Genomic DNA, 57,671 nt, shown 5'->3' on the forward strand with positions numbered 1-57,671 from the left:
TAGGCTGGGTCGCGTCGCGCGCAGCGGCTCGACAGGACCAGGATGGAAGCATGCCGAGAGAGACTCCGCCCACCGGGAAGCGCCCGACGCCCGAGCTGCGAGCCTCTCATGCCGACCGGGACCGCGTGGTGGACGTGCTCCGCATCGCGGCGGGGGAAGGGCTGCTGAGCGCGGACGAGCTGGACGAGCGCCTGGAGGCCGCCCTGTCCGCGCGGACCCTGAGCGAACTGACCCCGCTCACCGCCGACCTGCCGCCCGTGTCGGCCACGGCCGGTGCGGCCGTCGCGGAGGTCAAGGACCTGGTCCGGATCGAACAGGTCCACAGCGGGGCGATCGAGCGCACGGGACGCTGGGTGGTGCCGCGCAGGCTGGAGCTCGCCGTCACCTATTGCGCCGTCACGCTCGACTTCACCGACGCGGTGATCACGCACGACACCCTGCGGATCGACGTGAGCATGACGGGCAAGACCCTGACGCTGGTCACGCGGCCGGGCATCGTAGTCGACACCGACGGTCTGCACCTGGTGCACAGCAAGGTCAGGCACCAGCGGAATCCCGAGGCGCCGGTCACCCTGCGGGTGGAGCTGGCCGGTCAGAAGGTTCACGGCCGCGTGGTGGTGCGGCCCCCGCGCCGGACGTTCGGGCAGTGGCTGCAGCGCGGGCCCGCGTCAGGCGATTGAACCTCACGGCTTGACCTTGCCCCAGGGGCAAGCTTCGAGGATGCTCTGCATGGACACCAACACGCCGCACACCATCGAAGCCCAGATCCGCGACCAGGTCGCCGCCTCCTGCGAGTCCGCCGGCATCCCCGGGTTCGTCGCCGGCGTCTACCAGGCCGGCGAGCAGGTCATCGTCTCCCACGGCACCGCCAACGTCGCCACCGGCGCGCCCATGCTGCCCGAGACCGGATTCCTGTTCGGCTCCGTCACCAAGGTCCTGACCACCACCCTGGTCCTCCAGCAGGTCGACCGCGGGCTGCTCGACCTCGACGCGCCGGTGACGAGGTACCTGCCCGGCTTCGCGCTGGCCGTACCGGGGGCCGCGGACAAGATCCTGGTCCGGCACCTGATCGGGCACACCAACGGCATCGACGCCGACCTGTACTTCCCCGGCGACAAGGGCCGCGACGCCCTGGACGCCTACGTCAAGGGCCTGGCCGGCGGCTGCGGCACGCTGTTCGAGCCCGGCGAGCAGCTCAGCTACTCCAACGGCGGCATGATCGTCGCGGGCCGCCTGCTGGAGGTGGTGACCGGCCTGTCCTTCCCCGACCTGCTCGAACGCGACGTCTACACCCCCGTCGGCATGAAGGACTCCAGCACCTCGGCCGAACAGGCCATCCTGCGCAGCACGGCCGTCGGCCACTTTCCCGACCCGGAGACCATGGAGCCCAGGCCCACGAACATGTTCACGCTGCCCGACACCTGGGGCCCGGCCGGCGGCACCCCGATCGGCACCGTCGCCGACCTGCTCGCCTTCGGACGCACCCACCTGGCGGGAGGCCTGTCGCCTTCCGGTACGCGTGTCCTGTCGGCCGGGTCGACCGCGCTGATGCAGCGGATCTCCCACGACATGGGCAGCCCCAACACCCCGCCGATCGGCCTGGGCTGGGTGCTGTACCCGTTCGGCGACACGACCGTCCTGGCCATGTCGGGCGCCTCGCCCGGCGGCGTCTCCATCCTGTGCGTGATCCCCGAGCACGACCTGGTCTTCGCCGCCTACGGCAACAACCCGGCGGCGATCATGCTGCAGGACCAGCTCCTGGGGTGGCTCCTGAGCGAGCACCTGGGCGTCCGGATCCCCCAGCTGATCACCGAGCCGCGGCAGGACGTCGACCTCACCCCCTACGTGGGCACCTACCGCTCCAATCAGCTCCGCGTCGACGTCACCGTCGTCGACGGCCAGCTCGAGGAGCGGACGACCTACGAGCCGGCGGACGCCTCGCAGGAGCGTATCTTCACCGAGTTCGCCGGGGGCACGACCTCCGCCCCGCCGCAGCGCTTCGTGCCGATCCGGCCGGGCCTCTTCGCGCCCGCCGGCTACCCGCCGGAGACGTTCGACGGGTACCTGCGGCTGCTGCTCGTCTCCTTTCACGACGTCCGGGACGGGCGGGCGCGCTTCCGGAACGGCGGCGGCCGCCTGACCCGCCGGGTCTGACCCGTCCATGCCGAGGTGGAAGGATGTCCGGCATGCTCACGATCGGCCAACTCGCGGACTACGCCGGAGTGACCACCAAGGCCATCCGCCACTATCACGAGCGCGGCCTGCTCGCCGAGCCGGGCCGCGACTCCTCGGGCTACCGGCGCTACTCCGCCGCGCACGCCATCACCCTCGTCAAGATCAGGACTCTGGCCCACGCGGGGGTGCCGCTGGCCCGTGTCAGGGGCCTTCTCGACGCGGGACCGGAGGCGCTCGCGGCGGCCATCGCCGAGATCGACCACGACCTCGAGGACCGCATCACGCAGCTGACCCGGTCGCGCGAGCAACTCGCCCAGCTGCACGGCGGTGACCGGCTCTTCGTCTCCCCGCAGGTCGCCGACTACCTCGACGACCTGCGCGAGCTCGGCGTCAGCGAGCGCGCCGTCGAGGTGGAACGCGACGGCTGGATCCTCATGCAGACGGCCTCGCCCGAGGACGCCCTGGTCTGGATCACCGAGAAGCGCGAGCTCATGAGCCATCCCGAGTTCCGCGCCCTGTACCTCGACCATGACGCCGCCTACGACTGGTCGCCCGACGACCCCCGCCTGCCCGGCCTCGCGGACCGTACCCGCGAGTGGTTCGCCCGTCACCCCAGCCGCGCCGAGACCCGCCCGGTCCACAACCCGGAGATCGCCCGGCTGGCCGCGCAGTCCCAGCCCGGGGCCTCATCCCCGGCCTACGACCGGCTGGCCCGGCTCATGGCCCGTTAGCCACGGACGGCCCGCTACGGCTCCGACACCGACGGTGGCCACTAGGCTGGCCGCGGCTTCTGGTCACGTTCGGCGGTGTGACGGGCCGGCAGTGAGGCCGGGCGTGGGGGCCGAGGCGTTGAACGACGGCGGCACGGTCTGGATGGAGGCCCCAATGGCAGGTGGCGAGTTGATCACCGCGGTGATCGTCGATGATCACGCGGCCATCAGCGCGGGCGTCCACTCCTGGTGCTCACGGGCCGACCCGAAGATCGCTCTGATCGACGCCGGGGACCGGCTCGCCGAGGTCTGGACCGGACCCGGCGCCGACGCCGACGTCGTGATCTTCGACCTGGAGCTGGTGCCGCGCCGGCCGGACTTCGGCGAGCTGCGCCGGCTGGTCGACAGCGGCCGGCGCGTGATCGTGTACTCCCAGCACACCGACGACGCGACCGCGATCAAGTGCGTGGACCTGGGCGCGCTCGCCTACCTGACCAAGCGCGAGGGACCCGAGCACCTGGTACCCGCGATCCGGGCGGTCGCGCGGGGCGAGTCCTACACCGCGCCGTCGCTGTCCGGGGCGCTCATCGCCGACGACGACCCCGGCCGGCCACGCCTGTCCCAGCGGGAGACCGAGGTGCTGCGGGCGTGGTTCGTGTCCTCGTCCAAGGAACTCGTCGCCGCCAAGCTCAACATCACCGTGAAGACCGTGGACACCTACATCGCGCGGGTCCGGGTGAAGTACGCCAACGTGGGGCGGGCGGCGCGTACCAAGAGCGAACTCGTCGGCCGCGCGCTCGACGACGGGCTCGTCACGCTCGCCGAGCTCAACCAGACCTCGCCCCCCGATCAGTGAGAGGCTGGTGTGCGGTGGTTTGCTGGATATGGTGCTCGTGGGTCATTTTCGCTAGCTGGTGAAGGACTGATGAGGACCACCGACTTCAGCAAGGCGCCGCCCCAAGGGCAGGCGGGGGCGATGTTCGTGGGGGCGACGCGGTATCGGGGGCCGTTGTCGATCCTCACGCTCACCTTCACGTGGGTGCGCATGGTGCGGGACATGAAGCGCATGCGCGGGTACCGCTGGCACAAGGTCTACTGGGAGTTCCCGTTCACGCTCGGGACCCTGGCCTTCTTCGAGGACCGCGACTCGCTGCTGGCGTTCGCGCGCAGCCGCCATCACCGCGAGCTCATGCGGTGGGTGACCGACGGGACCAGGAACGCCACCGGCGGATACATCCGGCTCTACAACGCCGAGCCCGAGGGCTACTCCAACGGCGTCTGGCGGGCCGAGGGCGGGCCCATGGCGCACATCGCGACGTTCACCCCGCTGTCCGGCGAGGACGGCGACGGGCCGGCGGTGACGCGGGCGTGAGTCTGCGCACCGTCGAGTCGCGCCGGGACCTGGCGGAGTTCCTGGCCCTGTCCGATCGGGTCTATCCGGCGGGCTCGGGGTACGTGCCGCCGCTGCGCGCGCAGGTCCGGGCCTGGCACCGCCAAGGGGTACGGCTGGCCGTCCTGCGCCGCGGCGGCCGGGTCGTGGCCAGGACCACCCTGCACACCGACGCCGCGTTCGACGCCAAGCTGGGCGGGAGGACGCAGCTGTTCGGGCTGACGGAGTTCGAGGAGGAGGCGGCCGAGGAGCTGTTCGAGGCGATCGTGGCCGAGGGGCGGGCCGCGGGGCGGCAGAGCGTCTTCGGGCCCGTTTCGCTGTTGCCCAACCAGAGCGGCGGGGTGATCACCTCCGGGTTCGGGGATCGCGGGTTCATCGACAGCGCCTGGAATCACCCCTACTACCCGGCGGCCTACGAGAAGCACGGGTTCGCGCGCCGGTTCGAGGCCGACACCTGGATCTGTCCCGTGCCGGGCGAACCGGTCTTCGGCTTCGACGACGCCCGCCTGGCGGCCGAGGAGCTGGAGGTCCATCGGGGGGAGCGGCGGCGGCTGGGGGAGCAGCTGCCGATTCTGCGGGAGATGCTCAACGCCGCCTTCGCGCAGCTCGGGTACTACACGGAGATCTCCGCCGAGCAGCTCGCCCGGCAGACCGACGGGCTGTCGTTCCTGCTGGACGAGTCGCTGCTGCTGTATCTGACCAAGGCGGGGCGGCCGGTGGCGTTCGTGCTGTGCGTGCCGGACATCTCGGCGTTCGTGGCCCGCATTCGCGGCGATCTTCACCTGGTCAACCAGCTCCGGCTGCTGCTCACCCGGGGACGGTACCGGCGCGAGGCCGTCCTGATCATCAAGGGGACCGTCCCCGCCGAGCAGGGGCACGGCCACATGCGGCTGCTCTCGCGGGAGCTTCACCGGGGGCTGATCGCGGGCGGCTATCACACGCTGCGCAGCACCTACGTCGAACGTGGCAATCCCGGCTCCGCCGCCCAGTTCCAGGCCATGGGCGGGCGGCCGCTGCACGGCTACACGTTCTACGAGAAGGCGCTGTGAAGGCGTTGCGGGAGCTGGAGACCGACTTCTGGCGGGCCCCCAGCGCGCACAACACCCAGCCCTGGACGCTGACCTACACCGGCGCCGGGGCGGTCGTCGGCTGGGACCCGGAGCGGGCGCTGCCCGTGAGCGACCCCACCGGGCGCGACCTGCGGCTCGGGCTCGGGGCGTTCGTGGAGACCTGCCTGATCGTCTGCGCTTCGGCGGGGCTGCGGGTGGGGTTCCGGGCCGATCCCGGGCCGCTTCGGGCCGGGGTGCTGCACGAGACGGCGCGGCCGTACCGGACGGAGTTCACGACGGCGGACGTGCGCGGGCGCGGCTCCAACCGCGGCCCCTATCACCCGGGACGGCTGCCCGGCGACCTGGCGCCGGGGGTGCGGCGGGTGGCCTGCCGGGATCTGGCGGTGCTGCTGCACGCGGCGGACCTGCACCAGTTCGGGGACGCGGCGGTCACCGCCGAGCTGCGGGAGTGGCTGCGGCTCACGCCGCGGCATCGGCGCTACGACCTCGACGGGCTGACGGACCGGGCGCTCGCGCTGTCCAGGACCGAGGCCCTCGGCCTGCGGGCGGCGCTGGCGGTCCATCCCGTCCTGCGCAGGGCCGGGCTGCCCAGGATTCTGGCGGCGGCCGGCAAGGGGCTGCTCGACTACGACGGCGAGGCGCTGGTGCTCGTCGGGCCGCCGGGGGACGAGGTCGAGAGGGGGCGGGAGCTCATGCGGCTCTGGCTGACGCTGTCCACGCGCGGCTATACCCTTCATCCCCTCAGCCAGATCATCGACAGCCCGCCCACGCGCGACCTTCTGGCCGCTCACCTGGGCGTGGACGATCCCGCGAGCCTCCTGCACCTCGCCCGTGCCGGCCTGCCCAAGGGGGCGGCGCCGCGTTCTGCCAGAATCGCCCGTTGACAAACCACCTCAAGCATTGAAAAGTGCCCAGTTAGGTGGATCATTAGCGGGGTTCGATCGGCGCGTTTGGGGGTTGCTGCGTGGACGCCAAGACCTATATGGCCGGGGTTTTCGACCGGGCGTCCGGGACGTACGAGCGGGTGGGCGTGCCCTTCTTCGGGCCGGTCGGCGCCGAGCTCGTGCGCCAGGCGGGTCTGCGGCGCGGCGAGAGCGTCCTGGACGCCGGATGCGGCACCGGGGCCAGCCTGATCCCCGCCGCCCGCGCCGTCGGCCCGCTCGGGCTGGTCGTCGGGCTGGACCTGGCGCCCGGCATGCTCGCCGTCGCCAACGCCGAGATCGAACGGCACGGCCTGTCCAACGCCACCGTGCTGTCCGGCGACGTCGAACAGGCGTCGATCCTGCTGCCCGCCGCGCGCTTCGACACCGTGCTGGCCGGGATGATGCTGTACTTCCTGCCCGACCCCGCGGCCGCCGTACGCGCGATGGCCGGGCTCCTGCGCCCCGGCGGCCGCCTGGCCGCCAGCCTCCTCGCCCAGCCCAGCCCCGCGGAGGCCGACCTGCTCGGCCAGGTGGCGCTCGCCCTGGCCCCCTTCACCACCGGGGCCGGCGGCGCGCCGTTCACCCACCGCCTCAACACCGAACGCGAGCTGGCCGACCTGCTGTCCGGCAACGGGCTGGCCGGGGTGCGGTGCGAGGAGGTCGTCTTCGAGGTCAGCGTCGAGCGCGGCCAGGTCTGGGACTGGCTGTGGTCGGCCGCGCGCCGCGCCTCCCTGGAGAGCATTCCCCAGGAACGGCACGCCGTCGCGCGGGCCGCACTGGAGTCGTCGCTGCCCGAGGAGGTGTACGTGCTGCCGCGCACCGTCCGCTTCGCCACGGCGGTACGGCCGGGCTCCCTCCTCAGAATCCGGCCGTAGCCCGCTTCGCGCACACGGGACCCGCGACGCCTGTGAGGGGGCGCCACGGGTCCCGTGCTTCAACCGGTCACGGCGACGACCGTGCCCGCGCCGACCGTCAGGCCGCCTTCGCGGATCGCGAAGCCGAGCCCTTCCTCCAGCGCGACGGCCCTGCCGAGCTCCACCTCGACCTCGACCGTGTCACCCGGCTGGGCCGGGGCCGGCAGGTCGATCCGGCCGGGCACGTCGGTCGTGCGCAGGTAGAACTGCGGCCGGTACCCGTCGGCGACCGGCCTGCGCCGGCCGCCCTCCTCGGCCGTCAGGAGGTAGACGCGGGCGGTGAAGGAGCTGCGCGCCTGCTGCGTGCCGGGCTCGGACAGGACCATGCCCCGCCGTACCTGCTCGCGGCGCACACCGCGCAGCAGGACCGCGGCGTTGTCCCCGGCCTCGCCCCGCTCCATCGTCTTGCCGAACGTCTCCACCCCCGTCACGACGGCGGAGAACGTCTCGCCGAAGCCGACGACCTCGACGGTGTCGCCGACGCGCACGACGCCGCGCTCGATCGCCCCGGTGACGACCGTGCCGCGGCCGGTGACCGTGAGCACGTTCTCCACCGGCATGAGGAACGGCGCGTCGACGTAGCGCACCGGGACCGGGATGTGGTCGTCCACCGCCTGGAGCAGCGCCTCGACCGACGCCGTCCACTCGGGGTCGCCCTCCAGCGCCCGCAGCCCGGAGACGCGGACCATGGGCACGTCCGCGTAGCCGTGCTCGGCCAGAAGCTCCGACAGCTCCAGCTCGACCAGGTCGGCCAGCTCGGGGTCGGCGCCGTCGGCCTTGTTGAGCGCGACGACGAGGTGCTCGACGCCGACCCGCTTGGCGAGCAGCACGTGCTCGCGGGTCTGCGGCATGATCCCGTCCTGCGCGGAGACCACCAGGATGGCGCCGTCGAGCTGCGCCGCCCCCGTGATCATGTTCTTCACGTAGTCGGCGTGGCCCGGCATGTCGACGTGGGCGTAGTGGCGGGTGGCCGTCTCGTACTCGACGTGCGAGATGTTGATCGTGATGCCCCGCTGCGCCTCCTCGGGCGTGCGGTCGATCCTCTCGAACGGCGTGTACGTGGCGCCGCCCCGCTCGGCGAGCACCTTCGTGATCGCGGCGGTCAGCGTCGTCTTGCCGTGGTCGACGTGTCCCATCGTGCCGATGTTGAGATGCGGCTTGTTCCGCACGTAGGCCTGCTTGGCCATGATCGTGTTCCGTTCGCGAGAGCCTTGGATGTGTGACCCGTGGCCGGGCCGGTCAACCTCCCCCCGCCGGGTCACCGTCAGGACTTACGGGGAGAGGTCAGCGCTCCAGGCCGTCGCAGGCACGCTCGAAGACACCCGCGGCGATCGCGGGAGTCATCGGGTGAACGTGCCGGAACATGAGCGTCATAGTGACGTACATGAGCAACGGGAGGCAAACGGATATTCCCGCCGCGTTGGTGTGGCGCACAACACAGGGGCGGTGGTTTGTCGCAAAGGCCGAAGCATGGGCCCGCGACGGTCGCCTAGCGTTCGGCCATGCCCCGTCTCTCCTTGGACGACCTCTACCGCCTGGCCGTACCGTCTGATCCGCAGGTGCGTCCCGGCGGGGTCGCCGTGGCCTACACGCTCACCACCGCCGAGCGTGACACCGACGACAACATCACCCAGATCTGGCTCGCCGCCCCCGGGTCCGAGCCGCGCCGTCTGGCGACCGGCACCCTCCCTCGCTGGTCGCCGGACGGCGGCACGCTGGCCTTCGTCCGCCCCGTGGACGGAAAGCCGCAGATCCACCTGCTGCCGATGGACGGGGGCGAGCCGCGCGCGCTCACCACCGCGCCGCTCGGCGCCGGCGCGCCGGTCTGGTCGCCCGACGGCACCAGGATCGCGTACGGCGGGCCGCACTTCGCACCCTCGGCCGACGGCCCCGACCCGAACGCCCCCATCGTCGCCGACCGGCTCGACTACAAGGCCGACGGCCCCGGGCTGCTGCGCGGGCTGACCTCGCACGTGTTCGTCGTGGACGTCGCCTCCGGCGCGCTCACCCAGGTCACCGAGGGCGACTTCCACGCCGGCGGGCCCACCTGGTCGCCCGACGGCCAGCGGCTGGCGTTCACCACGTCCATGGAGCCCGACCGCGACCTCGTCCCCAGCGGCGCCGTCTACGCCGTGGACGCCACCGGCGGCGAGCCCAAGCGCCTGACCACCCAGGACGTCGTCTGCACGGGCGCGTGGTGGCTGGGCGAGAGGCTGGTCGCGACGGCGTTCAAGGACGGGCCGATCGGGCACACGCGGCTGTTCGCCGTCGGCGAGGACGGCCAGGAGGAGATCGTCACCGGGCTGGACAGGAACGTGATGATCGGCGGCCCCGGCTACCCGGGCGCGCCGCCCGCGCTGGACGGCGGCGACCTGCTGTTCTGCGCCCGCGACGCCGGGGCCACCCATCTGTACCGGCTCCGGGGTGGGGCCGCGGCCGCGGAGAAGATCGTGGGCGGCGAGCTCAGCGTCTCCGGCGCCGGAGTCGCCGGCGGGCGGCTGGCCTACGTGGCCGGCTCGGCGTACACGGTGGGGGAGGTCTACCTCGACGGCGAGAAGCTGACCGCCCTCGCCCTCGCCGACGTCGAGCTCTACCCGCCGCGCAGCCGGGTGTTCACCGCGCCCGACGGCACCCGCGTCGAGGGCTTCCTGACCGGCGAGGGCAACGGCGGCCCGCTGCTGCTCGACATCCACGGCGGCCCGCACAACGCCTGGGCCCCCGTCTTCGACGGGGTCCACCTCTACCACCAGGTGCTCGCCGCCCGCGGCTGGACCGTCCTGGCCCTCAACCCGCGCGCCAGCGACGGGTACGGCGAGGCCTTCTACACCGCCGCCCTCGGCGAGTGGGGCGTGGCCGACGCCCAGGACTTCCTGTCGGCCGTCGACGAGCTGGTGGCCGACGGCACGGCCGACCCCGAGCGGCTCGCTGTCACCGGCTACAGCTACGGCGGCTACATGACCTGCTACCTGACGGGGCACACCGGCAGGTTCAAGGCGGCGATCCCCGGCGGCATCGTCAGCGACCTGACCAGCATGGCCGGAACCTCCGACGCGGGGTACTTCCTCAAGATGTGGGAGTGCTCGGGCGACCCCGCGCCGCAGTCGCCGCTCACCCGCGTGGGCGAGGTCACGACGCCCACGCTCATCCTGCACGGCGACGCCGATGAACGCTGCCCGGTCGGACAGGCCGAGCAGTGGTTCGAAGCCCTGCGCGAGCGGGAGGTGCCGGTCCGGCTGGTTCGTTACCCGGGCGGCTCCCACCTGTTCATCGTCCAGGGGCGTCCCTCACACCGTTACGACTACAACGAGAGGATCATCGCGTGGCTGGAGCAATGGGTCAGCGGCTCGCCGAACTGATCGCGAAGTACGAGGTCCCGGGCGCCGCCCTGGCCTACCTGCACAACGGCGAGCTGCACGAGTACGCCGCGGGCGTGCTCCATCGCGGCACCGGCGTCGAGACCACGACCGACTCGCTCTTCCAGATCGGCTCCGTGACGAAGGTCTGGACGGCGACGCTGCTGATGCAGCTGGCCGAGCGCGGCCTGCTGACGCTGGACACGCCGGTGTCCGAGCTGCTGCCGGAGTTCAAGGTGGCCGACCCGGAGGTCACCAGGACGGTCACGGTGCGCCACCTGCTCTCCCACACCAGCGGCATCGACGGCGACCTGTTCCTGGACACCGGGCGCGGCGACGACTGCGTGGAGAAGTACGTGGCGGCCTGCGCTGACCTGCCGCAGAACCACCCGCTGGGCGCCACCCAGTCGTACTGCAACTCCGGGTTCATCGTGGCCGGGCGCATCGTGGAGAAGCTGACCGGCAAGACGTGGGACGAGGCCCTGCGCGAGCAGATCTTCGAGCCTCTCGGCCTCACCCACGCGGTCACGCTGCCCGAGGAGGCGCTGCGCTTCCGCGCGGCCATGGGCCACATGGACGGCGGCGAGCCGGCCCCGGCCTGGGGCCTCATGCGCTCGTGCGGCCCGGCGGGGCTCATCAGCGCCCGCCCCGCGGACGTGGTCGCCTTCGGCCGCGCCCACCTCGAAGGCGGGCTGCTGGAGAACCCGCAGGCGATGTGGGAGCCGCAGGTCGCCATCCCCAACCCGCACACGCTCGGCGCCCACTGGGGCGTCGGCTGGATCCTCGACGAGTGGAGCGGCCAGAAGGTCGTCTCCCACGGCGGCAACACCATCGGCCAGCACGCCATGCTCTGGGTCGTACCGGGCACCGGCACGGTCGTGTGCGTGGTGGCCAACGGCGGCCACAGCGGCGCGTTCACCCACGCGGTGGCCACCGAGCTGTTCGCCGAGCTCGACGGCCTGGAGGTGCCGCCCACGCTCGGGCCGCCCGCGCAGCCGGTCGAGGTCGACGTCACCCGCTACCTCGGCGTCTACGAGCGGGCCGGCGCCCGCCTGACGATTGGCCTCAAGGACGGCGGGCCGTCGCTGCTCATGGAGTCGACCGGCGCGCTGGCCGGTCTGCAGGAGCCGGAGGAGATCCCGCTGGTCGCCGTGGACGACGTCACCTTCGTCGGCCGCCGCCCCGGCGACCCCGACTGGCTCTCGGCGGTCTTCTTCGAGCTGCCCGACGGAACCCTCTACGTGCACGCCGGCGCCCGCGCGACCCCGAAGGTGAGCTGACCATGGACCTGCAGAAGCGCCTGGACGAGGCGGCGGCCAAGCACGGCGTGCCCGGCGCCGCGATCGCGGTATGGGCGGGAGGCGAGCTCCACGAGGCCGCCACCGGCGTCGTCAACAAGAACACCGGCGTGGAGACCACGCCCGACAGCGTCTTCCAGGTCGGCTCCACGACCAAGGTGTGGACCGCCGCCCTGATCATGCAGCTGGTCGAGGAGGGCAAGGTCGAGCTCGACCGGCCGGTCACCGACTACCTGCCCGAGTTCGGGCTCGCCTACGAGGCCGAGATCACCGTGCGGCACCTGCTGACGCACACGGGCGGCTTCGACGGCGACCTGTTCGAGGACACCGGCCGCGGCGACGACTGCCTCGACAAGTACCTGGCCTACCTGCACGGCACCACGAAGGTGCACGACCCGGGCGCCCTGTTCTCCTACTGCAACTCGGGGTTCGTGGTTCTCGGCGCGATCGTGGCCAGGGTGCGCGGCATCACCTGGGAGGAGGCGATGGCCGAGTACCTGTTCAAGCCGCTCGGCGTCACCCAGTCGGCGCTGTTCGGCGAGGAGGCCGTGCTGTTCCGCGCCTCCGCCGGGCACATCGGCCCCGACCAGGTCGTCTACCCCAAGTGGCAGATGCCCCGCTCCAACGGGCCCGCCGGTTCCACCATGTGCCTGGCGCCGCGCGAGCTGGTCCGCTTCGGCCGCATGGCTCTCGCGGGCGGCCTGGCCGAGGACGGCACCCGCGTGCTGGCCGAGGAGACGCTGGCCGGCATGCGCCAGCCGCAGGCCGAGGTGCCGACCGTCCCCGGCCTGCTGGCCACCGCGTGGGGCCTGGGCTTCGAGCTGTTCGACTGGGGCGCCTTCGGCCACGACGGCGGCACCCCCGGGCAGAGCACGATGTGGCGGATCGTCCCCGGCAGCGACGTCGTGCTCGCGATGAGCACGAACGGCGGCGCGTTCGCCGGCCTCATCGAGGACGTGGTGCTCCCGGTGCTGCGCGAGACGACCGGGATCGACGTGCCGGGACTGCCGCATCCCCCGGAGCGGCCGTCGCCCGTGGACGCCACGCCGTACGCCGGGACCTACACCGGGCCGGTCCTGTCGCTGGAGGTCACCGGCGCGGACGGCGGCCTGGACATCACCGAGATCCCCGGCGAGGTCGTGGCCAGTATGGGCGCGACCCGCAAGACCACGCGCTACGTCCACCTGAGCGACGATCACTTCGTCGCCGCCGAGGAGGACGGCGGGATGCACGGCACGGTCACGTTCGTGATGCGCGACGGCGTCGCCGCCTACCTGCACAACAGCCGGGCGGTCCCGCGTGCGTGAGATCTTCGACGCCGCCGGCGCGGCCGGGTTCGTCCACGCGCGCGAGGTGGACGGCGACGCCGAGGTGGCCTTCGGGGCCGACGACCCCGTGGTGCTGGCCTCGGTGTTCAAGATCCCGATCGTGCTGGAGTACGCCCTGCAGGCCGCGGCCGGCGAACTGGAGCGCACCGAGCGCCTCATGGTCACCGCGGCCGACAAGGACGGCGGCATCGGCACCTCCGGCTGCGCCGACGACATCTCGCTAACGCTGCGCGACCTGGCGCACTTCATGATGACGATGAGCGACAACGCCGCCACCGACGTGCTGCTGCGCCGGGTGGGGCTGGACCGGGTGCACGCCACGCTCAGGTCTCTGGGCCTGTCGCGCACCCGGCTCATCGGCGGCTGCGCCGAGCTGTTCGAGCAGGTCAAGCAGGAGCTGGGCCCGGTGGACCTGGAGAAGGTGACCGGGGAGCAGGTCAGATCGCTGGCCATCCGCGACCCGGAACGCACGACCTCCGGCACGCCGCGCGAGATCACCACGCTGCTCAGCCTGATCTGGCGCGACGAGGCCGGTCCCGCCGAGGCCTGCGAGGAGGTGCGGCGCATCATGGGCAACCAGGTGTGGCCGCACCGGCTCAGCTCCGGCTTCGGCGACGAGGTCAAGGTCTCCGGCAAGACCGGCACGCTGTGGGGCGTGCGCAACGAGGCGGGCGTGGTGGAGTTCCCCGACGGCGGGCGCTACGCCGTCGCGGTGTTCCTGCGCACCGTCGGCCTCGGCCTGCGCGACCCCGCCGCCGACGCCGCGATCGGCCGCGCCGCGCGGGTGGCGGTGGACCGGTTGCGGGTCTGATGTCCGAGGTGACGTATGGTGAGCGGGTGATCGACCGCCCGCTCGCCAGCCTCGGTCGCATCCTGCTCGACCTCGGCACCACCGTGATGGGAGTGGCCGCGTCGCCAGGCGACCTCGGCACCGAGGTCACCGGCGTGCACATCTACGACCCGCTCGACGAGCTGCTGGTACCGCCGGGCGGCATCCTGCTGGCCGTCGGCGTCCATGCCGCGAGCGACATCCGCGACCTGCTCTACCGAGCCAGGACCGCGGCGGCGATCGTGGTCAAGGTGCCGGTCGAGGTGGACGAGCAGGTACGCGCCGCCGTCCTGGAGACCGGCATCGCCGTACTCGGGCTGACCAGGGCGGCGTCCTGGTCGCAGGTGGCGGCGCTGCTGCGCTCCCTGTTGGCCGAGGGCGACCTCGACGAGCCGGGCGAGGAGCCGCAGGGCGACCTGTTCGCGCTGGCCAACGCGGTCTGCGCGCTCCTGGACGCGCCGGTCACCATCGAGGACCGCTCCTCGCGGGTGCTGGCCTACTCGGGACGGCAGGACGAGGCCGACCCCGGGCGCGTCGAGACCGTGCTCGGCCTGCAGGTGCCCGAGCGCTTCCAGCGCATGCTGGACGAGCGCGGCTTCTTCAAGCAGCTCTACCAGAGCCGCGAGCCGGTCTACATCGAGCTCCACGACGGCACCAGCATCAACAGGACGGCGGTCGCCGTACGGTCGGGCGACGAGATCCTCGGCTCGATCTGGGCGGCGGTGCGCGAACCGCTCAGCGAGCAGCGCCAGCGCGCCTTCGCCGACGCCGCGAAGATCGTCGCGTTGCAACTGCTGCGCGAGCGCGCCGGTGCCGACACCCAGCGGCGGCTGCGCGCCGACCTGCTGTCGACCGTGCTGGCCGGCGGCGCGGACGCCGCCGAGGCGGCGGGCCGGCTGGGCGTCGCCACCGAACGGCTCTGCGTGCTGGCCGCCCAGCTCACCGACCTGACCGACGCCGACCCCGCGCGCGGGGAGAGCGACCGCCAGCGCTTCTGCGACGCCTTCGCCCTGCACGTGGGCGCCATCCACCCGCGGGCCGCCGCCGCGCTCGTCGGCTCGGTCGCCTACGCGGTGCTGCCGCTCAGCACCGGCGGCGAGGAGGAGGAGCGGGCCGTGCGGGTCGCCCAGAGCTTCCTGTCGCGGGTGGGCCCGCGCTACGAGGCCAACATCGGCGTGGGCCGGCTGGCCGCCAACCTCGCCCAGGTGGCCAGGTCGCGTGCCGACGCCGACCGGGCGCTGCGCGTGCTGCGCGCCCGCGGCACCTCCGGGCAGGCAGCCGGCTACACCACCGTGCACTTCGAGTCGCTGCTCATGCAGGTGGCCGACGTCGTGACGGCGGAGGAACAGACGCCCACCGGGCCGTACCAGCGGCTGCTGGAGCACGACGCGGAACACGGCAGCGACCTCGTGGCCACCCTGCGGGCCTACCTCGACGCGTTCGGCGACGTCAACCTGGCCTGCGCGCAGGTCCACGTGCACGCCAACACCTTCCGCTACCGGCTCAAGCGGCTGGTCGAGATCAGCGGTCTCGACCTGGCCGACCCGGACGCCCGGCTCACCGTGATGCTCCAGATGCGGATCTTCGGGCCCTAGGACGAGGGCGGCTGTAGTTTTCGTCACAGGGCACGAAGAACCCGCGCCGGGCAGGGACGAAGGTGGGTGACCAACCCCCCCACCCGCTCACACGGAGTCCCGTATGAAGAAAGTCGCGGCGCTCGCCTGCCTGGCCATGTTCGCCTCCGCGTGCGGCGGCGGAACGGCCCAAGCGCCCTCCGGCCGGCCTGTGGCCGGCGGCACCTTCACCTATGCCATCTCCGCCGACCCCGGTGTGCTCGACCCCGCGACGGCCGTCCTGTCGGTGACCAACACCGTGCTGGGCTTCGCCTACGACACCCTGGTCAGCACCGACCGCGAGGGGCGGACCGTCCCGGGCCTGGCCGAGAAGTGGGAGGTCAAGCCGGACTCGGTGACCTTCACCCTGCGCAAGGACATCACCTGCTCCGACGGCTCCAAGCTCACCGCCGCCGACGTGGCCCAGAACGTCAACCACATCGCCGACCCGGCCACCAAGTCGCCCGTCTACGGCGTACTCCTGCCGCCCGGGATGAAGGCCACCTCGGACGACGCGGCCGGGACCGTGACGTTCTCGACCGACAAGCCGTTCGCCTTCATCCTGCAGAGCGCCCGGGACCTGTACATCGTCTGCGGCAAGGCGGTCAAGGACCGTTCGCTCATCGCCCGCGCCACCTCGGGCAGCGGCCCGTACGTGCTGAGCGAGTCGATGCCCAGCGACCACTACACCTTCACCCGCCGCAAGGACTACAAGTGGGCGCCCGGCGGCGCGAGCACCGAGGGCATGCCCGACAAGGTCGTGCTGAAGATCGTGCCGAACGAGCAGACCTCCGCCAACCTGCTGATCTCCGGCGGCCTCAACGCCGCCGTCTTCTACGGCGCCGACCGCACCCGCCTGGAGGCCACGCCCGGCCTGCTCAAGAAGACCCCGATGGCGGGCAACGGCCAGTTCTTCTACCACCAGGGCGAGGATCGCCCCACCAAGGACCCGGCCGTACGCAAGGCCCTCACCCAGGCGCTCAACCTGAAGGAGCTGGCCGGGATCGCCTCCAGCGGCACCGGCAGGCCCGCCACCGGCCTGGTCATGGAGCCCCGCCCGTGCAAGGGCGACACCGTCACCGGCCACGTGCCCGCCTTCGACGCCGCCGCGGCCGCCGCGGGGCTGGAGGCCGCGGGCTGGAAGCCCGGCCCCGACGGCATCCGGGTCAAGGACGGCAAGCGGCTGACGCTGCGCTACCTCTACGGCACCACCAGGGGCGCGGGCGTCCAGGCGGCCGCCGAGTACGTGGCCGCGGCCTGGAAGAGCGCCGGCGCCGAGGTCAAGCTCAACGGCGTGCTGGACACCAAGATGTCGGAGTCGCTCAACGCCACCCAGGACTGGGACGTGGTCTGGCTGCCCATCGGCGTCTTCCTGCCCTCGCAGCTCGAAGGCTTCCTGTCCGGCCCGGCCGCGCCCAAGGGCGCCAACTTCGCCCACCTGGACAACGCCCGCTACTCCGAGCTGATCGCCCAGGCCAAGCTCAAGCCGGGCGAGGAGGGCTGCAAGCTCTGGCTGGAGGCCGAGACCGCGCTGTTCGGCAACTCCGACCTGGTCCCGGTCACCGAGAACACCGTGCTCGTGGCCGGCAAGGGCGCGACGTTCGACCTGGTCGCCACGGTCCTCATCCCCACGTCCATCCGCCTGACCGAAGGAGGCTGAGTGCTGCGGCATCTGGTGCGCTTCATCGTGTCGCTGGGGGTGCTGCTGGTGGCGTCGTTCGCGATGATCCACCTCATCCCCGGCGACCCGGTGCGCGCCTCGCTGGGCCCCGCCGCGCCGATCGAGCTGGTGCAGGCCAGGACGGCCGCGCTCGGGCTTGACCGCCCCCTGCTGGAGCAGTTCACCACCTACGTGGCGAACCTGTTCTCCGGAAACATGGGCGTCTCGTTCCTGACCGGCGAGCCGGTCGGACAGGTGATCCTCACCCGGCTGCCCAACACGCTCGGGCTGGCGCTGCTGGCCACCGTCGTGGCGATGCTGGCGGCCGTGCCGATCGGCATGTGGGCGGCGATCAGGACCGAGAACGGCCGTAACCGCGGCACGGAGGCCACCTTCACCTCGGTCACCGGCACCGCGGTGGCCGTTCCCGAGTTCCTCTACGCCATCGGCCTGGTCACCGTCTTCGCCATCGGCCTCGGGCTGTTCCCGCCCGCGGGCAAGGCGGGTCCCGCCTCGTACGTGCTGCCCATCCTCGCGCTGGCGATCGGGCCGATCGCGATGATCTCCCGCATCTCCCGCGTGGAGACGCTGCGCGAGCTCGGCACCGACTACGTACGGCTGGCCCGCGCCAAACGCCTGCCCGCCGCCCGCCTCTACCTGCGCCACGTGCTGCCGAACACGCTGACCGCCACCCTCACCATCGGCGGCCTGCTGCTCACCGCGCTGATCGCGGGCAGCGTCCTGGTGGAGTACGTCTTCGCCTGGCCCGGCCTCGGCCTGAAGATCGTCGAGTCGATCACCCAGAAGGACTATCCCGTGGCCCAGGGCGTGATCCTCGTCTACGGCGCCATCGTCCTGGTCGTCAACTTCGCCGTCGACCTGATCCTCGGCAAGCTCGACCCGACCTCCTCCATCAAGGAGACCTGATGCCACGCACTCCCGCCGCCGTCGTCTCGGCGGTGCTGGTCACCCTCATGGTGGTGCTGGCGATCATCGGCCCGCCGATCTGGGGCGAGGCCGCGGAGAAGATCGACGCCGGCGCCATCCTGCAGGGCGCCTCGGCCGCCCATCCGCTCGGCACCGACAACCTGGGCCGCGACCTGCTGGCCCGCGTGCTCGTGGCCGGCCGCTACTCGCTGGCGCTGGCCCTGGCCGCCACGCTCATCGGTGCCGTCATCGGCATCGTGCTCGGCGCGCTGCCCTCGGTGCTGCCGCGGCGCGGCGCCCGCCTGGTCACCGGCACTGTCAACGCGCTGGTCGCCTTCCCCGGACTGCTGCTGGCGATGTTCACCGCGGTCGTGTCCGGCATGGGGGCGCGCGGCGCCGTCCTCGGCATCGGCGTGGCCATCGCGCCCGGCTTCGCCCGGCTCACCCAGACGCTGGCCGCCTCCGTCGCCGGGGCCGACTACGTGCTGGCCGCCCGCATGCTCGGCGTCCCGCGCCGGCGCGTGCTGGGCCGGCACGTGCTGCCCAACATCGCCGAACCGCTCATCCTCAACCTCGCCCAGGCGCTCGGCGGGGCGCTGCTGGGGCTGGCCGGCATGTCCTTCCTGGGCCTGGGCGTGCAGCCGCCGGACTTCGACTGGGGGCGCCTGCTGTTCGACGGCTTCGCCCGCATCTACGTCACGCCGGAGGTGGCGATCGGGCCCGCGGTGGCGGTCGCGCTGGCCGGCATCGGGTTCAACCTGCTCGGAGACACGCTGGCCAAGCGGGCGGCGCGCACCGCCGTACCGGCGAGGAAGGAAGAGCTCGCCGCGCCGGAGCCGGCGGGCGCGCCCGATCCGCATGCCGTGCTGGAGGTGCGGGACCTGACCGTCACCTTCCCCGGCGGCGTCACGCCCGTGCGGAGCCTGTCGCTGACGGTACGGCCCGGCGAGATCGTCGGCATCGTCGGCGAGTCCGGCAGCGGCAAGAGCCTGACCGCAGCGGCGATCGGCGGGCTGGTGCCCTATCCGGGCACGGTCACGCACGCCGCGCTGCGCCTGGACGGCCGGGAGGTCGCCGAGCTCAGCCAGAAGGAGCTCGGCACGAGCCTGGCCATGGTCTTCCAGGACCCGATGGCCTCGCTCAACCCGGCGCTGCGCGTCGGCGGGCAACTGGCCGAGGTGGCGATCGTGCACCAGGGCGCCACCCGCGCCGAGGCCGCCCGGCGGGCCGTGGACCGGCTCGGCCACGTGCACCTGCCCGAGCCGGAGAAGCAGGCCCGGCGCCATCCGCACGAGCTGTCCGGCGGCATGCGGCAGCGCGCGGTGATCGCGATGGGGCTCATGGGCGCGCCCAAGCTGATCATCGCCGACGAGCCGACGACCGCGCTGGACGTCACCGTGCAGCGGCAGATCCTCAAGCTTCTGCGTGAAGTGGTCGACGAGAGCGGGGCGGCGGCGCTGTTCATCTCGCACGACATCGCGGTCGTGGGGGAGCTGTGCGACCGGGTCGTGGTCATGTACGCGGGGCGGGTGGTGGAGGAGCTGCCCGTGTCGGCGCTGGCCAAGGGGGCGGCGCATCCGTACACCAAGGCCCTGGTGGACTCGCTGCCCGACATGGAGACCGACCGGTCGCTGCCGCTGGCCAGTATCCCCGGCACGCAGCCGGCGCCCGCGCTGGTGGGGGCGGGGTGCGCGTTCGCCGGGCGGTGCGCGCTGGCGACCGATCGCTGCTCGACGTCGTTGCCGCCGGTCACCGAGTACGGCATCGCGCACACGGTGGCCTGCTGGGAGGTTTCATGAAATTTACTGATGTGACGGTGCGATTCGGATCGTTCACCGCGGTCGACTCCGTCAGCCTGGAGGTGCCGCCCGGCGGCATCGTCGGGCTGGTGGGGGAGTCGGGCTCCGGCAAGTCGTCGCTGGCCAAGGCGGTCAGCGGCCTCGTACGGTACTCCGGGCGGATCACCGGCGCCTCCCGGGTGCAGATGGTCTTCCAGGACCCCTACGCCTCCCTCGACCCGCGCATGAAGGTCGGCGAGTCGGTGGCCGAGGGGCTGCTGGAGCTGCCCAGGGCCGCCCGCCCCGACGAGGTGACCCGCCTGCTCGGCCTCGTCTCCCTGCCCGCGGACCTCGCCTCCCGCTACCCGCGGGAGCTGTCGGGCGGGATGCGCCAGCGCGTCGCCATCGCCCGCGCGCTCGGCGCCCGCCCCGACCTGCTGGTCGCCGACGAGATCACCAGCGCCCTGGACGTCTCCGTCCAGGGCTCCGTGCTCAACCTCATCCGCTCGCTGCGCGACACGCTGGGGTTGTCGATCCTGTTCATCTCCCACAACCTCGCGGTGGTCCGCTACGTCTGCGACACGGTGGCGGTCATGCACCAAGGCCGCGTCGTCGAGCACGGCCCGACCGAGGCCGTGGTCGGCCGGCCCGCGCACGACTACACCCGCACCCTGCTGGAGGCCGTGCCCCGCCTGCAGCGCTGAAGCCGCTCCGGCGGCGGGCAGGCGCCGCCGGAGCTTCACCGGTCAGCCGCTGGCCACCAGGATGAAGGCGGCCTGCTCGGCCGGCACGCCGGGAGCGCTGCCCCGGATCCCGATGACGACCTTGCGCGGCGGGGTGAAGACGACGTCGCCCGAGCCCGCGATCGTCAGCTCGGCGGTCTCGCCGGGGCCCAGCGTCTCCGGCGTGAGCGTGAAGTCCATGCCGGCGATCAGGCCGGACAGCGACAGGGAGACCGTGGGGGAGAAGCCGTTGCGCGGCACGTTCTCGACGGTCACCGTGATCGAGGTGCCGGAACCGGCGGTTCCGCTGCCGGGGCTCACCTTGAGGGCGAACTGCGGGATCTCCTGGACGGCGAGCGCGAACTGACCGCCCGCCGCGACCTGGCGGACCTTGGCCAGCCCCGTGACCAGTCCCGGGGCCGGCCGCGCGGTCAGCGTGCCGTCGCCGAGCTGGCCGCTGTGGTTGGCGCCCCACGCCACCACTCGCCCGTCGGTCCGCACCGCGGCCCCGGACGTGTCACCGGCGGAGATCTGCGTCACCGGCCCGGCCTGCGCACGGATCGGCCGCAGCCGGTCGGTGAACGTGCCGTCGCCGAGCTGGCCACTGGTGTTCGAGCCCCACCCGAAGACGGCGCCGTTCACCCCGCGGGCCAGGGCGTAGAAGAATCCGGCCGAGACCTCCGCGATGGGCGGGAGCCCTCCCACCTCCTGGGCCGTGACGCGCGTCTCGAAGGTGCCGTCGCCGAGCTGGCCGTGGTTGTTGTTGCCCCAGGCGAACACCCGGCCGTCCGCGCGCAGCGCCAGGTTGTGCTCGGGTCCGACCGAGACGCTGCGGACCTGCGTCAGGCCGAGCACCGGCACCGGGGTGAGCCGGTTGGTCGTGGTGCCGTCGCCGAGCTTGCCGGACAGGTTCCTGCCCCAGGAACGCACGGTGCCGTCACCGAGCACCGCCAAGGTGTGGTCCATCCCGGCGGCCACGGCGAAGGCCCCGGGCAGCCCCGCGACCCTGGCGGGGGTCGGGCGGTCCTGCGTCGTGCCGTCGCCGAGCTGGCCGCCGAAGTTGTCGCCCCACGTCCACACGCCGCCGTCGGCGGTGACCGCGACGCTGTGCCCGGACCCCGCGCTGATGCCGACCACGTTCGTGGGGCCGGGCACCTGGACCGGGCTCGGCCGGTTGGTCGTGGTGCCGTCCCCGAGCTGGCCGTCTCCGTTGGCGCCCCATGCCCACAGGGTGCCGTCACCGGCGACGGCCAGGGCGTGCGCCGCGCCCGCCGCGACCTTGGCGAAGCGCAGCTCCGCCCGGTTCACCGCGCCGAACGTGGTCCGGAGATCCGGGGTGAGGGAACCGATGCCCTGTTGCCCCGAGTGGTTGGCGCCCCAGGAGACCGCGTGCACGGGCGGGTCCGCCTGTGCCGCGGCCTGGTGGGAGGGAATGGCCGAGGCCGCCCCGGCGACGGCCAGCGCCGCCGCCCAGGTCTTCCATCGTGACGCCACGCCTGCTCCTTTCACTGATGTCGTGTCTTCACAGCGAAGGGGCGTGACATCCCGTTCCACGGCCGTTCCACCGGGGTCTGGCGGCCGCCCTGACCTCCACCTCCCGTGTCCACGCCGCCGTCGCCCGCGGTGACCTCGGCCGGCGGCGTCCAGGCGGTGCCGTCCGGGGGAGGACTCGACACGGTAAGCGGCCCCGCAGGCGGTCTCCCAGCGCAGCACCACCTGGCCGGCGTCCACGACGGAACCGAGGTCCACCTGGATCCGGTCGGCGGGCAGCCGGCGAGGACCTTCCTGACGGCCTCGGCATGGAGGACGCTCTCGCTGGTACGGACCAGTCCCGCGACGGAGGGGATCGGGAAGCCGTCGGAACGGGGCTTCAGCCGCCGGGCGACGGAGGCGAGGCGGAGGGTGCCGCCCGCGGCGGGAGCGGCGATGAGCAGGGGAGTCACGAGGAGAGCGGTGGCTAAGGAACGGTTCAGGCGCACACGGTCTCCTGATCGAGAAGTGCCGGCATCGGATCATCCTCCCTGCAACTGGCCGATACCAGTACAGGTCGCGAAACATCCCTGGTACGGACCAGAGGCCGCGACCGCCCCGTCCCGAGCCGGAGGGCCGAACGCCCGCGCACGACACCCGACCAGGTCGTCCGCCCCGTCCCGGTACGGACCGCGCCTCACTCACCGCCACGACGAAGATCGGGCCATTGGGCATGAGCACCAAGGGTGCGGGGGTGCTTGGTGGGCTGGCACGAATCGAGGCGTCCTCACGATGGTTTACCGTCGCCGTGACAACGGACGACTCGGAGGGCATGCGTGATCGCGATCAGGGAGCTTCACGAGATCGCGGACCTGGAAGAGGTCCACGCGCTGTTCGGTGATATCTGGCATTTCGACCCGGGCGGCGAGCCCATCTCGGTCGAGCTGATGCGGGCCTTCTCGCACGCCGGCAACTACATCACCGGCGCCTACGACGGCGCCACACTGGTGGGCGCGTCGGTGGGCTTCATGGCGGTCGGCGGCGTACTGCACTCGCACATCACCGGTGCGGCCGTCGGGCGCGGCATAGGGTTCGAGCTCAAGATGCACCAGCGCCGCTGGGCGCTGGAGCGCGGGCTGACGCGCATCTCCTGGACCTACGACCCCCTCGTGCGCCGCAACGCGCACTTCAACCTCGCCAAGCTGGGGGCCAGGCCGCATGAGTACCTGCCCAGCTTCTACGGGATCATGGGCGACGCGATCAACCAGGGCGACGAGTCCGATCGGGTGCTCGCCGTCTGGGAGCTGACCGCGCCGCACGTCGAGGCGGCGGTACGGCGGGAGCCGCACGCGCCGGACATCCCCACGGGAACGGTGGTGGCCCTGCGCAACGAGGGCGGCAAGCCGGTGCCCGGCGACCTGGACGCGCCGGTCGTGCTGGTGGCGATCCCCGCCGATGTGGAGGGGTTGCGCGGCGTTGATCCGGGAACGGCCAAAGCGTGGCGGCATGCCGTACGCGACGTGCTGGGCGGCATGCTGGCCGAAGGCCGCAAGGTCACCGGATTTCATGACAAGAAGTACTACGTAGTGGAGAAGGCGTGAAAATCACAGGAGTAGAGCTGCGCAGGATCGCGATGCCCTTGGTGGCGCCGTTCCGCACCTCGTTCGGCACCGAGACCTCGCGCGACGTGCTGCTCGTGCGCGTGGTGACACCGGACGCCGAGGGGTGGGGCGAGTGTGTGGCCATGTCGGAGCCGCTCTACTCCTCCGAGTTCGTCGACGGCGCGGCAGAGGTGATCAAGCGGTTCCTGCTGCCGTCGCTGCCCGCCGAGGTCGACGCGTACGGCGTGGGCCGGGCCCTGGAGCCGATCAAGGGCCATCGGATGGCCAAGGCGGCCGTGGAGACCGCGGTGCTGGACGCCCAGCTGCGCGCGTCCGGCGAGTCGTTCGGCCGCTTCCTGGGCGCCGAACGTGACCGGGTGCCGTGCGGCGTCTCCGTCGGCATCATGGACTCCATCCCCGAACTGCTGGAGGCCGTCGGGGGCTACCTGGACGAAGGCTACGTCCGGATCAAGCTGAAGATCGAGCCCGGCTGGGACGTCGAGCCGGTGCGCGCGGTGCGCGAGCGCTTCGGCGACGACGTGCTCCTGCAGGTGGACGCCAACGCCGCCTACACGCTCGTGGACGCCCGCCAGCTCGCCAAACTGGACGACTTCGAACTGCTGCTCATCGAGCAGCCGCTGGCCAACGACGACTTCGTCCAGCACGCCCAGCTCGCCAAGCAGCTGAGGACCCCGATCTGCCTCGACGAGTCCATCGAGTCGGCCGAGCACGCGGCGGCCGCGATCGCGCTGGGCTCCTGCTCCATCGTCAACATCAAGCCGGGCCGCATCGGCGGCTACCTGGAGGCCCGCCGCATCCACGACCTGTGCCGGGCGCACGGGATCGCGGTGTGGTGCGGCGGCATGCTGGAGACCGGCCTCGGCCGGGCCGCCAACGTGGCGCTCGCCGCGCTGCCCGGCTTCACGCTGCCCGGCGACACCTCGGGCTCGCGCCGCTACTACGCGACCGACATCACCGAGCCGTTCGAGCTGCGCGACGGCCACCTCGACGTCCCCGCGGGACCCGGGCTGGGCGTCGAGCCGATCCAGGCGATCCTCGACGAGGTCACCACCTCCACCGAGTGGATCACGCTCTAGCGCAGATTCCGCAGGTCGAGCTGGCGCAGCACGCGGGAGATCACCTGCGGGTCGGCGTCCGGCTCACGGCGCGCGTCCAGGACGGCGCGCCGGGCCGCCGACATCATCTCGTCGCTGACCCGGCGCACCATCTTGAAGCGTTCGAGGCGCTGGCCGAACGCCTCGCGGCGTTCCTCGTCGGCCAGCTCGGGGCTGATCCGCACCGCGATGTCGGACAGGCGGCGGCCGAGGATCTCCACCATGTCGTCGGGCACCTGCTCGGTGTCGACGAGCTCCCTCAGCCGCTGCCTCGCCGCGCCCGCGGCCTGCTTGGCCAGCCTGCGCTCGAAGGCGCGTTCCGCCTCGGTGTCGGAGGTGACGCCGAGCAGGCGTACCATCCAGGGCAGGGTCAGGCCCTGCACCAGCAGCGTGGCGAGGATGACCGCGAACGCGACGAAGACCAGCACGTCGCGCTGCGGCACCTCCAGCGGGATGGCCAGCGCGAGCGCCACCGAGGCCACGCCGCGCATGCCCGCCCACCACATCACGACCGTCTCGCGCCAGCTCATCGGCGTCTCGGAGTCGTCGCCGCGCAGCTGGTGCAGGCGCCTGGCCAGCGAGGCGGTCGGCAGCAGCCACAGCAGCCGCACCCCCACGACCACGGCGACCACGACCAGGCTCCACACCATCACCTCGCCGAACCTGCTGGTCATGGTGCCGAGCACGTTGTGCAGCTCCAGCCCGATCAGCCCGAACGCCACCCCGGTCACCAGCGTGTCCACGACCTGCCAGAAGGCGGCGCCGGTGAGCCGGCCGATCGAGTCGTCGGCGTCGCTGGTCTTCTCGCGCAGGTAGAAGGCGGTGGTCAGCACCGCCAGCACGCCGGAGCCGAGCAGCTGGTCGGCCAGCACGTAGCTGGCGTACGGCACCAGCACCGACAGCCCGATCTGCAACGTGGGGTCGCCGAGCAGGCTGTCCAGCCGGGCCGCCACCCACCCCACCCCGAACCCCACGACGACCGCCACCACCGCCGACAGCACCAGCTCGCCCGCCGCGACCGGCCACGAGAAGCCGCCGGTGAGGGCCGCCGCGATCGCCACGTGGTAGAGCACGATGGCCGTCACGTCGTTGAACAGCCCCTCGCCCTCCAGCAGCGACACCAGCCGCCTGGGCAGCCCGAGCGAACCCGCCACGCTCGTGGCCGCGACCGGGTCCGGCGGGGCCACCAGCGCGCCCAGCGCCGCCGCGGCGGCCAGCGACAGGCCGGGCACCAGCGCGTGCGCCACCCCCGCGACCGCCGCCGTGGTCACGAACACCAGCGCCACGGCCAGCAGGAAGATGGGCCGCCAGTTGGCCGCGAACTGCCGCCACGAGGTACGGCTGGCCGCCGCGTACAGCAGCGGAGGCAGCAGGGCGGGCAGCACGAGCTCCGGCGGGATGTCCACGTTCGGCACGAACGGCAGCACCGCCAGCACGATGCCGTACAGCGTCATGAGCACCGGCGCCGGCAGCCCCAGCCGGTCGCCGAGCGGCACTGTGACCAGCGCCCCGAGCAGCACGAGCATGAGCAGCACGAACTGGCCCACGACACCCCCCGATGATCGTCGTCAACCAGCGTGCCACAGGGCGCCGGGAGAAGAGGCGCACCCCGCCCCGGGTCGTCAGCGGTCGAGCACGAGGAGGGCGGGGGGCGGGGTGGTGAGGAGGCGCGGGGCGGACTCCGTGCAGACGGCCACGTCGGCGAGGCGGGCGCCGAACAGGTCGGGGAGGTAGACGGCCGGTTCGAGGCAGAGCGCCATGCCGGGGGCCAGCGTGGTGGGGTCGGAGGGGGACAGGTGCGGCGGTTCGTCGCCGGCCAGGCCCACGCCTCTGCCGTAGTGGCCGGCGGCGAACTGGCCGTAGCCGGACTCCTCGATCGTCGACCGGGCGGACCTGGCGACGGAGGCGGCGGGGAGGGCCTGCCGTACACCGTCGAGGGCGGCGGTTTGAGCGGCGAGGACCACCGAGTACAGGGCGTCGAAGTCCTCCGGCGGCTCGGCCACCGCGAGAACCCTGGCCACCTCGGCGCAGTAGCCGTCCCACCGCCCGCGCACGGCGACCTGGAGCGCGTCGCCCGGGTTGATCACCCGGTCGGTGGGGCGGTGCGCGGGGATCGCGGAGTGCTCCCCTGCCGCCACCTGAACGCCCAGGATCTCCTCGCAGCCGCTCTCCAGCATCGCCATCCGCAGGTGGCGGGCCATGGCCCGCTCGGTGGCCCCGAACCAGCGCCACTCCCGCGCCCGCGCCACCACCCCGTCCGCCGCCGCGGCCGCGCGGGCTACGGCGTCGAGCTCGCCCGGGTCCTTCCGCAACCTCAGAGGCGCGAGAACGGCTCCCGCCGGCACGAGCTCGGCGTCCACCGACAGTCCGAACAGCTCCCGCACCCGCATCTCCGGATCCACCCCGACCCGGCGGGCCGTGGCCGGGACCAGCGCACCGGGGTCGGCCGTCTCGGCGTAGTTCTCCCGCGTGACCACCAGGAACCCCTCGCCCCGCCCGCCCAGGAACCGGAAGTCGGGCGAGGGCCGCAGCACCAGCGCGTCCACCTCGGCCGCGGCCATGGCGACCCGCACCGCCCCCACCCGCTCAGCCGCCCCTTGGCCAAGCCCGCCCTGCCTCAGCCCGCACACGAGCGGCCGGTCCTGCCTCGGCCCACGCTCCTGGCCGGGCCCGCCCACGGGAAGCGCGCCGCCAGGTGGACCGTTCTCGGGAAGCTCGCGCTGGGCGGGCACGTCCCCGGCCAGGCCGCCCTTCGCCGGGTTGCCCTCCGCCTGGCCGCCTTCCGTCTGACCGCTTCTGGTCGGGTCGCTTTCGGCGGAGGTGCCCTCGGGGGGTCTGGAGGGGCGCGGGGTGTCGGATCCCGGTCCGTCAGACCTGAGGGGGTCGGGCCCGGGGTAGGGGGTGGGGGTCACGTGGGCTCGTGGAGCCAGCAGGCGACCGGGCCGAAGTCCGGCTCCTTGTCGCGGCAGAGGTCCATCACGTGCGGGCAGCGCGGGTTGAAGCGGCAGCCTCCCGGCGGGTCGGCCGGGTCGGGGACGTCGCCGGGCAGCTCCGCCGGCAGGGTGCCCTGGCCGTCGGGCAGGGGGATCGCGTTCAGGAGTGCCTGCGTGTAAGGGTGGCGGGGGTTGTCCCACACCTCGGCGGTCTCGCCGATCTCGACGATCTTGCCCAGGTACATGACGGCGATCCGGTCGGCGATCAGGCGTACCACGGACAGGTCGTGACTGATGAACAGCAGCCCGGCCCCCGAGTCCACGGCCAGGTCGCGCATCAGGCGGGCCACCTGCGCCTGCGCCGAGGCGTCCAGGGCGGATATGGGCTCGTCGCCGATGAGCAGGCGGGGCTCGGCGGCCAGCGCGCGGGCGATCGCGATGCGCTGCCGCTGCCCGCCGGAGAACTCGTGCGGATGGCGATCGGTGAAGTCTCTCGGCAGGCCCACGCGTTCGAGCAGGTCGGCAGGGGTGGCGGTGCTGCCGCGCGCCACCCGCAGGCCGTCGGCGATCTGGTCGCCCACGCGCCGGCGCGGGTTGAGGGAGGCGTACGGGTCCTGGAAGACCATCTGAATCCCGGTCAGCGTACGGCGCCGCAGCCCGAGCGGCGTCACCGGCCGCCCCTCGAACCGGATGGCGCCCTCGGTCACCGGGTTCAGCCCGCAGACGGCTCTGGCCAGCGTCGACTTGCCGCATCCCGACTCGCCCACGAGGCCGACGACCTCACCGGCGCGCACCGTGAGGCTGGCCCCGGCGACCGCGCGGACGACGGGACGGCCGGGGGAGCGGTGCTCGACGACCAGGTCGTCGATGGTGAGCAGGCTCATGAGCGCTCCTCGTCGGGTGCGGGGGCGAGCGGACTCTCGGGCAGGGAGGCCAGGAGGGAGCGGGTGTAGGGGTGGTCGGGGGTGCGCAGGACGTGGGAGCGGGGTCCGCTCTCCACGATCAGGCCGTCCTTCATGACGCTGACCTCGTCGGCCACCGCGGACATCACCCCGAGGTCGTGGGTGACCAGCAGCACGGCCAGCCCCAGCTCGTCGCACAGCCCGCGCAGCAGCCGCAGGACGCCCGCCTGGACGGTCACGTCGAGCGCCGTGGTCGGCTCGTCGGCGATCAGCACCCGGGGCGAGCAGGCCAGCGCGATCGCGATGGCGATGCGCTGTCGCATGCCGCCGGAGAACTGGTGGGGGTAGCGCCCGTACGCCTCGTCGGCGCCGGGGATGCGGACCTTGCCGAGCAGTTCGACGGCCCGCGCCCGCGCCTCGGCCTTGCCCAGGCCGAGGTGGTGGCGCATGTGCTCGGTGAGCTGCCTGCCGACGGTGAGCATGGGGTGCAGGCTGGTGGCGGGGTCCTGGAAGACCATGGCGACCTCGCCGCCGCGTACCTTGTTGAGCTCTTTGGCGGACAGTTCGAGCAGGTTGCGGCCGTTGTGGACGATCGAGCCCGTCGCGCTCGCGCCGTGCGGGAGCAGGCCGAGGGCGGCCAGGCCGGTCATGGTCTTGCCCGAGCCCGACTCTCCGGCCAGGCCGTGGACGCGGCCCTCCCGCAGGGAGACGGAGACGCCCTTGAGGATCTGCCGTCCGTGGATGTCCACCTTCAGGTCGGTGATCTTCACAGTGCGCGCTCCTTGATGGCGCGGGCCGTGCGCGGGTCGAGGGCGTCGCGCAGGGTGTCGCCGAGGAAGTTGAAGGCCAGCACCACGGTCAGGATGGCCAGACCGGGGAAGGTCGCCACCCACCAGGAGTCGAAGACCTCCACGCCCGAGGCGACCATCGCCCCCCACTCGGGCGACGGCGGCTTGGCGCCGAGGCCCAGGAAGCTGAGGCCGGACAGGAGCAGCAGCGCGGTGCCGATGTCGAGCGTGGCCAGCACCAGGACGGGGCCGGTCACGTTGGGCAGCACGTCCACCCGCAGCGAGCGCCAGGGCGAGAAGCCGAGCAGCCGCCCGCTGAGCACGAACTCCCGCTCGCGCACGCCGAGCACGAGGCCGCGGGTGACGCGGGCGTAGGCGGGCCAGGCGACCACGAGTACGGCCAGCACCGCGTTGGTCAGGCTGGCCCCGAGCGCCGCGGCCACGACCATGGCCAGGATGACCGTGGGGAAGGCGAAGACCAGGTCGGCGATCCGCATGATGGTCTCACCCACCCACTTGCCGAAATATCCGGCGGCAGCCCCGAGCAACCCGCCGACCAGCACGCTCATGGCCACGAGGAGCAGGGTGAGCGGGATGGAGACGCGGGCGCCGTACATGACGCGGCTGAGGATGTCGCGGCCGAGCTGGTCGGTGCCGAACCAGTGCCCGGGGCCCGGCTCGGCCAGGCGGGGCAGGTCCTGGGCGAGCGGGTCGTGCGGGGCCAGGAACGGCGCGGCCAGCGCGATGACCAGCCAGGCCAGCGCGATGACGGCCCCGGCCACGGCCAGCGGCTGCCGCCACGCCTCGGGCACGCGCCGCCTGCGGGGCGCGAGCGGGTCACGCCTCAGAGCACGCCTCATTGCAGCCTCACTCGCGGGTCGATGATCCCGTACAACACGTCCACGATCAGGTTGATGACCAGGTACACGACGCCGACCACCAGGCCGACGCCCATCACCGCGGGCAGGTCGAGCGAGGTCGCGCTCTTGTACGCGTACTGGCCCACGCCCGGCCAGGCGAAGATCGCCTCGACCAGCACGGTCCCGGACAGCAGCGAGCCGAACGCCAGTCCGGCCACGGTGATGATGGGCACCAGGGCCGAGCGCAGGACGTAGCGGAACAGGACCGTCCGCCCCGGCAGTCCCTTGGCCCGCGCGGCGCGCACGTAGTCCTGGCCCAGCACCTCCAGCACCGCGCTGCGGGTGAAGCGGGTCAGCAGGCCGATCGTGTAGAGGGCCAGCACCAGCGCGGGGGTGATGAGGTGGCCGACGGCGCTGGCGAAGACGTCCCACTGCCCGGTCAGCGCCGCGTCGAGCGTGTGCAGGCCGGTGATCGGCCCGGGCGCGGTCATGCCGGGGTCGATGCGGCCGCTGCCCGGGGTGAGCTGCAGGCGGTAGAAGAAGACGTAGAAGGCGAGCAACGCCAGCCAGAACGTGGGCACCGAGATGCCGATCAGGCTCAGCACCCGCAGCAGGTGGTCGGGCAGCCGGTCGCGGCGCAGGGCCGCCACGACGCCGAACGCCACGCCCAGCACCAGCGAGATCAGGATCGCCGCTCCGGCCAGCTCCAGCGTCGCCGGGACGAACTCGGCGAGGTCGTCGCTGACCGGGCGGTGGCTCTGCTGGCTGGTGCCCAGGTCCCCCTGGAGGATGCCCTGCAGGTGCAGCACGTACTGCTCCGGCAGCGGCTTGTCCAGGCCGTGCTCGGCCTTCCACTGCGCGACGATCGCCGGGTCGCCGAGCGCCCGCTGGCCCAGGTTGGCGGCGACGGGGTCGCCGGGCACCATGTTGGTCAGCACGAACGTGACCAGCGTGATCCCCCAGGCCAGCAGCAGGGCGATGAGGATCCGGCGGATCAGGAACCGGGCCAGGGGGTGCCGGGCCCGGGTGCCGGTGGTCTTCACTTCACGCCGAGGTCGGCCACGTCGACGGTCCAGACCGGGTGGTACTCCAGGCCGGTCACCGTGGCGGCGGTCACGATGTTCTGGCTCGGCTGGATCAGCGGGACGAACGGGCCGCCCGCGTTGAGCTTGGTCTGGACGTCCTGGTAGACGGTCTTGCGGGCGTCGTCGCCGATGGTGGCCGCCGCCTTGTCGCCGGCCGCCTCGATCTCCTTGGCCGCGCCGGGCTTCCAGCCGGCGCGCAGGCCGACGGTCTTGCCGGGCAGGAAGGCCAGGTAGTCGCTGGGGTCCGGGTAGTCAGGGCCCCAGTACCACAGGCCCATCTCCTCCTTGCCGTTGCGGTAGTTGTCCAGGGCGGTGGCGACCGGCGCGGGGGCCAGTTCGACCGTGATGCCGACCTCCTTGAGGTTGGCCTGGATGCGCTCGGCCAGCGGCTGGAAGGACAGGCCGTTGACGGTCAGCTCGCTCGGGTACTCCAGTTTGACGCTCGGGCTGGACAGCCCACTGGCGGCCAGCGCGGCCTTGGCGCCCTCGACGTCCCGCTTGGCGGCCTGGTCGGCGGGCAGCGCGCCGAGCAGCTGCGACGGGATCACGCCGGGCGCCTGCGTCGAGCCCTCGCCGGCCAGCTCCAGCAGGCCCGCGTAGTCGACGCCCTTGCGCACGGCCTCGACGAACTTGGCGTTCGTGGTGGTCTTGCTGATCTCGGAGTTCTGGTTGGCCAGCAGGAAGATGACGTTGGCCGAGGCGGTCTTCTTGACCTGCAGCGTGTTCGGCATGCCGGTGACCTGGTCGCCGGACAGGTTGAGCGCCACCTGGCTGTCGCCGCGCTGGACGTTCAGCTTCTGCGTGGCCGCCTCGACGTTGCGGATGACGACCTTGTCGTAGGCGGGCTTGGTCCCGTAGTACTTCGGGTTGGCCTTGAGCACGACCTGGCTGCTGACGTTGAAGGACTCGATCGCGTACGGGCCGGAGCCGAGCGAGGCCGAGTTCAGGTACTGCTCCGCCTTGTCCTTGGCGTCGGTGGTCGCGCCGTGCTGCTGGGCGACCTTGCTGTTGATGATCCCGAGCGCCGGGTTCGGCAGGATGAACGGCAGCGCCGGGTTGGCCGTCTTCGACGTCAGCTTGATCGTCGAGTCGCCGTCCTTGGCCACCTCCACGCCGTCCAGCAGGAACGACGGGGTGCCCTTCATGTCGCGCACGCGGGTCAGCGAGAAGACCACGTCGTCGGCGGTGACCGGGGAGCCGTCGGCGAAGACCGCGCCCTGCTTCAGCTTGAGCGTGAGCGTCTTGCCGTCCTGCGACAGCTCGTACGACTCGGCCAGCGCGGGGACGGGCTTGGTCACGTCGGGGCCGTCGAAGGTGAGAAGTGTCTCGTAGGCCGCCTTGCCGATGATGAGGCCGGTCGGCTCGTAGGTGCGGCCCGGGTCGCCGGTCTTGAGGTCGAAGGAGGTGTCGATGACGAGGGTCTTGCCTGCCGCGGCGCCGCCGGCAGCGGGGGTCTTGGAGCCGCCGCTTCCGCAGGCGGCGAGGGCGAGTGCACCGGCGAGCAGTACAGCCGCCGTCTGCGAGCGGGTCGCCATGGGTCCTCCAGATATTCTGTGAAAGTTGTCGTGGATTGTCCGGCAGAACGTCCAGCCCGTGTCACGTCGGTGAGACGGTTTGTCGAGGAGTGTGGTACTGGTGGCGGAAATTTCCAGAAATGGTGGAGAGAGTGGGTTGCGCTCTGGACGGATCGGCATCGGCCTGGAGCTGGACGCCGTCCATTTGAAGATCCTGCAGGTCCTGCGCGAGAACGGCCGCATCTCGGTCGCCGCGCTGGCCGAGCGGGTGGGCATCTCGCGGGCGAACGCCTACACCCGCTTCGAGGCCCTGCGCGCCGACGGCGCCATCAAGCGCTTCACCGCCGAGATCGACCACGTCAGGGCCGGGCTCGGCATCACCGCGCTCATCTTCGTGACCGTGCGGCAGCAGATGTGGAAGCAGTTCCGCGCGGAACTGGCCCGCATGCCGGAGGTGGAGTACTGCGCCATCACCACCGGGCAGCACGACGCCATGATCCAGGTGCGGGTGTCGGACGTGGCCGAGGTGCACACCCTGGTCACCGACCGCCTGGCCGGCATCCCCGCGGTCAAGGCCACGGAGACCGTCTTCATCCTGGACGAGGTGCTCAAGCGGCCGTACGTCCTGCCCAGCGACGGACCGCGCCCGCAGCGCCGCCAGGCGCCCGACCCGAGCCCGGCCGAGGTGCCGCTGGGCAAGATGCGCTTCGTCGGCGCCGCGGAGGGCCGCGCCGCCCTCAGGAAGGAATGAACCTAGCGGGCCGCGAGGGCTTCGATGCGGGAGACCCCCTCGGCCACGCCGTCCTCGGTGGCCACCTCGGCGGCGACGGCGCCCGCCGTACCGGACAGCTCCAGGGCGGAGGCGAACGCGGCGGCCACCTCCGGCGCGCGCGGCCTCCCGCGCAGCGGCGGGGGCGCGACGCCCAGCCGGTGCAGGCGGTCGGCCCAGAACGGCTGGTCGCCGAGGAAAGGGCGGACGACCTGCGGGACCCCGGCGCGCAGGGCCGCCGCGACGGTACCGATGCCGCCGTGGTGCAGGGCCACGGCCACCCGCGGCAGCAGCCAGTCGTGCGGCGCCTCCTCGATCACCAGGACGTCCTCGCCGTCCTCGCCGGGGCTCAGGCCACCCCAGCCCGTCGCCAGGATCGACCGCCGCCCGGCCAGCCGCGCCGCCTCCACGACGGTCGCCGCGAGACCGCGCGGATCACGCCCGACCATGCTGCCGAACCCCGCGTAGACCGGTGGTGGCCCCTCCTCCAGGAACGCGGCCAGCCGTTCGGGCGGGGTCCAGTCGCCGGCGGCGGGCAGGGTCCAGAAGCCGATCGGATCCGCCTGCGGGGGCCAGTCGGCGGGCGCAGGCAGCAGGCGGGGGCTCCACGCGTGCAGCACCGGCCCGGCCGCGATCAGTTCCGCCGCCGGGCGGAAGCCCTCGCACAGGCCCAGGACCTCCGTCCGCCACGTGCGCACCACCGAGCGGTAGGGCGCCTCGACCGCCGCCGCGACCCGCCAGGTGGCCCGGTTGACGGCGGGCGGCAGCCGTACCGGGAGGATGGGAGAGGCGAAGGCGGCGGTCGGCACGTACAGCGGCAGGAGCAGCCCCGCCAGCGACGGGATCCCGGCCTTCTCCGCCAGATAGGGCCCGCCGAGCGCCTTCGGGTGGTAGACGATCACGTCGAGGCCCGGCTCGATCAGCGCGGCCTCCTCATCCAGCACCCGGCGCACCATCGGCTTCACCGAGCGCGCCGCCGTGATGGCCGCGCCCGCCCCCTGCCCCTTGACCTGGTCCTGAAGGTCGAGCATCTCGTCGGGCAGCGGCTCGAAGGCGATCCCGTACGGCGCCGCCAGCGACCCGAACCGCCGCGGCCCCGCCACGACCGGCTCGTGCCCGGCGGCCAGCAGCCCGCGCGCCAGCGCGACGTACGGCTGCACGTCCCCCCGGCTGCCCATCGTGAGCAGGAGCACCTTCACGTTTTTCCACTACCCCGGCGTGTCCCGCCCGAAGCCGGAGCCATCGTGCGGTCACAGTGAGTCATGGCCGAACGCCGCCGGTTGTTGACCGCCCTTCAGCACGTGGCCATCATGGCCGGACTCGTCGCCCTTTACTACCTGGTCCCGCTGGGCGACGGCTCCAACGTGGCGCGGCTCGGGGGCGCGGCCGGGCTGTTCATGCTCGGCGTGCTCGTGCTGGTCTGGGTGTTCGGCCGGCACACGATCGCGGTCGCCCACCACGACAAGCAGGCCAGGCTGCGCACGCTCCTGCTGCTGGTGTACGTGGTGACGATCTTCTTCGCCCTCGGCTACCTCATGGTGGCCACGATCGACCCGGCCCAGTTCGCGGGCCTGCGCACGCGCACGGACGCCCTGTACTTCACCGTCTCCACCATCGCCACCGTCGGCTTCGGCGACGTGCACGCGGTCGGGCAGCTGGCCCGCGCGCTCGTCGCCACGCAGATCATCTTCGACCTGGTCATCCTCGCGTCCCTGGTCGGCGCCTACCGCGCCGCCATGGCCCGCGAGGAACGCTAGGCCCACTCCCACCGGACGCCGTGCACGCCGGGCCGTACCTCGACGTCGGCGATGTGCACCGAGTCCCAGCCGCTCAGCCGTAACTCGCCCACGTCGGCGGGCGGGGTCGCGGTCGTCGGCTGGTGCGTGCGGAAGCAGCGCACCGGCGTCGTCCCCGGCGCGAACTGCACGGTCAGCAGGTACGCGTGCGCCGGGAAGCGGAACCAGCGGTTGTAGAACAGCGCCTGCGGCCCGCGCTTCCTGTAGCGGAACTCGTACTCCACCACATAGGTCTCCCCGGCCGCCAGGGGCCGGTCGAACAGCAGCTCCAGCGCGGTCAGCCCGGCGGGCTCGTCCTTCTTGACCCGTCCCAGCCTGCAGAAGGACGCGGAGAAGTCCTCGGGCAGGTGCGAGCGCTCGTTGTAGTGGATGGCCACGTGCCGGTCCACGCCGTCCGAGCGGGCCTGGAAGACCGCCCGGGTGCGCACCGAGCGCTCGTCGCGGTCCGTCCCCGTGGTGATGTGGTCGTGGTAGGACAGCAGCGCGAGCTGTCCGTCGGTGACGTTCTTGATCTCGCCGAGGAGCCGCTGCAGGCTCCCCGCTTCAGGGCACAGATCGCGGTACGGCACCGCGCCCGGCACATGGCTCACCCAGCGTCCCCTCGGCCTGGGCGGACCCAGGCTGGCGATGAGAGTGTCGCCCGGCAGGGCGAGGATCTCCTCCAGCGCGTGGAGCGCCCGGAGCGACTGCGATCGCTCCGGGCGGCACTTCCCGCGCTGCCAGTTGCTGAGGCTGGCCAGGCTGACCTTGATGCCGCGCTGGGACAGGCGGGCGTGCAGGCGCTCCAGGCTGAGTCCGCGCGCGGTGATCGCGTCACGGAGAAGGCGGTCGAAATGCTGATCCATCGGGACAACTCCCCGGTTTCAGGAGTGATCAGCCCGAATTTACAGCGCATGTGTCAGAAAGTCAGGCTCCACGCGTCGATGTAGCCCGAGTGATTGGAGTCGACGTCCTTGACCCGTAGCCGCCAGGTGCCGTTCGCGGGCGAGTCGGCGGCGTTCTTCGTGTACGTCTCGTGGATGATCGTGCCGTCGTCGGCCGGTGCCGGATCGCGCAGCCGGTAGACCACGCCGGTCGGGCCGACGAGGTCGAGCTGCAGGTCACCGCGCCAGCCGTGGTGGACGTCGGCGTAGACGCTCAGCGTGGCGGGGGCGTTGCCCGGCACGCCGGTGACCGTGATCGGGGACTCGGCCTGGCCCAGGTCGGCGACGTCGACGTTGGCCGCGTTCTCGAACGTGCGGCCGCCGGGGGTCTCCGTGCCGTAGTTCTGGATCCAGTCGCCGACGTAGCGGGTGGTGGTGCCTCTGCGGGCGCCGCCGCCGTACGCGCTGGAGCCCTCGAAGTAGGTCCAGCCGCCGATGGTCTTGTCCTGCAGCGGGACCCACGAGGAGCCGCTCTTCAGCGCGAAGTGCACGTGGTTGCTGCCCGCCGAGCCGCCGCAGGGGATGCGGGTGCTGGTCAGGCCGAGGTAGTCGCCCATCTGGAGCTGGGTGCCGTTGGGGCGGATCTCGTTGAGCAGGTGGTAGTACTCGGTGGTCCAGCCGTTGTCGTGGATGATGCGGATGTGCCCGCCGTTGGAGCAGACCCAGTAGGCGCGGCCGGACTGCGCGGCGAGCACGCTGCGGTCGCTGGCCCGGCTGTCGAGGTCGATCGAGCTCCACGGCCTGGGCTGGCCCGACCAGCCGTGCGGTCCGCCGATGATCTTCCAGGAGGCGCCCTGCTGGTAGGGCAGGGACAGGCCGGTGGGGGCGGCCTGGGCCTGGGTCTGGGCCTTGGTGTTGGCGGCGAAGGTACGCTTCTCGCCGTCGCTGACCACGGACGTGGGCGCCCGCTGGGCCAGGGCGGCGAACTCGGGCGTGCCGTCCAGACCGGCCTTCCATCCGGCGGCGGTGCGCTGGGCGACGAACAGCCAGCCCTCGGGGTAGGCGCCGTCGATGTTGGGCGCCTTGATCACCGAGGAGCCGAACACCCAGTCGCCCCGTGAACTGCGGCGCTGCACGTTGACTTCGGTGCCGGCGCCGGCGGCCGCGAGTTTGGAGCCCTCGGCCTGGCTGCGGGCGGTCATGAGCTGGACGACGGTCGAGTCGAGGTCGGGCTGGGCGGTGGGGGCCGCCGCGCCCATGGACGCGGTGGAAAGGACGATGACTGCGAAAACGGTGGATAAGCGGTGCCTCATCGAAGGCTCTCCTTCTCACTCCGGAGGCGGTCTCTCGCCGTGTACCGTCCACCAGCCCGCGGCAGGGCAACAACCACCCTCCGCGGCGGCCGGCCCAATTCCCTGACAAATCCGCTTTCAACGCTGAAGACGGCTGATGTTCTGGCAGGTCGGGCGCGTGGGCGCTGCGGCGGGGATTGAAGTTTCAGCGTTGAGGCCGCCGGCGGAGATTTCCTGATAACGCCCTCGCGGCCGCAATGCCTGCCGTACCTTCCTAGTCACGATATGCAGGCATGCGGATACGGATGGTGAGGTCGGGATGCGGCGGTCCATACGGGGGAACCGGATCCTCGCCAAGCCCTACCGGGACCTGGTCCTGCTCGGCTACCTCGCCCTGCCCGCGACCGGCGGCGAGGACCGGCGCCTGGCCTGGGCGCACCGGCTGGCCGCCGCCGCCGTGGCCCGCCACGGCAGGCTGGACGAGGCGGGCCTGCGCCGCGTGTTCCTGCGCAGGGTGCTGCGGCTGCGCCTCATGCCCTGGTCGGGGCGGCTCGGGCCGGTCGAGGTGGTGCCCGTCGTGGTGTCCAGGTCCGACGTCGCGCTCCTGCGCGAGCTCAACGGCCTCACCGGCGCGGGCCGCGCCGCCTACGCGATGCTCCTGCTGGAGGGCCGCCCGGCCGCCGAGGTGGTGGAGATCCTCGCGGGCGCCGGAGCCGCCGACCCCGGTGGCGCGCTGGCCGAGGCGAGGGCGGTGGAGCAGGCGCACGGCATCCTCACCCTGGACCCGACCGTCGCCCGCGTCTACGGCCGCCCGCTGCGCCGCGCCCGGATCGCCTTCGCCGCACTCCTCCTGCTCGGCGCGGTGGCCGTGGCCGCGCCCGACCTGGGCTCCGGCGGGCCGGTCAGCGCCGCGCCGCTGCGGGTCGAGCGCGCCGAGGCCGGCGCCTGGCGCGCGGGCACCGACCTCACGCTCGCCTCCTGGCCGCCGCGCGGCTCGCTCACCGGCGACGCCGAGCTGGTACGGCGGGCCCAGCGAGCCTGGGGCTCCGGCCCCGTCCAGCTGATCTACGCGGGCGAGCTGGACGGAACCCGGATCGTCCTGCTCCGCCGCCACGACCGGATCGCCCGCTTCACCACCGGCCAGAACCCCGCCACCGGTCAGCCCTCCACCGGCGGGCAGAGCGTTACGGCCGCTCAGGGCGCCTCCATCGGGCATGGCAACCCAGAAGGGCATGGCACTCCGGGTGGGCAGGGCGCCGCAGGGGAGCGGGACGGGCTGGAGGTGTTGCCCGCGCCTCGGGTCAAGCCCGACGGCGCGAGCCCGCTGAAGCTGCTCGCCACCCCGCGGGGCAACCGCTACCTGGTGCCCCCGTGGGTGACCGAGGTGTCGGCGGCGGCTCTGCCGGCCGGGGAACCACGCTGGCGCAAGATCGCCCTAAAGGACGGGGTCACCGCGGCGATCACCTCCGATGCCACGGGATCGGCCGCCTCAGGGCAGGGGTGCTGGCGGGGGCCGGTGCTGCGGCTGCGGGCGCCGGAGATCGCGCACGGCATGCCGTACACCATGCTGGACTTCGGGAGGTTGTCGTCGGCGAGTGCCACCTACCAGCCGCCGCCACCGGCCGACGTGAACCGGTACGGGCCCTGGGAGCTGGACGCGCTGGAGGAGGGGTTCGGCGCGTGGCGGGCGCTGAGTTGCGTGCTCGACCGGCCCTCGGGGGAGATCCAGGCGGCGACGTTGTGGGAGTTCTGGGCCGGGAGGCTGCCCGAGGGGGCCGGCGGGCGGTGGATGTGCCTGCGGCTGTCCGACGCCACGGGCGGCAACGTGGTGCGGGCGGTCCTCCTCACGCGGCGCGGCGGGCGCGTCGTGGGCGCCGCGACCGCGGCCAGGACCGGCACCTGGGACTGCAGCCGCCTCGGCCGGGACGTGGTCGCGGGGGTGAGGTGGACGGCGCCCTCCGGCAAGCGGTACTTCGTGAGCGCGGGCAGCCGCCGCGTCGCCCGGATCACGCTCGACGGCCGCGAGAGCACCGGCCGGTACGCCGCCAAGGCCACCGGCTCGGCCCCCGCCCTGTCGGCCGTCAACGAGAACGGCGACAAGGTGCCCGTCCTGAGATGACCGGCCGGCCTCGTGTAGAGTGAGTTGGAAATTCAAACTCACTAGGAGGGCCGCCATGGCCGGACTGCCGATCGACGGCGCGGTCGCGCTCGTGACCGGAGGCAACAGAGGGCTGGGCCGGGCGTTCACCCGGGCCCTGCTGGACAGGGGCGCGCGGACCGTCTACGCGGGCGCCCGCGACCCGGGCACCGTCACGGAACCGGGCGTCGTGCCGGTCCGGCTCGACATCACCGACCCCGCCCAGGTCGCCGCCGCGGCCGCGGAACTCGGCGACGTCACCCTCCTGATCAACAACGCGGGGATCTCCCGCGCCCGCGGCCTCGTCACGGAGCCCGACGCGCGGGCCGCGCGGGCGGAGATGGAGACGAACGTCTTCGGCACGCTGGAGATGTCCAGGGCCTTCGCCCCGGTGCTGGCCCGCAACGGCGGCGGCGCGCTGGTCAACGTGCTGTCGGTGCTGTCCTGGGTGGTCCTGCCCCAGGCCGCCTCCTACTCCGTCTCCAAGGCGGCGGCGTGGTCGCTGACCAACGGGATACGCCAGGAACTGCGCGAGCAGAAGACCCTGGTGGTGGGGGTGCACGCGGCGTTCATCGACACCGACATGGCCGCCCGCGTCACCCAGCCCAAGATCAGCCCGGCCGAGGTGGCCGCGCAGGCGCTCGACGCGGTCGAGCGGGGGCGTGAAGAGGTGCTGGCCGACGCGTTCACGCGCGAGGTGAGGGCCGGGCTCTCCACGTCCGTGTGACCGGTCAGCCGGCCACGGCCGCCACGTACTCGCGGAAGCCCTCCCAGGCGGTCCTCGTGTCGGGGTCGTCCTCGTGCGGGGAACGGAAGTCCTGGACGTAGATGGAGATGTCGTCCAGTTGCCAGCGCAGCCGGAAGAAGTCCATGGCGGCCTGTGAGACCTCGTGGCCCGTCGCCGCCGTGTACGCCTCCCGTGCCCGGCGGCACTCGCCCAGCGCCAGCCACAGATCCCGCTCGGGCGGGGCCAGCGCCACCGTGTCCCAGTCGATCAGCAGCCGCCTGGACCCCGCGCGCAGGACGTTGCCCGGGTGCGGCTCGCCGTGCGTGATCACCGTGCCGGTGCCGTGCGCGGCCGCCTGGGCGTCGAACCCGGCCAGGACCTCGCGCAGCTTCGCCGCGCCGTGGCCGGACAGCAGGCGGCGGGCCGGTTCCGCGTACGGGCCGCCGGTCCACGGCCGGTCGAGCTCGTTCAGGGCCCGCTCCAGGGCGGCGCGGCCGGTCAGCGACGGGTCGAAGACCGGGACGCCGGTGGCGGCGCTGCGGTGGAGTTCGGCCAGCAGGGCGGCCATCGCCGTACGATCGGAGCCGGTCTGCTCCTGGCCGAACTCGCCCGCCGTACCCTCGACGAGAGGGTAGACCGTCAGCGCGTAGTGCGGCGGGAAGGCCGCGATCGGCGCCCCGTCGCGGGCGGGCAGCGGGCGGACCACGAAGCCGAGGTCCAGGCTCGCGGCGGTGCGCATCGCGGCGGCCAGGGCGGCGAAGGAGCGGGCCGGGCGGGCGGCGGTGACGAACCAGCGGCCGTCGGCGGTCCAGTGGTGGTCGCCGAAGCCGACCGGGGCGTGGGTCAGGCGCCAGAACGGCAGGTCCCAGTGCTCGCGCAGCGCGCGCAGCAGGTCGCCGGCACGGATGTCGGCGGGTGGGTTCCGCAAGGTCACGTCCCTTCGGTGGTCGTCCTTCATGGGCGCCGGGTGATGACGCCGGCGTCGCGGGGAGCGCGAGAAGTTCCGGTCGCCCGCCCGCGTCCGGGGCTTCGAGTCGGCCGCGGCGCGCACCCGAGCCTGGCACAGGACGCGGCGGCGGGGCATCCGGTTTTGGCCCTGGCCGAAAAGTCCCGTTCCGTCCTGGCCGGGTCCGGCCAGTTCACCGAGATCGTCGGACACGCCGCTGCCGTCCGTGATAGCTACGTGACGCACGGTAATCACGGCGATTCTCGGGAGAACAAAACGATGGTGGCTTACGCGCTCGCGGTGGGGGCGGCGGTGGGCGTGGTGGCGCTCGCCGCCCTCGTGTTCAGGAAGATCGGCAAGGGCAGCGACGACAACGACCCCGGCGGTCCGTCGGTCGCGCACGCGGGCGCCATGCTGTCGGCGCTGTTCCTGCTCGCGTTCGCGATCGCGATCATCGTCCCCTGGACCAAGGCCGACTCCGCCCGCCAGAACACCCAGACGGAGAGCCAGGCGGCCGTCGAGGCCTACTGGGCCGCCGACGGCCTGCCCCCCGCGACGCGCGACGCGGTCCGCTCCGGGCTGCGCGACTACGTGGGGTTCGTCGTCGACAACGAGTGGCCGCTCATGGCCCAGGGCGCGGTCGACCCCGTCGGCGCCGAGCGGGTCGACGCGCTGCGCACGCAGGTGACCGGGCTCGCGACCAAGTCCGACGAGGTGGCGGACGCGCAGGACCAGGTCCTCGCGCACGTCCAGGACCTCGCCGCCGCCCGCGCCCAGCGCGTCATCGACGCCGGGGCCACGCCGCCGAACGGCCTGCTCCTGCTGACGGCGCTTTCCGGCATCATCGTGGTGCTGTTCCCGCTGCTGGCCGGTGCCCGGCCGCGCGGCTGGTCGGTGCTGCCGCTGATGGCGCTGGCCGGGATGCTCGGCTTCGGCATCTACCTCACCTGGGACATCATGCGCGTCTTCGACGGGCCGCTCGCGGTCGGGCCGGACGCGTTCCGCGCGGCGCTGCAGGAGTTCGCCCGCATAACCGGGGGCGTGTGACCGTGGCTCTGCCGCGCACGCCGCTGCTGGTGGCGGCGATGACTCTCGTGCTGTGCGCGGTCGCGCCGGGCGCGGCCGCCTTCTCGCCTCCGCCCGACCACGCCACGGCCCGGCACGGGCAGGAGCCCGAGCCGGATTCCGAGGCCGCGGTGGGGCCGGTGGACATCTCGCTGTGCCTGGAACTGGGGGTGGTGAGCGTGCGGCTGGGGTGCGCGAAGGAGCCGCCTCCGCCTCCGCCACCGCCACCGCCGCCCCCGGACCCCGAGCCGACGCCCGAGCCGACGCCCGAGCCGACGCCGGAACCGACGCCGGAACCGACCCCGGAACCGACCAGGAAGCCGACGCCGACGCCGGTGCGGCCGACACCCACGCCCGCCCCCACGCGCTCACCCGTGACCCAGCCGGTCGTCCAGCCGCGGGTCGTCGAGCGTGAGACAGCCACGCCGACCCCGTCACCCAAGCCGACGCCCAGCGCGCGGCGCGCCCGCGTGCGCGTCCCCGAGCCCCCGCCCCCGCGCAGAAACCCGCTGGGCACGGTGCTCCTGCTGGTGGTGCTGACCACCGCGATCGCCTCGACGACCGCCGTGGCCTTCGGCGCCTTCCGTTAGCTCTGCCGTGGCCCGCCCGGCCGTTCCGGGCGGGCCACGCCGGTCAGCGGGTGCGCGTCATCTGCTCGTTCATGATCAGGAACGCGCCCAGTCCGTGGAAGTCGTTGACCGGCCGCGCCCGGTTGAAGTAGTAGCCGAACACGTCGTCCACGTTGGTGCCCTCGCTGATGTCCACGATGGTGGTACGCCCGTCGGAGCCGGTCGACACCTTGGCCAGGACGCCCTGGTAGCCGCGCTCGGCGTACACCTGGTAGGACGGGTCGACGTAGCCGCGCTCGACCGAGCGGGAGATCGTGTAGGTGTACATGGCCGAGCACGAGGTCTCGGTCCAGTTGCCGGAGTCGCCGCGCTCGGTCACGACCTGGAACCAGCGCCCGGTCGCCGGGTCCTGCCAGGTGGCGTAGGCGGGGACGAGGTTGCGCAGCATGGTGATCAGGGCGGCGCGGCGCGGGTGGTCGGCGGGGATGATCTCGAGGAGGTCGATGGCCGCCATGCCGAACCAGCCGATGGCCCGGCACCAGGAGATGCCGTTGGTGTTGCCGAGCGAGGGCTTGACCCAGGAGGCGGTGAGCCCGCCGGGCTGGTCGTAGGCGTGGTAAAGCAGGCCCGCGGCGCTGCCCGACGTGCGGTTGAGGCGGCTGTAGTAGATCTCCATCTGCTTGGCCGGTTCGGTGCGGGTGAAGGCGTCCTCGGCGACCCACGCGCCGTAGCGGGCCAGGAACGGGTTGACCATGAACACGCCGTCGGCCCAGAGCTGGCCCTGGCGCGAGTCCGAGGTGGAGTGCCACCAGCCGCCGTCGGAGGTGCGCGGGTAGGTGTTCAGCCGGTTGCGGATCTTGGCGGCCGCGACGCGGTAGCGGCTCTGGCCGGTCTCCTTGAACAGCGCGAGCAGGACGTTGCCCGACTGCATGCTGTCGAGGTTGCTGAAGCTGTGGGAGATGTTGCCGGAGGAGTCGACGAAGCGGTCGGCCCAGTCCTTGATGTACTGCAGGAGGCGGGGGTCGCCGGTGCGCTGCCAGACCAGGTATTGGCCCCAGAGGTACAGGCCGCGGGTGTAGCCCCAGCCGCCGAGCGCGCCGGGGGAGTGGCGGGCCATGGTCGACTCGACCACCGCGGTGGACCAGTCGACGCCGCCCGGGTCGTCCACCGACAGCGAGTCGACGTTGGGCCCGCCGTTCGCGGTGGTGGCGGTGGCTCTGATCGGGGTGGTTCCGGCGGCCAGGGGGACGGTGAGGCGGGCGGTGCGCCAGTTGGTCCACGCGCCGGTGCCGGGGAAGTCGACCACGGTGCCGGCCACGTTCATCTGCCGGTTGGCCGCGGTGCCGTTGGCGTAGCGCAGGGTCAGGGTGACGGTGCGGGCCTCGGATGACTCGACCGCCCATTCGATGTAGGAGCCGAGCAGGTTGTCGTAGTTGACGAAACCGGTCCCGGTGTAGCCGGGATGGTTGGACTCGACGGCTCCCTGGGAGATCGTGGCGTTCTCGGCTTCGAGGAGCGCTGCCGCGCCGGCGGGCCGGGCGTGGAGCGACAGGGCGGCCAGCATGAGCGCCGTGGTGATCTTCAGGATCACGGCGAAGGCTCCTCACTGTGAGACATCCCATGTATCACCTGCCCCTGACGGCAGAGTGAGGTCTCCCGGGCTAGCTGGAGGCTGGAACGGCCCGGGAGACAGATCCAATCTTTCGCCGGAAGAGATCTGCTCCAGAGCTATCACCAAACGGTTGCTGCGTCCAGGGCCCGGTCAGATCATCGGATCTTTAACTCCTCAAAGTTAGGAAACCTTCTTAAAGAATGGAGCGTTCCAAGATCTGAAATCTGTTGACGGATGTGACTCTTTGTGGGAACACGATGAAAAGCTCCAATCTTTCGCCGCCAGTCTCAAGGAGCACCATGAAGTTACGTAGGTCCCGGGGAGCCTGTGCCCTCCTGCTCGCCGCCGGGATGCTGACCGCCTTGCCCGCCACGGCCGCCCAGGCCGCGCCGACCCGCTACGAGGCCGAGAACGCCACGATCGTCCAGGGCGCCGTCGAGTCCAACCACGCGGGCTTCTCCGGCACCGGATTCGTCAACGGAGAGAACGTCGCCGGGCCGTACGTGGAGTGGACCGTCAACGCGCCCGCCGCCGGACCCGCCACCCTCGCCCTCCGCTACGCCAACGGCACCACCGCCAACCGGCCCAGCGACATCAGCGTCAACGGCACCCTCGTCGCCGACGACCGCGCGTTCGCCCCCACCGGCGCCTGGTCCACGTGGACCACCAGCACGCTGACCGCGACGCTCCAGGCCGGGCCCAACAAGATCCGGGCCACCGCCTCCGCGACCGGCGGCAACCCCAACTGGGACTTCCTCGACGTCGAGATGTCCGCGCCGACCACCGAGTACCAGGCCGAGAGCGCGACGATCTCCCAGGGCGCCGTGGAGTCCAACCACCCCGGCTACACCGGCTCCGGCTTCGTCAACCTCGACAACCTCGTCGGCAGCTACGTCCAGTGGACCGTGAGCTCGGCCACCGCCGGCACCCAGGGCCTGTCCTTCCGCTTCGCCAACGGCACCGCCGACGCCAGGCCCATGGACATCTCGATCAACGGCGGCGCCCCCGTGAGCCTGAACTTCCCCTCCACGGGAGCCTGGCCCACCTGGCAGACCGTCAGCCTCAACGCCGCGCTCACCGCCGGCGCCAACACGATCAGGGCCACGTCGAGCACCGCCAACGGCGGCCCCAACCTCGACAAGCTCGACGTCACCGGACCCGGCGACACCGAGAAGCCGACCGCGCCCGGCCAGCCGTCCTGCACCCAGATCACCCACAACAGCCTCCGGCTGGACTGGGCGCCCTCGACCGACAACATCGGCGTGGCCGGCTACGACATCTTCCAGCTCGGCACCCAGATCGGCACCGCGGCGGCGCCCCCGCACACGCTGACCGGCCTGCAGGCGGACTTCACCTACACCATCTCCGTCTTCGCCCGCGACGGCTCCGGCAACGTCTCCGACAGCAGCCCCGAGGTCACCTGCCGGACGCAGCCGGCGCCGCCGGACGATCCGCCCACGCAGCCGGGCAAGCCGGCCGTCACCGGCGTCCAGCCGACCCAGGCCACGCTGACCTGGACCGCCTCGTCCGACGACAACGGCGTGCGCGCGTACCTGATCCGCGACGCGAGCAACACCGTGCTGCACACCGTGACCGGCACGCCGCCGGCCGGCACCGCGCAGGTGGCGCTGGAGTGCGACAAGACGTACCAGCTGCACGTGGTCGCGCGTGACACCGCCAACCAGCTGTCCGCCCCGAGCGCGGCGTCCGACTCCTTCACCACCGGCAGCTGCGGCACCGTGCCGCAGACCCCGGCCACGGTCGCCGGCAGCTGGGACATCCCGTGGGACATCTCCTGGGCGCCCGACGGCTCGTTCGCCCTGGTGACCGAGCGCGACACGTTCCGGGTGTTCAAGCTGACCCCGTCCGGCACCAAGACGCAGGTGGGAACCGTACCCAACAGCCAGACCACCGGCGGCGAGGGCGGCCTGATGGGCCTGGCGATGTCGAAGACCTGGAACGGCACCTCCGACCAGGAGGTGTTCTTCTTCCACACCTCCTCCGAGGGCAACCGCATCGCCAAGATGACCTTCAACGGCACCGCCCTGTCCGGCTACACCTCGCTGCTGCAGGGCATCGCCAAGAACCGCTACCACAACGGCGGCCGGCTCAAGTTCGGCCCCGACGGCTACCTGTACGCCACCACCGGCGACGCCCAGCAGACCAGCCACGCGCAGAACCTCAGCTCGCTCAACGGCAAGATCCTGCGCCTCACCAAGACCGGCGCCGCGGCCCCCGGCAACCCGTTCAACAGCCGCGTCTACAGCTACGGCCACCGCAACCCGCAGGGCATCGCCTGGGACTCCGCGGGCCGCCTGTGGTCCTCCGAGCTGGGCAACTCCTCGCGTGACGAGCTCAACCTGATCCAGTCGGGCAAGAACTACGGCTGGCCGCAGTGCGAGGGCACCTGCTCCGTCTCCGGCATGACCAACCCCAAGCGGACCTGGGGCGTCGGCGAGGCTTCGCCGTCCGGCATCGCCATCGTCAACAACACGGTCTTCATGGCCGCCCTGCGCGGCCAGCGCCTGTGGCGCATCGTCCTGAACGGCGAGAACGTCGGCACGGTCAACAGCTACTTCAACGGCACCTACGGCCGCCTGCGCGCGGTGGAGAAGGTGCCGGGAGCCGGCGCCATCTGGTTCGGCTCCAGCAACTCCGACAACAACGGCAACGGCAATCCGGACGTGATCCGCCGCTCCACCATCCAGTGACCCCACCGCCCAGCTCTCGCCCGGCGGCCGCACCCGCGGCCGCCGGGCGAGTCACCCCCCGAGCGGAGCCTCGATGACCCCCTCTCGACGTGACCTTCTGAAGGCCGCGGGCATCGCGGGCGGCGGCGCGGTCCTGCTGCCCCGCACGGCGGTGGCCGCATCAGGTACGGCCCTCGCCTCCCCCTGGGACCAGGTCCCCGCGATCCTGGCCAGAATCGTGCCGCCGGCCTTCCCCGACCGGACCTTCCCCATCACCGACTACGGAGCCAGACCGGACAACACCACCGACTGCACCCCCGCCTTCCGCGAGGCCATCGCCGCCTGCAACGCCGCCGGCGGCGGCACGGTCCTCGTCCCCGGCACCGGACGCTTCCGCACCGGCAAGATCCACCTGTTGTCCAACGTGCGCCTGCACGTGGAGGCCGGCGGCACGATCCGCTTCCGCTCCGACGCCGCGTCCTTCCTGCCGACCGTGTTCACGCGCTGGCAGGGCATCGAGTGCTACAACTACTCGCCCTTCATCTACGCCCGCGGCCAGACCAACATCGCGCTGACCGGCACCGGCACGATCGACGGCAACGCCGCGGCGGGCCCGTGGTTCGGCTTCGACGGCCGGCGCGACCCCGACTGGCAGCGCCTGCAGGCGATGGCCGTGGACGGCGTCCCGATCGACCAGCGCCAGTTCGGTGACGGCCACTACCTCAAGCCCAACATGATCCAGCTGTACGGCTGCGCCGACATCCTCATCGAGGACCTCGACATCAGGAACCCCGCGATGTGGGCGGTGCACCCGGTCCTGTCGCGCAACGTCACCGTCCGGCGCGTCAAGATCTACAGCCGGGGCGCCATGGTCGACGGCGTCGACCCGGAGAGCTGCGCCGACGTGCTCATCGAGAACTGCTCCTTCGACACCGGCGACGACGGCACCGTGATCAAGTCGGGCCGCGACATCGACGGCCGCCGCGTCGGGGTGCCGTCGGAGAACATCGTCATCCGCGGCAACAAGTACTACGGCCGCTGGGGCGCGATCACCGTCGGCAGCGAGATGTCCGGCGGCGTGCGCAACATCTTCGCCGAGAACAACCAGATCTTCCCCGGCTCCAGCTACAAGTCGTTCTACGCGCTCTACCTCAAGACCAACAACCGCCGCGGCGGCGTGATCGACGGCGTGCACGTACGCGGCCTGACCGGCGGCCCGTGCGACCGGGGCGGCTTCTTCATCGACATGAACTACAGCCTGACCGGCCCCGGCCACGGCCCCATCGTCCACCCGGTCATCCAGAACATCACCGTCGAGCATCTCGACATCAACGACTCCCCGTTCGCGATCAAGCTCTCCGGCTCCTCTGCCAGCCGGATCAGGAACGTGACCGTCTCCGACTCCACGTTCACCGCGATCGACACGCCCGCGCCGCAGATCAGCAACGCCGACAACGTGCGACTGCACAACGTCAGAATCAACGGCACCCTGTACGGCACGCCGCCCGCGGGCACCCGTTACGAGGCCGAGAACGCCACCATCGTCAGGGGTGTGGTGGAGTCCAACCACGCCGGCCACTCCGGCGCCGGCTTCGTCAACTACGACAACGTGGCCGGCTCCTACGTCGAGTTCGCGATCACCGCCGCCAACGCCGGGACGGCCACGCTGGCCTTCCGCTTCGCCAACGGCACCACCACGAACCGCCCCATGGACGTGGCGGTCAACGGCACGGTGATCGCCGCGGCCAAGCCCTTCAACGGCACGGGCGCCTGGACCACCTGGCAGACCGCCACGGTCTCGGCCCAGCTCGACGCGGGCGCCAACACGGTCCGGGCCACCGCCACCACGGCGAACGGCGGCCCCAACCTCGACCACCTGGAGGTGACCGCATGACCCCCGGGGAGGCGGCAGGCACGCCGGACCCGGCCACCCCGGGCACGTCACCGGCACCCGGCCCGCCACGGGCACCCGGCAGATCACCGGCACCCGGCAGGTCACCGGCGCCCGGCCCGCCACCGGAAGGCCGCGCCCCCGCGCTTCCGGGGGACCCGGTCCGCGTGCCCGGTGCGCCGGAGGCACACGGCGGGGCGGCGGGGCAGGGCGGTGCCCTGCCCGAGGATCCGGCGGGCGCGAGCGGTGGGACCGGTTCGTGGCGGGTGGCCGGGCCGGGCGGGTGGGGGGTGCCGCGGCGGGTGGTGCTCGGCGGCGCCTTCGGGTCCATGGCGGTCGCGGCGTTCCCGGGCGGGCTGGACACGGCCTGGGCCGGGGCGGCATGGGAGCTGGACAAGCGCGTGAGCACGCCGGAACAGTGGCGGGACTTCCTGGAAAAGCAGGACCTGCTCTGGGCCCGCCTGCCCACCGTCTGGCACGAGGGCCCCTTCCTGGGCGACGGCCTGCTCGGCAGCATGGTCTACAAGGAGCCCGGCGCCAACAAGGTCCGCTTCACCACCCAGCACGGCCGCGCGCAGGACCACCGCCCCCAGTTCGGCAGCGGGTTCGGCACCTGCCGCCTGCCCGTCGGCCACCTCACCCTCGACCCGGCCGGCACCATCACCGCCGTCGACTGGCGCCTGAGCCTGTGGGACGCCGAGCTCACCGGCTCGATCACCACGACGGCCGGGAGGATCACGTTCACCGCCTTCGTCCACGACGAGCTCCTCGTGGCCGACGCCACCGCGACCGGGGACGAGCAGGTCCGGTGGACGTTCCATCCGGAGGCGGCCGACAGCCCGCGTGAGGCCTCCGAGGCCCCGCCCTCCGGGTACGTACGCAACCCCGCCTGGACCACCAGGACGACCGGCGAGGTCAGGCAGGTTCTGCAGGCGCTGGCAGGCGGCGGGCAGACGGCCACCGCCTATCGGCAGAGCGGCGGCCTCCTGCTGCTCAGCGTCGCCCACAGCTTCCCGTCGGACACCGCCGCCGAGGCCGCCTCCCTCGCCAAGGTGCGGGACGCGGGGCCGTACCAGAGCCTGAGAGACGAGCATCAGGCCTGGTGGCACGCCTTCTACCCCAAGAGCTTCCTCAGCCTCCCCGACGAGCGGCTGCAGTCCTTCTACTGGATACAGCTGTACAAGACGGCGAGCGCGACGCGGGCCGGCGGGCCGGTGATGGCGACCACCGGGCCGTGGCTGGAGCCGACGCCGTGGCCGGGCGTGTGGTGGAACCTCAACGTGCAGCTCGAGTACTGGCTGATCCACGGGTCCAACCACCTGGAGCTCGACTCGGTCACCACCACCCTCGACCGGAACCGGCAGCGGCTCGTCGACAACGTGCCGAGCGCCTACCGCGCCGACTCCAGCGGTGTGGGGCGCAGCTCGGACATGTTCGCCACCAGGAGCGTCGGGACGCCCGGCAGCGGCGCCGAGGTCGGCGACCTGACCTGGGCGCTGCACAACGTGTGGCTGTCCTACCGGCACACCATGGACGACACGCTGCTGCGCGACACGCTGTTCCCGCTGCTCAGGCGGGCGATCAACTACTACCTGCACTTCCTGCGGACCGAGGGCGACGGCAGGCTGCACCTGCCCAGCACGCTGTCGCCGGAGTACCCGGTGGTGCCGCCCAAGAACACCAACTACGACCTCGCGCTCATCAGGTGGGGCTGCCAGACGTTGCTCGACGCGGCGGCCAGGCTCGGCGTCGACGACCCGCTCAAGCCCAGGTGGCAGAGCACGCTGGCGAACCTGACGCCCCATCCGACGGACGGCGACGGGTACATGATCGGCGCGAGCACGCCGTACAGCCAGTCGCACCGGCACTACTCGCACCTGATGATGATCTACCCGCTGTACCTGGTCACGTGGGATCAGGCGGCGAGCCGTACCCTCATCGAGCGCTCGATCGCGCGCTGGCACGCGGTCACCGGCGCGCACCGCGGCTACAGCTACACCGGCGCGGCCTCCATGTACGCGAGCATGGGCCGCGGCGACACCGCGCTCGGCTACCTGACGCGCTTCTTCGACCCGGCCACGTCCTTCCCCTGCCGGGCCAACACCCACTACACCGAGGCCGGCCCGGTCATCGAGACCCCGCTCTCGGCGTCGCAGAGCATCCACGACATGCTCTGCCAGAGCTGGGGCGGCGTGATCCGGGTCTTCCCCGCCGTGCCGTCGGCGTGGCCCGACGTGACCCTGCACGACTTCCGCACCCAGGGCGCCTTCCTGATCTCGGCGGTACGGCAGGCGGGGACGACCCGGTTCATCCGCGTGCGCAGCCTGGCCGGTGAGCCGCTCAAGCTGCGCCACGGCCTGCCCGGCGCGCCCACCGCGACCCTGGACGACGGCACCCCCGCCCAGGTCACCGACCTGGGCGGCGGAACCATGCAGATCGTGCTGGCCAAGGACCGCGAGGTGCTCCTGCACACGGGGCCGCGGCCGCCGCTGGTCGTCGACCGGGCACCGATCTCCAGGCCGGGCGCGCGCTGGGGCCTGCCGGGGACGCCGTCGCCGCCGAGCCGCCACGAGGCCGAGAACGCGCTGATCTCCCAGGGCGTGGTGGAGTCGAACCACGCCGGGTTCTCCGGCTCGGGCTTCGTCAACCTGGACAATGTGGCGGGCTCGTACGTGGAGTTCACCGTCGCCGCGACCGGCGCGAGCACGCTGACGATCGGCTTCGCCAACGGCACCACGAGCGGCAGGCCGATGACCGTCACCGTGGACGGCGCCGCCGCCGGGTCGCTGGACTTCCCGCCCACCGGGGCGTGGACGACCTGGCGGACGGTGTCGATCCCGGCCGGCCTCGGCACGAAGGTCCGGCTCACCTCGGCCACCGCCAACGGCGGGCCCAATCTCGACTACCTCGACGTGGCCGCCTCGGGCACCGACTACCAGGCCGAGGACGCGGTCATCACGCAGGGCGCGGTGGAGTCGAACCACGCGGGCTTCACCGGCTCCGGCTTCGTCAACCTCGACAACGTCGCGGGTTCGGCGGCCGAGTTCACCGTCACGGGCGGCGGGACGAGGACGATCACCGTCAGGTTCGCCAACGGCACCGCCGTCGCGCGCCCCATGGACGTGCTCGTCGACGGCGTGCGGGCCGGAGCGCTCACCTTCCCGCCGACCGGCGCGTGGACGACCTGGCAGACGCTCTCCCTCCGGGCGCAGCTCGGCACCAAGATCAAACTCGTGTCCACGTCCGCCAACGGCGGCCCGAACCTCGACAAGATCACTATCGGATAGGCAACCATGGAACTGTCACGCCGCCAGCTCGGCATCCTCTTCGGCGCCGCCGCCACGGCGCCGCTCCTGACCGCCCGCCCCGCCTTCGCCGCGCCGACCCTCCTTCCGCCCGGACAGACCTGGCAGCAGATGTGGTCGCCCACCGCGCGCGGCGACGGCATGCGCGCCTGGGAGTCGATCGAGGACGACCGGGCCGACTCCCACACGTCGGCCGCGCCGCACATCTTCCCCGAAGGCGACAACTTCCGCTTCACCATGCACACGGTCGACCGCGACACCAGCACCGACCGCCAGCGCCACGAGGTCACGGGCAACCGCACCCCGGCCGGCTACCTGCAGTGGAAGTCAGGGGAGCTGTGGCGGGTCACGTACGCGATGTTCATCCCGGCCACGCTCAAGGCCACCACGTCCTTCACCCACATCTTCCAGACCAAGATGCCGGGCAGCGGCACCGCGCCCATCACCGTCACCTCGCTGCGCCGGGTGGACGGCAGGCAGACCATCGAGCACAAGGTCTTCGAGCCGAACATCCTGGTCGGCCGGACCGACCTCACGCCCCTGCACGACAAGTGGATCGACATCGACTACGAGATCAAGATCGGTGACGGGTCGTCCGGCGCGGTGCGCTGGGTGCTGAGCAGCGGCGGCACGACCGTCGTCGACGCCACCAGGACCGGCGTGGACACCTTCCTCGGCGACCGGGTGCGGCCCAAGTGGGGCATCTACCGCTCCCTGGGCGACACCTCGGGCTCGCTGCAGAACTGCCACCTGCTGCTGACGAACCTGAAGTCGTACAGGGCCGTGCCGGGCGGCGGTGGCAACACCACCCGCTACGAGGCGGAGAACGCGAGGGTCTCGCAGGGTGTGGTGGAGTCGAATCACGCGGGTCACTCGGGTACGGGGTTCGTCAACGGTGACAACGTGGCGGGCAGTTTCACCGAGTGGACGGTCGGCGGCAGCGCGGGGGCGGCGACGCTGCGGGTGCGTTACGCGAACGGGACGTCGGCGAACAGGGCGGCGGCCATCGCGGTCAACGGGGTCGCGGTCGTGGCGAGCCAGTCGTTCAGCGGCACCGGCGCCTGGACCACCTGGGCCACGACCACCTTGCCGATCACCTTGAACGCCGGGGCCAACACGGTCCGGATCACGGCGAACACCGCCAACGGCAACCCCAACCTGGACTACATCGAGGTGACCCAATGACCAGCCAGTTACCCGGCGGGGCACTGCGCGCCGCGGCGCTGTCCCGGCGCGAGGCCCTGCGCGGCGCGGCGCTCGGCGCCGGGGCCCTGGTGCTCGGGGGCACGCTCCCGGCAGCCCTGAGCGAGCGCGCGGCGGCGCGCGCGCATGACGCGGGCGCCGGAGCGCGGGGCGGGGCCGCGGTCGTGGAGGGCACGGCCGCGGCCTCGCCCTGGGACGAGGTGCCCGAGATCCTGGCCAGGATCGTGCCGCCCGCCTTCCCCGACCGGACCTTCCCCATCACCGACTACGGGGCCGTCGGCGACAACAGCACCGACTGCACCGCGGCCTTCCGCAACGCCATCGCCGCGTGCGCCGCCGCGGGCGGCGGCCGGGTGCTGGTGCCGGCGGGCACCTTCCGCACCGGCAAGATCCACCTGCTGTCGAACGTGAACCTGCACGTCCAGGGCACGATCCGGTTCCGTACCGACCCGGGCTCCTACCTGCCGCCCGTCTTCACCCGGTGGGAGGGCATCGAGTGCCACAACTACTCGCCCTTCATCTACGCCAACGGCAAGACCAACATCGCGCTCACCGGCACCGGAACCATCGACGGCAACGCCCCGGCGGGCGAGTGGTCCTCGTGGGGCGGCGGCGGCGCCGACCGCGACCGGCTGCGGGACTGGGGCGCCGACGACCACCCGGTGGAGCAGCGGGTGTTCGGTTCCGGCACGAAGCTGCGCCCGAACATGATCGGCCTCTACAACTGCACGAACGTCCTGGTGGAGAACCTCAACCTGCGCAACCCCGCGATGTGGACGCTGCACCCGGTCTACTGCACGAACGTCACCGTCAGGAACGTCACCTTCTACAGCACCAACTCCCAGGGTGACGGCTGCAACCCCGACTCCTGCACCGACGTCCACATCCACGACTGCCGGTTCAACACCAACGACGACTGCGTCCCGGTCAAGTCGGGCCGCGACCGCGACGGCCGCCGGGTCAACCGGCCCTCGCAGAACATCGTGGTGCGCAACTGCAGGTTCTCCGGCCGCTGGGGCGGCATCACCGTCGGCAGCGAGATGTCGGGAGGGGTGCGCAAGGTCTTCGCCGAGGACTGCCAGTGCAACGCCGCCGACTTCCCCGGCCGCTACCCGGTCAAGTACGCGCTGTACGTGAAGACCAGCTTCAACAGGGGCGGCTTCGTCGAGGACGTCCACCTGCGCCGCTTCACCGGCCGCAACCTTGAACGCGACGCCGTCTACATCACGATGAACTACGAGACGTCCGGCAGCATCCCGCCCACGGTACGCAACTTCACCGTCGACGCCATGACCGTCACCGGCGGCCGGGCGGCCTTCAACATCGACGGCCGCTCCGCCAGGCACATCCAGAACGTGACGATCTCCAACAGCACCTTCACCAGCATGACCAATTCCGGAAATATCGCGAACAATGTCGACAACCTCCAGCTGATCAACGTCTTTCACAACGGCCGCGACATCTCCACCACCAACCCGCCCACCGGCACCCGCTACGAGGCGGAGAACGCGACGGTCTCGCAGGGTGTGGTGGAGTCGAATCACGCGGGTCACTCGGGTACGGGGTTCGTCAACGGTGACAACGTGGCGGGCAGCTTCACCGAGTGGACGGTCGGCGGCAGCGCGGGGGCGGCGACGCTGCGGGTGCGTTACGCAAACGGGACGTCGGCGAACAGGGCGGCGGCCATCGCGGTCAACGGGGTCGCGGTCGTGGCGAGCCAGTCGTTCAGCGGCACCGGCGCCTGGACCACCTGGGCCACGACCACCTTGCCGATCACCTTGAACGCCGGGGCCAACACGGTCCGGATCACGGCGAACACCGCCAACGGCAACCCCAACCTGGACTACATCGAGGTGCAGCAATGAGAGGTGCAGCAGTGAGAGGTGCAGCAACGAGTGGCGCGGCGATGCGAGGCGCCGCCTGGCCCCTGGCCCTCGCCCTCCTGGCCTTCCCCCTCACCGCCACGCCCGCGAGCGCCACCACCGCCGCCGAGTTCAACGTGCGCGACTACGGCGCCACCGGCAACGGCAGCACCAACGACGACGACGCCATCGACCGCGCCATCAACGCCGCCGGCGCCGCCCCCGGCGGCATCGTCGTCTTCCCCTCGGGCAACTACCGCGCCCGCACCATCCACCTGAAGAGCAACGTCACCATCCGCCTCGACTCCGGCGCGACCGTGCGCGCGGCGAGCAGCGGCATGGACGCCCCCGAGCCCAACGCCTTCGACGACTACCAGGACTTCGGCCACAGCCACTTCAACAACTCCCTGTTCGTCGGCCGGGGCGTCAGCAACGTGCACTTCGCGGGCGCCGGCTCGATCGACGGCGACGGCAATCTGTCCACCAGCAACTCGCCGCCCTCCGGCGCGGGCAACAAGGCCATCGCGCTGACCGAGTGCGCGAACGTCAGCATCACCGGCATCACCATCCGCCGCGGCGGCCACTTCATGGCGCTGCTCAACGGCTGCCACGACGTCCTCATCGACAACCTCAAGACCGTCTACGCCGAGAACGGCGTGCGCGACGGCATCAACCTGATCAACAGCTGGAACGTCGTCCTGCAGAACAGCCGGATCGAGGCCGGCGACGACGCGGTGGCGCTGAAGAGCGACTTCGCCCTCGGCCACACCTACACCAGCCAGAACGTCCGCGTGCGCGACACCACGATCTACTCCCACGAGAACAACGCGATGCAGTTCGGCTCGGAGACGTGCGGCGACTTCCGCGACATCCGCTTCGACAACATCACCGTGCTCGGCGCGGGCAAGGCCGGCATCGGCATGGTCTCGATGGACGGCGCGATCATCGAGGACGTCCGCTACACCAACATCTCGCTCACCAAGACCACCACCCCGATCTTCATGAAGATCGGGGAACGCAAGCGCTGTCCTGGCTCGCCGCCCGCCGGCCGGATCAGGAACATCCACCTGACCAACGTGACCGGCCACGAGCTCACCGCCCCCGAGCCCTCGGGCACCACCGGCGGACCCGAGCTGACCAGCACCATCACCGGCACGCCCGCCGTCGACATCGGTCCCGGCATCACGCTCGACGGCGTCAGGCTGACCGTCCCCGGCGGCCACCCCGCCTCCGACGCCACCCGTGTGCCCGGCGAGTTCCTGACCAGCTACCCGCCCCGCGACTACGGCACCCGCCCCGCGTTCGGCATCTGGGCCCGCCACGTCCAGGGCCTGTCGGTCAAGGGCGAGATGCGCCTCGACCAGAACGACAACCGCCCCGCGTTCATCGTCGACGACGGCTCCGGCATCAGCCTCGACGTCGTCGCCCAGCGCGGCTCCGGCAGCGCCTACGACGTCGGCGTCAGCGGCATCAACGGCTACTCCGTCACCGGCGTCAACACCGCGGGCGGCGCGCTGCGGGTGCGCGCGACGAACTCCACCCCCGTCCCCGGCAACCCCGTCAGCCTGTACGGCGAAGCCGAGGCGGCCACCGTCACCGCCCCCATGCAGATCCAGCAGGACCCGGCGGCCTCCGGCGGCTCCTACGTCACCGTCGCGCCGGGCAACAACAGCCAGTCGGCGGCGCCGCCGACCGGCCACGCCACGCTCGGCTTCGCCGTACCCGATCCCGGGTCCTTCAAGGTCTGGGCCCGCGTCATCGCGCCCACGACCGGCGACGACTCGTTCTGGGTGCGCGCGGACGGCGGCGCGTGGACCAACTGGAACACCGTCCCGCTCGGCGCCTCCTGGCACTGGGCCCAGCTCCCGGTCACCTACGACCTGAACGCCGGCGCCCACACCGTCACCTTCGCCTACCGCGAGGACGGCGCCCGCCTGGACCGGGTGGCGATCTCCAGCGACCCGTCCTTCACCCCGTCCGACGGCC

General features: G+C 72.1%; 47 protein-coding genes (2 of these 47 only partly in view). 32 read left to right on the plus strand and 15 right to left on the minus strand.

What is annotated here, in order from left to right:
- From ACIBHY_RS07315 to ACIBHY_RS07355, 9 genes are all read left to right on the plus strand, one after another.
- Positions 1-3, plus strand: partial view of a hypothetical protein gene (locus tag ACIBHY_RS07315; RefSeq protein ID WP_397255343.1) — the 3' portion only. 315 nt of this gene lie to the left of the window's left edge; only the last 3 of its 318 coding nucleotides appear in the window; its start codon lies beyond the left edge, outside the window; it ends in the stop codon at positions 1-3.
- A 47-nt stretch (positions 4-50) separates the two neighbouring features.
- On the plus strand, positions 51-680 hold the full coding sequence (locus ACIBHY_RS07320) for a DUF1707 domain-containing protein (protein WP_397306213.1): 630 nt from the start codon (positions 51-53) through the stop codon (positions 678-680).
- 49 nt (positions 681-729) lie between these two features.
- The gene (locus tag ACIBHY_RS07325; protein ID WP_397306214.1) at positions 730-2,154 is read left to right on the plus strand and encodes a serine hydrolase domain-containing protein; all 1,425 of its coding nucleotides are present in this window, start codon (positions 730-732) and stop codon (positions 2,152-2,154) included.
- 32 nt (positions 2,155-2,186) lie between these two features.
- Positions 2,187-2,906 carry a MerR family transcriptional regulator gene (locus tag ACIBHY_RS07330; protein ID WP_397306215.1) on the plus strand — a complete coding sequence of 240 codons (720 nt, stop codon included), beginning with the start codon at positions 2,187-2,189 and terminating at the stop codon, positions 2,904-2,906.
- A gap of 154 nt (positions 2,907-3,060) precedes the next feature.
- On the plus strand, positions 3,061-3,741 hold the full coding sequence (locus ACIBHY_RS07335; protein ID WP_397255350.1) for a response regulator: 681 nt from the start codon (positions 3,061-3,063) through the stop codon (positions 3,739-3,741).
- A gap of 69 nt (positions 3,742-3,810) precedes the next feature.
- Complete coding sequence (locus ACIBHY_RS07340) at positions 3,811-4,257, plus strand: DUF4188 domain-containing protein (protein ID WP_397306216.1); 447 nt, start codon at positions 3,811-3,813, stop codon at positions 4,255-4,257.
- Positions 4,254-5,324 carry a hypothetical protein gene (locus ACIBHY_RS07345; protein ID WP_397306217.1) on the plus strand — a complete coding sequence of 357 codons (1,071 nt, stop codon included), beginning with the start codon at positions 4,254-4,256 and terminating at the stop codon, positions 5,322-5,324. Before ACIBHY_RS07340 ends, ACIBHY_RS07345 begins: the two co-directional genes overlap by 4 nt.
- Positions 5,321-6,229: a hypothetical protein gene (locus tag ACIBHY_RS07350; RefSeq protein WP_397255357.1), complete on the plus strand. Its 909-nt coding sequence runs from the start codon at positions 5,321-5,323 to the stop codon at positions 6,227-6,229. Before ACIBHY_RS07345 ends, ACIBHY_RS07350 begins: the two co-directional genes overlap by 4 nt.
- An 80-nt stretch (positions 6,230-6,309) precedes the next feature.
- On the plus strand, positions 6,310-7,143 hold the full coding sequence (locus ACIBHY_RS07355) for a class I SAM-dependent methyltransferase (protein WP_397306218.1): 834 nt from the start codon (positions 6,310-6,312) through the stop codon (positions 7,141-7,143).
- Positions 7,144-7,202: 59 nt separating this feature from the next.
- Here the strand turns inward: ACIBHY_RS07355 and tuf are convergent, their stop codons facing one another.
- Positions 7,203-8,369, minus strand: a complete 1,167-nt coding sequence (gene tuf, locus ACIBHY_RS07360) for an elongation factor Tu (RefSeq protein WP_397255361.1) — start codon at positions 8,367-8,369, stop codon at positions 7,203-7,205.
- A gap of 315 nt (positions 8,370-8,684) precedes the next feature.
- Between tuf and ACIBHY_RS07365 the strand changes: the two genes are divergently transcribed.
- From ACIBHY_RS07365 to ACIBHY_RS07405, 9 genes are all read left to right on the plus strand, one after another.
- On the plus strand, positions 8,685-10,538 hold the full coding sequence (locus ACIBHY_RS07365) for a S9 family peptidase (protein ID WP_397306219.1): 1,854 nt from the start codon (positions 8,685-8,687) through the stop codon (positions 10,536-10,538).
- On the plus strand, positions 10,502-11,815 hold the full coding sequence (locus tag ACIBHY_RS07370) for a serine hydrolase domain-containing protein (RefSeq protein ID WP_397306220.1): 1,314 nt from the start codon (positions 10,502-10,504) through the stop codon (positions 11,813-11,815). Before ACIBHY_RS07365 ends, ACIBHY_RS07370 begins: the two co-directional genes overlap by 37 nt.
- A 2-nt stretch (positions 11,816-11,817) precedes the next feature.
- Positions 11,818-13,140, plus strand: coding sequence for a serine hydrolase domain-containing protein (locus ACIBHY_RS07375; protein WP_397306221.1), 1,323 nt, complete (start codon positions 11,818-11,820; stop codon positions 13,138-13,140).
- Positions 13,133-13,972 (plus strand): serine hydrolase, encoded by an 840-nt coding sequence (locus tag ACIBHY_RS07380; RefSeq protein WP_397255369.1) that lies wholly within the window; start codon positions 13,133-13,135, stop codon positions 13,970-13,972. The genes ACIBHY_RS07375 and ACIBHY_RS07380 overlap by 8 nt, the downstream gene beginning before the upstream one ends.
- A gap of 8 nt (positions 13,973-13,980) precedes the next feature.
- Entirely contained in the window at positions 13,981-15,585 is a 1,605-nt protein-coding gene (locus tag ACIBHY_RS07385; RefSeq protein WP_397255371.1) for a PucR family transcriptional regulator, read from the plus strand.
- Between the two features lie 103 nt (positions 15,586-15,688).
- A complete protein-coding gene (locus ACIBHY_RS07390) occupies positions 15,689-17,263 on the plus strand; it encodes an ABC transporter substrate-binding protein (RefSeq protein WP_397255373.1) in 1,575 nt (524 codons plus the stop codon).
- Complete coding sequence (locus tag ACIBHY_RS07395) at positions 17,264-18,190, plus strand: ABC transporter permease (protein ID WP_397255375.1); 927 nt, start codon at positions 17,264-17,266, stop codon at positions 18,188-18,190.
- Positions 18,190-19,989, plus strand: a complete 1,800-nt coding sequence (locus tag ACIBHY_RS07400) for a dipeptide/oligopeptide/nickel ABC transporter permease/ATP-binding protein (RefSeq protein ID WP_397306222.1) — start codon at positions 18,190-18,192, stop codon at positions 19,987-19,989. Before ACIBHY_RS07395 ends, ACIBHY_RS07400 begins: the two co-directional genes overlap by 1 nt.
- Positions 19,986-20,672, plus strand: coding sequence for an ABC transporter ATP-binding protein (locus ACIBHY_RS07405; protein WP_397255379.1), 687 nt, complete (start codon positions 19,986-19,988; stop codon positions 20,670-20,672). The genes ACIBHY_RS07400 and ACIBHY_RS07405 overlap by 4 nt, the downstream gene beginning before the upstream one ends.
- Before the next feature lie 42 nt (positions 20,673-20,714).
- Here the strand turns inward: ACIBHY_RS07405 and ACIBHY_RS07410 are convergent, their stop codons facing one another.
- Together ACIBHY_RS07410 and ACIBHY_RS07415 are read right to left on the minus strand one after the other, a co-directional pair.
- Positions 20,715-22,184, minus strand: a complete 1,470-nt coding sequence (locus ACIBHY_RS07410; protein ID WP_397306223.1) for an RCC1 domain-containing protein — start codon at positions 22,182-22,184, stop codon at positions 20,715-20,717.
- Between the two features lie 11 nt (positions 22,185-22,195).
- Complete coding sequence (locus ACIBHY_RS07415) at positions 22,196-22,633, minus strand: hypothetical protein (protein ID WP_397306224.1); 438 nt, start codon at positions 22,631-22,633, stop codon at positions 22,196-22,198.
- A gap of 363 nt (positions 22,634-22,996) precedes the next feature.
- Here ACIBHY_RS07415 and ACIBHY_RS07420 point away from each other — a divergent pair, with 363 nt between their 5' ends.
- On the plus strand, positions 22,997-23,761 hold the full coding sequence (locus ACIBHY_RS07420; protein ID WP_397255385.1) for a GNAT family N-acetyltransferase: 765 nt from the start codon (positions 22,997-22,999) through the stop codon (positions 23,759-23,761).
- Entirely contained in the window at positions 23,758-24,858 is a 1,101-nt protein-coding gene (gene menC, locus ACIBHY_RS07425) for an o-succinylbenzoate synthase (RefSeq protein ID WP_397255387.1), read from the plus strand. The genes ACIBHY_RS07420 and menC overlap by 4 nt, the downstream gene beginning before the upstream one ends.
- On the opposite strand, the gene ACIBHY_RS07430 is transcribed toward menC, so the two are convergent.
- The 7 genes from ACIBHY_RS07430 to ACIBHY_RS07460 all read right to left on the minus strand — a co-directional run bounded on the left by ACIBHY_RS07430 (position 24,855) and on the right by ACIBHY_RS07460 (position 32,979).
- Complete coding sequence (locus ACIBHY_RS07430) at positions 24,855-26,423, minus strand: Na+/H+ antiporter (protein ID WP_397306225.1); 1,569 nt, start codon at positions 26,421-26,423, stop codon at positions 24,855-24,857. The genes menC and ACIBHY_RS07430 overlap by 4 nt on opposite strands.
- A 75-nt stretch (positions 26,424-26,498) precedes the next feature.
- Complete coding sequence (locus tag ACIBHY_RS07435) at positions 26,499-27,788, minus strand: M24 family metallopeptidase (protein ID WP_397306226.1); 1,290 nt, start codon at positions 27,786-27,788, stop codon at positions 26,499-26,501.
- Positions 27,785-28,693: an ABC transporter ATP-binding protein gene (locus ACIBHY_RS07440; protein ID WP_397306227.1), complete on the minus strand. Its 909-nt coding sequence runs from the start codon at positions 28,691-28,693 to the stop codon at positions 27,785-27,787. Before ACIBHY_RS07440 ends, ACIBHY_RS07435 begins: the two co-directional genes overlap by 4 nt.
- Complete coding sequence (locus ACIBHY_RS07445) at positions 28,690-29,481, minus strand: ABC transporter ATP-binding protein (RefSeq protein WP_397306228.1); 792 nt, start codon at positions 29,479-29,481, stop codon at positions 28,690-28,692. Before ACIBHY_RS07445 ends, ACIBHY_RS07440 begins: the two co-directional genes overlap by 4 nt.
- On the minus strand, positions 29,478-30,359 hold the full coding sequence (locus ACIBHY_RS07450) for an ABC transporter permease (RefSeq protein WP_397255397.1): 882 nt from the start codon (positions 30,357-30,359) through the stop codon (positions 29,478-29,480). The genes ACIBHY_RS07445 and ACIBHY_RS07450 overlap by 4 nt, the downstream gene beginning before the upstream one ends.
- Complete coding sequence (locus tag ACIBHY_RS07455) at positions 30,356-31,402, minus strand: ABC transporter permease (protein WP_397255399.1); 1,047 nt, start codon at positions 31,400-31,402, stop codon at positions 30,356-30,358. The genes ACIBHY_RS07450 and ACIBHY_RS07455 overlap by 4 nt, the downstream gene beginning before the upstream one ends.
- Entirely contained in the window at positions 31,399-32,979 is a 1,581-nt protein-coding gene (locus tag ACIBHY_RS07460) for an ABC transporter substrate-binding protein (RefSeq protein ID WP_397306229.1), read from the minus strand. The genes ACIBHY_RS07455 and ACIBHY_RS07460 overlap by 4 nt, the downstream gene beginning before the upstream one ends.
- 136 nt (positions 32,980-33,115) lie before the next feature.
- On the opposite strand from ACIBHY_RS07460, the gene ACIBHY_RS07465 reads away from it, so the two are divergent.
- On the plus strand, positions 33,116-33,709 hold the full coding sequence (locus ACIBHY_RS07465) for an Lrp/AsnC family transcriptional regulator (RefSeq protein ID WP_246509277.1): 594 nt from the start codon (positions 33,116-33,118) through the stop codon (positions 33,707-33,709).
- Positions 33,710-33,711: 2 nt separating this feature from the next.
- On the opposite strand, the gene ACIBHY_RS07470 is transcribed toward ACIBHY_RS07465, so the two are convergent.
- A complete protein-coding gene (locus ACIBHY_RS07470) occupies positions 33,712-34,926 on the minus strand; it encodes a glycosyltransferase (protein ID WP_397306230.1) in 1,215 nt (404 codons plus the stop codon).
- A gap of 63 nt (positions 34,927-34,989) precedes the next feature.
- Here ACIBHY_RS07470 and ACIBHY_RS07475 point away from each other — a divergent pair, with 63 nt between their 5' ends.
- On the plus strand, positions 34,990-35,484 hold the full coding sequence (locus ACIBHY_RS07475; RefSeq protein ID WP_397255405.1) for an ion channel: 495 nt from the start codon (positions 34,990-34,992) through the stop codon (positions 35,482-35,484).
- On the opposite strand, the gene ACIBHY_RS07480 is transcribed toward ACIBHY_RS07475, so the two are convergent.
- Positions 35,481-36,368: a multiprotein-bridging factor 1 family protein gene (locus tag ACIBHY_RS07480; protein ID WP_397255407.1), complete on the minus strand. Its 888-nt coding sequence runs from the start codon at positions 36,366-36,368 to the stop codon at positions 35,481-35,483. The genes ACIBHY_RS07475 and ACIBHY_RS07480 overlap by 4 nt on opposite strands.
- A 53-nt stretch (positions 36,369-36,421) precedes the next feature.
- Entirely contained in the window at positions 36,422-37,699 is a 1,278-nt protein-coding gene (locus ACIBHY_RS07485; RefSeq protein ID WP_397255409.1) for a proprotein convertase P-domain-containing protein, read from the minus strand.
- A gap of 298 nt (positions 37,700-37,997) precedes the next feature.
- On the opposite strand from ACIBHY_RS07485, the gene ACIBHY_RS07490 reads away from it, so the two are divergent.
- Together ACIBHY_RS07490 and ACIBHY_RS07495 are read left to right on the plus strand one after the other, a co-directional pair.
- Positions 37,998-39,797 (plus strand): hypothetical protein, encoded by a 1,800-nt coding sequence (locus ACIBHY_RS07490; RefSeq protein ID WP_397306231.1) that lies wholly within the window; start codon positions 37,998-38,000, stop codon positions 39,795-39,797.
- A 55-nt stretch (positions 39,798-39,852) separates the two neighbouring features.
- On the plus strand, positions 39,853-40,542 hold the full coding sequence (locus ACIBHY_RS07495; protein ID WP_397306232.1) for an SDR family oxidoreductase: 690 nt from the start codon (positions 39,853-39,855) through the stop codon (positions 40,540-40,542).
- Positions 40,543-40,546: 4 nt separating this feature from the next.
- Here the strand turns inward: ACIBHY_RS07495 and ACIBHY_RS07500 are convergent, their stop codons facing one another.
- Positions 40,547-41,476 carry a phosphotransferase gene (locus tag ACIBHY_RS07500; RefSeq protein ID WP_397306233.1) on the minus strand — a complete coding sequence of 310 codons (930 nt, stop codon included), beginning with the start codon at positions 41,474-41,476 and terminating at the stop codon, positions 40,547-40,549.
- 291 nt (positions 41,477-41,767) lie between these two features.
- Between ACIBHY_RS07500 and ACIBHY_RS07505 the strand changes: the two genes are divergently transcribed.
- Together ACIBHY_RS07505 and ACIBHY_RS07510 are read left to right on the plus strand one after the other, a co-directional pair.
- Entirely contained in the window at positions 41,768-42,535 is a 768-nt protein-coding gene (locus ACIBHY_RS07505; protein WP_397255417.1) for a hypothetical protein, read from the plus strand.
- Complete coding sequence (locus ACIBHY_RS07510; protein ID WP_397306234.1) at positions 42,532-43,143, plus strand: hypothetical protein; 612 nt, start codon at positions 42,532-42,534, stop codon at positions 43,141-43,143. The genes ACIBHY_RS07505 and ACIBHY_RS07510 overlap by 4 nt, the downstream gene beginning before the upstream one ends.
- 43 nt (positions 43,144-43,186) lie before the next feature.
- Here the strand turns inward: ACIBHY_RS07510 and ACIBHY_RS07515 are convergent, their stop codons facing one another.
- Positions 43,187-44,713 carry a glycoside hydrolase family 88 protein gene (locus ACIBHY_RS07515; protein WP_397306235.1) on the minus strand — a complete coding sequence of 509 codons (1,527 nt, stop codon included), beginning with the start codon at positions 44,711-44,713 and terminating at the stop codon, positions 43,187-43,189.
- A 320-nt stretch (positions 44,714-45,033) separates the two neighbouring features.
- On the opposite strand from ACIBHY_RS07515, the gene ACIBHY_RS07520 reads away from it, so the two are divergent.
- The 6 genes from ACIBHY_RS07520 to ACIBHY_RS07545 form a co-directional block, all read left to right on the plus strand.
- Positions 45,034-47,445 carry a PQQ-dependent sugar dehydrogenase gene (locus tag ACIBHY_RS07520; protein WP_397255423.1) on the plus strand — a complete coding sequence of 804 codons (2,412 nt, stop codon included), beginning with the start codon at positions 45,034-45,036 and terminating at the stop codon, positions 47,443-47,445.
- 73 nt (positions 47,446-47,518) lie between these two features.
- Positions 47,519-49,318 carry a glycosyl hydrolase family 28 protein gene (locus ACIBHY_RS07525; RefSeq protein WP_397255425.1) on the plus strand — a complete coding sequence of 600 codons (1,800 nt, stop codon included), beginning with the start codon at positions 47,519-47,521 and terminating at the stop codon, positions 49,316-49,318.
- Complete coding sequence (locus ACIBHY_RS07530) at positions 49,315-52,602, plus strand: glycosyl hydrolase family 95 catalytic domain-containing protein (protein ID WP_397306236.1); 3,288 nt, start codon at positions 49,315-49,317, stop codon at positions 52,600-52,602. Before ACIBHY_RS07525 ends, ACIBHY_RS07530 begins: the two co-directional genes overlap by 4 nt.
- Before the next feature lie 6 nt (positions 52,603-52,608).
- Positions 52,609-53,805: a carbohydrate-binding protein gene (locus tag ACIBHY_RS07535; protein WP_397306237.1), complete on the plus strand. Its 1,197-nt coding sequence runs from the start codon at positions 52,609-52,611 to the stop codon at positions 53,803-53,805.
- Positions 53,802-55,688 carry a glycosyl hydrolase family 28 protein gene (locus ACIBHY_RS07540; RefSeq protein ID WP_397306238.1) on the plus strand — a complete coding sequence of 629 codons (1,887 nt, stop codon included), beginning with the start codon at positions 53,802-53,804 and terminating at the stop codon, positions 55,686-55,688. Before ACIBHY_RS07535 ends, ACIBHY_RS07540 begins: the two co-directional genes overlap by 4 nt.
- Positions 55,689-55,699: 11 nt before the next feature.
- Positions 55,700-57,671 carry the 5' portion of a glycosyl hydrolase family 28 protein gene (locus ACIBHY_RS07545; RefSeq protein WP_397306239.1) on the plus strand. It continues 395 nt past the right edge of the window, so the window shows 1,972 of its 2,367 coding nt (coding positions 1-1,972); it begins with the start codon at positions 55,700-55,702; the stop codon falls past the right edge of the window.

The organism is Nonomuraea sp. NPDC050547 (assembly GCF_044457345.1).
Taxonomy (GTDB): Bacteria; Actinomycetota; Actinomycetes; order Streptosporangiales; family Streptosporangiaceae; genus Nonomuraea.

Bases quoted from the DNA above. Each gene is read 5' to 3' on its own strand.
- ACIBHY_RS07375 (WP_397306221.1), top strand. From the start codon at position 11,818: ATGGACCTGCAGAAGCGCCTGGACGAGGCGGCGGCCAAGCACGGCGTG.
- ACIBHY_RS07530 (WP_397306236.1), top strand. From the start codon at position 49,315: ATGACCCCCGGGGAGGCGGCAGGCACGCCGGACCCGGCCACCCCGGGC.
- ACIBHY_RS07335 (WP_397255350.1), top strand. From the start codon at position 3,061: ATGGCAGGTGGCGAGTTGATCACCGCGGTGATCGTCGATGATCACGCG.
- tuf (WP_397255361.1), bottom strand. From the start codon at position 8,369: ATGGCCAAGCAGGCCTACGTGCGGAACAAGCCGCATCTCAACATCGGC.
- ACIBHY_RS07325 (WP_397306214.1), top strand. From the start codon at position 730: ATGGACACCAACACGCCGCACACCATCGAAGCCCAGATCCGCGACCAG.
- ACIBHY_RS07460 (WP_397306229.1), bottom strand. From the start codon at position 32,979: ATGGCGACCCGCTCGCAGACGGCGGCTGTACTGCTCGCCGGTGCACTC.
- ACIBHY_RS07405 (WP_397255379.1), top strand. From the start codon at position 19,986: ATGAAATTTACTGATGTGACGGTGCGATTCGGATCGTTCACCGCGGTC.
- ACIBHY_RS07480 (WP_397255407.1), bottom strand. From the start codon at position 36,368: ATGGATCAGCATTTCGACCGCCTTCTCCGTGACGCGATCACCGCGCGC.
- ACIBHY_RS07490 (WP_397306231.1), top strand. From the start codon at position 37,998: ATGCGGCGGTCCATACGGGGGAACCGGATCCTCGCCAAGCCCTACCGG.
- ACIBHY_RS07535 (WP_397306237.1), top strand. From the start codon at position 52,609: ATGGAACTGTCACGCCGCCAGCTCGGCATCCTCTTCGGCGCCGCCGCC.
- ACIBHY_RS07450 (WP_397255397.1), bottom strand. From the start codon at position 30,359: ATGAGGCGTGCTCTGAGGCGTGACCCGCTCGCGCCCCGCAGGCGGCGC.
- ACIBHY_RS07485 (WP_397255409.1), bottom strand. From the start codon at position 37,699: ATGAGGCACCGCTTATCCACCGTTTTCGCAGTCATCGTCCTTTCCACC.
- ACIBHY_RS07330 (WP_397306215.1), top strand. From the start codon at position 2,187: ATGCTCACGATCGGCCAACTCGCGGACTACGCCGGAGTGACCACCAAG.
- ACIBHY_RS07340 (WP_397306216.1), top strand. From the start codon at position 3,811: ATGAGGACCACCGACTTCAGCAAGGCGCCGCCCCAAGGGCAGGCGGGG.
- ACIBHY_RS07400 (WP_397306222.1), top strand. From the start codon at position 18,190: ATGCCACGCACTCCCGCCGCCGTCGTCTCGGCGGTGCTGGTCACCCTC.
- ACIBHY_RS07475 (WP_397255405.1), top strand. From the start codon at position 34,990: ATGGCCGAACGCCGCCGGTTGTTGACCGCCCTTCAGCACGTGGCCATC.
- ACIBHY_RS07505 (WP_397255417.1), top strand. From the start codon at position 41,768: ATGGTGGCTTACGCGCTCGCGGTGGGGGCGGCGGTGGGCGTGGTGGCG.
- ACIBHY_RS07540 (WP_397306238.1), top strand. From the start codon at position 53,802: ATGACCAGCCAGTTACCCGGCGGGGCACTGCGCGCCGCGGCGCTGTCC.
- ACIBHY_RS07495 (WP_397306232.1), top strand. From the start codon at position 39,853: ATGGCCGGACTGCCGATCGACGGCGCGGTCGCGCTCGTGACCGGAGGC.
- ACIBHY_RS07320 (WP_397306213.1), top strand. From the start codon at position 51: ATGCCGAGAGAGACTCCGCCCACCGGGAAGCGCCCGACGCCCGAGCTG.
- ACIBHY_RS07520 (WP_397255423.1), top strand. From the start codon at position 45,034: ATGAAGTTACGTAGGTCCCGGGGAGCCTGTGCCCTCCTGCTCGCCGCC.
- ACIBHY_RS07525 (WP_397255425.1), top strand. From the start codon at position 47,519: ATGACCCCCTCTCGACGTGACCTTCTGAAGGCCGCGGGCATCGCGGGC.
- ACIBHY_RS07440 (WP_397306227.1), bottom strand. From the start codon at position 28,693: ATGAGCCTGCTCACCATCGACGACCTGGTCGTCGAGCACCGCTCCCCC.
- ACIBHY_RS07390 (WP_397255373.1), top strand. From the start codon at position 15,689: ATGAAGAAAGTCGCGGCGCTCGCCTGCCTGGCCATGTTCGCCTCCGCG.
- ACIBHY_RS07365 (WP_397306219.1), top strand. From the start codon at position 8,685: ATGCCCCGTCTCTCCTTGGACGACCTCTACCGCCTGGCCGTACCGTCT.